The organism is Zobellella taiwanensis (assembly GCF_003012795.1).
In the GTDB taxonomy this organism is placed as follows: domain Bacteria; phylum Pseudomonadota; class Gammaproteobacteria; order Enterobacterales; family Aeromonadaceae; genus Oceanimonas; species Oceanimonas taiwanensis.
Genome location: NZ_PXYH01000002.1, coordinates 1 through 56,854 on the forward strand (window position 1 = coordinate 1; position 56,854 = coordinate 56,854).

The 56,854-nt window shown below is 63.1% G+C and carries 55 protein-coding genes and 1 other RNA gene (1 of these 56 cut by a window edge); 45 read left to right on the plus strand and 11 right to left on the minus strand.

What is annotated here, in order from left to right:
- Positions 1-218: 218 nt before the first annotated feature.
- From C7I36_RS01345 to C7I36_RS01370, 6 genes are all read left to right on the plus strand, one after another.
- Positions 219-1,400: a M24 family metallopeptidase gene (locus C7I36_RS01345; protein WP_219899575.1), complete on the plus strand. Its 1,182-nt coding sequence runs from the start codon at positions 219-221 to the stop codon at positions 1,398-1,400.
- Between the two features lie 41 nt (positions 1,401-1,441).
- Entirely contained in the window at positions 1,442-2,494 is a 1,053-nt protein-coding gene (locus C7I36_RS01350; protein ID WP_245879996.1) for a threonine aldolase family protein, read from the plus strand.
- Positions 2,495-2,547: 53 nt separating this feature from the next.
- On the plus strand, positions 2,548-3,981 hold the full coding sequence (locus tag C7I36_RS01355; RefSeq protein ID WP_106451958.1) for an aldehyde dehydrogenase family protein: 1,434 nt from the start codon (positions 2,548-2,550) through the stop codon (positions 3,979-3,981).
- A 2-nt stretch (positions 3,982-3,983) separates the two neighbouring features.
- On the plus strand, positions 3,984-5,288 hold the full coding sequence (locus C7I36_RS01360) for an amidohydrolase (RefSeq protein WP_106451959.1): 1,305 nt from the start codon (positions 3,984-3,986) through the stop codon (positions 5,286-5,288).
- Positions 5,289-5,560: 272 nt separating this feature from the next.
- Positions 5,561-6,073 carry a phosphohistidine phosphatase SixA gene (gene sixA / locus C7I36_RS01365; RefSeq protein ID WP_106451960.1) on the plus strand — a complete coding sequence of 171 codons (513 nt, stop codon included), beginning with the start codon at positions 5,561-5,563 and terminating at the stop codon, positions 6,071-6,073.
- A 24-nt stretch (positions 6,074-6,097) separates the two neighbouring features.
- Positions 6,098-6,310, plus strand: coding sequence for a DUF1107 domain-containing protein (locus C7I36_RS01370; protein WP_106451961.1), 213 nt, complete (start codon positions 6,098-6,100; stop codon positions 6,308-6,310).
- A gap of 86 nt (positions 6,311-6,396) precedes the next feature.
- Here C7I36_RS01370 and smrB read toward each other — a convergent pair whose 3' ends face one another.
- Positions 6,397-6,921 carry an endonuclease SmrB gene (gene smrB, locus C7I36_RS01375; RefSeq protein ID WP_106451962.1) on the minus strand — a complete coding sequence of 175 codons (525 nt, stop codon included), beginning with the start codon at positions 6,919-6,921 and terminating at the stop codon, positions 6,397-6,399.
- Positions 6,922-6,971: 50 nt separating this feature from the next.
- Between smrB and prmB the strand changes: the two genes are divergently transcribed.
- From prmB to C7I36_RS01400, 5 genes are all read left to right on the plus strand, one after another.
- Positions 6,972-7,892, plus strand: coding sequence for a 50S ribosomal protein L3 N(5)-glutamine methyltransferase (gene prmB, locus C7I36_RS01380; RefSeq protein ID WP_106451963.1), 921 nt, complete (start codon positions 6,972-6,974; stop codon positions 7,890-7,892).
- A 24-nt stretch (positions 7,893-7,916) separates the two neighbouring features.
- Complete coding sequence (gene aroC, locus C7I36_RS01385) at positions 7,917-8,999, plus strand: chorismate synthase (protein WP_106451964.1); 1,083 nt, start codon at positions 7,917-7,919, stop codon at positions 8,997-8,999.
- A gap of 153 nt (positions 9,000-9,152) precedes the next feature.
- Positions 9,153-9,677 (plus strand): elongation factor P hydroxylase, encoded by a 525-nt coding sequence (locus tag C7I36_RS01390; protein WP_106451965.1) that lies wholly within the window; start codon positions 9,153-9,155, stop codon positions 9,675-9,677.
- A gap of 17 nt (positions 9,678-9,694) precedes the next feature.
- Positions 9,695-10,822 (plus strand): ATP-NAD kinase family protein, encoded by a 1,128-nt coding sequence (locus C7I36_RS01395; protein WP_106451966.1) that lies wholly within the window; start codon positions 9,695-9,697, stop codon positions 10,820-10,822.
- Between the two features lie 3 nt (positions 10,823-10,825).
- Positions 10,826-11,113: a YfcL family protein gene (locus C7I36_RS01400; protein ID WP_106451967.1), complete on the plus strand. Its 288-nt coding sequence runs from the start codon at positions 10,826-10,828 to the stop codon at positions 11,111-11,113.
- 134 nt (positions 11,114-11,247) lie between these two features.
- On the opposite strand, the gene cysN is transcribed toward C7I36_RS01400, so the two are convergent.
- Genes cysN through cysD form a run of 3 tightly spaced genes read right to left on the minus strand, consistent with a single transcriptional unit; the run spans position 11,248 to position 14,583 of the window.
- The gene (gene cysN / locus C7I36_RS01405; protein WP_106451968.1) at positions 11,248-13,167 is read right to left on the minus strand and encodes a sulfate adenylyltransferase subunit CysN; all 1,920 of its coding nucleotides are present in this window, start codon (positions 13,165-13,167) and stop codon (positions 11,248-11,250) included.
- A 47-nt stretch (positions 13,168-13,214) separates the two neighbouring features.
- Positions 13,215-13,646, minus strand: a complete 432-nt coding sequence (locus C7I36_RS01410) for a four helix bundle protein (protein WP_245879997.1) — start codon at positions 13,644-13,646, stop codon at positions 13,215-13,217.
- Between the two features lie 37 nt (positions 13,647-13,683).
- Complete coding sequence (gene cysD / locus C7I36_RS01415) at positions 13,684-14,583, minus strand: sulfate adenylyltransferase subunit CysD (protein WP_106451970.1); 900 nt, start codon at positions 14,581-14,583, stop codon at positions 13,684-13,686.
- A gap of 121 nt (positions 14,584-14,704) precedes the next feature.
- Here cysD and C7I36_RS01420 point away from each other — a divergent pair, with 121 nt between their 5' ends.
- Positions 14,705-16,432: an SLC13 family permease gene (locus C7I36_RS01420; protein WP_106451971.1), complete on the plus strand. Its 1,728-nt coding sequence runs from the start codon at positions 14,705-14,707 to the stop codon at positions 16,430-16,432.
- A gap of 132 nt (positions 16,433-16,564) precedes the next feature.
- Here the strand turns inward: C7I36_RS01420 and ffs are convergent.
- From ffs to C7I36_RS01440, 4 genes are all read right to left on the minus strand, one after another.
- Positions 16,565-16,662, minus strand: an RNA gene (ffs, locus tag C7I36_RS01425) — signal recognition particle sRNA small type.
- Positions 16,663-16,735: 73 nt separating this feature from the next.
- Positions 16,736-17,554: a DODA-type extradiol aromatic ring-opening family dioxygenase gene (locus tag C7I36_RS01430; protein ID WP_106451972.1), complete on the minus strand. Its 819-nt coding sequence runs from the start codon at positions 17,552-17,554 to the stop codon at positions 16,736-16,738.
- Positions 17,544-18,533: a glutathione S-transferase family protein gene (locus tag C7I36_RS01435; protein WP_106451973.1), complete on the minus strand. Its 990-nt coding sequence runs from the start codon at positions 18,531-18,533 to the stop codon at positions 17,544-17,546. Before C7I36_RS01435 ends, C7I36_RS01430 begins: the two co-directional genes overlap by 11 nt.
- Positions 18,534-18,596: 63 nt before the next feature.
- A complete protein-coding gene (locus C7I36_RS01440) occupies positions 18,597-19,049 on the minus strand; it encodes a DoxX family protein (protein ID WP_106451974.1) in 453 nt (150 codons plus the stop codon).
- A gap of 151 nt (positions 19,050-19,200) precedes the next feature.
- Here C7I36_RS01440 and C7I36_RS01445 point away from each other — a divergent pair, with 151 nt between their 5' ends.
- Positions 19,201-20,094: a LysR family transcriptional regulator gene (locus C7I36_RS01445; protein ID WP_106451975.1), complete on the plus strand. Its 894-nt coding sequence runs from the start codon at positions 19,201-19,203 to the stop codon at positions 20,092-20,094.
- 62 nt (positions 20,095-20,156) lie between these two features.
- Here the strand turns inward: C7I36_RS01445 and metG are convergent, their stop codons facing one another.
- Positions 20,157-22,190 (minus strand): methionine--tRNA ligase, encoded by a 2,034-nt coding sequence (gene metG, locus C7I36_RS01450; RefSeq protein ID WP_106452167.1) that lies wholly within the window; start codon positions 22,188-22,190, stop codon positions 20,157-20,159.
- 159 nt (positions 22,191-22,349) lie between these two features.
- Here metG and apbC point away from each other — a divergent pair, with 159 nt between their 5' ends.
- The 5 genes from apbC (at position 22,350) to C7I36_RS01475 (ending at position 27,159) form a co-directional block, all read left to right on the plus strand.
- Positions 22,350-23,423, plus strand: coding sequence for an iron-sulfur cluster carrier protein ApbC (gene apbC / locus C7I36_RS01455; RefSeq protein WP_106451976.1), 1,074 nt, complete (start codon positions 22,350-22,352; stop codon positions 23,421-23,423).
- 23 nt (positions 23,424-23,446) lie between these two features.
- Complete coding sequence (gene udk / locus C7I36_RS01460; RefSeq protein WP_106451977.1) at positions 23,447-24,088, plus strand: uridine kinase; 642 nt, start codon at positions 23,447-23,449, stop codon at positions 24,086-24,088.
- Between the two features lie 21 nt (positions 24,089-24,109).
- Positions 24,110-24,691 (plus strand): dCTP deaminase, encoded by a 582-nt coding sequence (gene dcd, locus C7I36_RS01465; protein WP_106451978.1) that lies wholly within the window; start codon positions 24,110-24,112, stop codon positions 24,689-24,691.
- Between the two features lie 10 nt (positions 24,692-24,701).
- Positions 24,702-26,636, plus strand: a complete 1,935-nt coding sequence (locus C7I36_RS01470; protein WP_245879998.1) for an AsmA family protein — start codon at positions 24,702-24,704, stop codon at positions 26,634-26,636.
- 64 nt (positions 26,637-26,700) lie between these two features.
- Positions 26,701-27,159 (plus strand): low molecular weight protein-tyrosine-phosphatase, encoded by a 459-nt coding sequence (locus C7I36_RS01475; protein WP_106451980.1) that lies wholly within the window; start codon positions 26,701-26,703, stop codon positions 27,157-27,159.
- Between the two features lie 67 nt (positions 27,160-27,226).
- Here the strand turns inward: C7I36_RS01475 and rne are convergent, their stop codons facing one another.
- Positions 27,227-30,214, minus strand: a complete 2,988-nt coding sequence (rne, locus tag C7I36_RS01480; RefSeq protein WP_106451981.1) for a ribonuclease E — start codon at positions 30,212-30,214, stop codon at positions 27,227-27,229.
- A 333-nt stretch (positions 30,215-30,547) separates the two neighbouring features.
- Here rne and rluC point away from each other — a divergent pair, with 333 nt between their 5' ends.
- Together rluC and C7I36_RS01490 are read left to right on the plus strand one after the other, a co-directional pair.
- The gene (gene rluC, locus C7I36_RS01485) at positions 30,548-31,495 is read left to right on the plus strand and encodes a 23S rRNA pseudouridine(955/2504/2580) synthase RluC (protein ID WP_181256264.1); all 948 of its coding nucleotides are present in this window, start codon (positions 30,548-30,550) and stop codon (positions 31,493-31,495) included.
- Positions 31,492-32,136: an HAD family hydrolase gene (locus C7I36_RS01490; protein WP_219899583.1), complete on the plus strand. Its 645-nt coding sequence runs from the start codon at positions 31,492-31,494 to the stop codon at positions 32,134-32,136. Before rluC ends, C7I36_RS01490 begins: the two co-directional genes overlap by 4 nt.
- 97 nt (positions 32,137-32,233) lie before the next feature.
- Here the strand turns inward: C7I36_RS01490 and C7I36_RS01495 are convergent, their stop codons facing one another.
- The gene (locus C7I36_RS01495) at positions 32,234-32,812 is read right to left on the minus strand and encodes a Maf family protein (RefSeq protein ID WP_106451984.1); all 579 of its coding nucleotides are present in this window, start codon (positions 32,810-32,812) and stop codon (positions 32,234-32,236) included.
- Between the two features lie 102 nt (positions 32,813-32,914).
- Between C7I36_RS01495 and yceD the strand changes: the two genes are divergently transcribed.
- From yceD to C7I36_RS17655, 25 genes are all read left to right on the plus strand, one after another.
- The gene (yceD, locus tag C7I36_RS01500) at positions 32,915-33,436 is read left to right on the plus strand and encodes a 23S rRNA accumulation protein YceD (RefSeq protein ID WP_106451985.1); all 522 of its coding nucleotides are present in this window, start codon (positions 32,915-32,917) and stop codon (positions 33,434-33,436) included.
- A 21-nt stretch (positions 33,437-33,457) separates the two neighbouring features.
- Complete coding sequence (gene rpmF / locus C7I36_RS01505; RefSeq protein ID WP_106451986.1) at positions 33,458-33,628, plus strand: 50S ribosomal protein L32; 171 nt, start codon at positions 33,458-33,460, stop codon at positions 33,626-33,628.
- A 10-nt stretch (positions 33,629-33,638) separates the two neighbouring features.
- Positions 33,639-34,649: a phosphate acyltransferase PlsX gene (plsX, locus tag C7I36_RS01510; protein WP_106451987.1), complete on the plus strand. Its 1,011-nt coding sequence runs from the start codon at positions 33,639-33,641 to the stop codon at positions 34,647-34,649.
- Between the two features lie 5 nt (positions 34,650-34,654).
- Entirely contained in the window at positions 34,655-35,614 is a 960-nt protein-coding gene (locus C7I36_RS01515; protein ID WP_106451988.1) for a beta-ketoacyl-ACP synthase III, read from the plus strand.
- Between the two features lie 13 nt (positions 35,615-35,627).
- Positions 35,628-36,563, plus strand: a complete 936-nt coding sequence (fabD, locus tag C7I36_RS01520) for an ACP S-malonyltransferase (protein ID WP_106451989.1) — start codon at positions 35,628-35,630, stop codon at positions 36,561-36,563.
- A gap of 180 nt (positions 36,564-36,743) precedes the next feature.
- Complete coding sequence (gene fabG, locus C7I36_RS01525; protein WP_106451990.1) at positions 36,744-37,478, plus strand: 3-oxoacyl-ACP reductase FabG; 735 nt, start codon at positions 36,744-36,746, stop codon at positions 37,476-37,478.
- Positions 37,479-37,636: 158 nt separating this feature from the next.
- Positions 37,637-37,873: an acyl carrier protein gene (gene acpP, locus C7I36_RS01530; protein ID WP_094040981.1), complete on the plus strand. Its 237-nt coding sequence runs from the start codon at positions 37,637-37,639 to the stop codon at positions 37,871-37,873.
- 74 nt (positions 37,874-37,947) lie between these two features.
- A complete protein-coding gene (fabF, locus tag C7I36_RS01535) occupies positions 37,948-39,189 on the plus strand; it encodes a beta-ketoacyl-ACP synthase II (RefSeq protein WP_106451991.1) in 1,242 nt (413 codons plus the stop codon).
- Positions 39,190-39,247: 58 nt separating this feature from the next.
- On the plus strand, positions 39,248-40,039 hold the full coding sequence (pabC, locus tag C7I36_RS01540; protein WP_106451992.1) for an aminodeoxychorismate lyase: 792 nt from the start codon (positions 39,248-39,250) through the stop codon (positions 40,037-40,039).
- Positions 40,023-41,030 (plus strand): endolytic transglycosylase MltG, encoded by a 1,008-nt coding sequence (mltG, locus tag C7I36_RS01545; protein ID WP_106451993.1) that lies wholly within the window; start codon positions 40,023-40,025, stop codon positions 41,028-41,030. The genes pabC and mltG overlap by 17 nt, the downstream gene beginning before the upstream one ends.
- Positions 41,031-41,033: 3 nt before the next feature.
- Complete coding sequence (gene tmk, locus C7I36_RS01550) at positions 41,034-41,657, plus strand: dTMP kinase (protein WP_106451994.1); 624 nt, start codon at positions 41,034-41,036, stop codon at positions 41,655-41,657.
- The gene (gene holB / locus C7I36_RS01555) at positions 41,642-42,601 is read left to right on the plus strand and encodes a DNA polymerase III subunit delta' (RefSeq protein WP_106451995.1); all 960 of its coding nucleotides are present in this window, start codon (positions 41,642-41,644) and stop codon (positions 42,599-42,601) included. The genes tmk and holB overlap by 16 nt, the downstream gene beginning before the upstream one ends.
- Positions 42,602-42,618: 17 nt before the next feature.
- Positions 42,619-43,407 carry a TatD family hydrolase gene (locus C7I36_RS01560; RefSeq protein WP_181256274.1) on the plus strand — a complete coding sequence of 263 codons (789 nt, stop codon included), beginning with the start codon at positions 42,619-42,621 and terminating at the stop codon, positions 43,405-43,407.
- A gap of 242 nt (positions 43,408-43,649) precedes the next feature.
- Complete coding sequence (locus C7I36_RS01565; RefSeq protein ID WP_106451997.1) at positions 43,650-44,072, plus strand: NfeD family protein; 423 nt, start codon at positions 43,650-43,652, stop codon at positions 44,070-44,072.
- 52 nt (positions 44,073-44,124) lie between these two features.
- The gene (locus C7I36_RS01570) at positions 44,125-45,075 is read left to right on the plus strand and encodes an SPFH domain-containing protein (protein WP_106451998.1); all 951 of its coding nucleotides are present in this window, start codon (positions 44,125-44,127) and stop codon (positions 45,073-45,075) included.
- Positions 45,076-45,334: 259 nt separating this feature from the next.
- A complete protein-coding gene (locus C7I36_RS01575; protein WP_106451999.1) occupies positions 45,335-46,054 on the plus strand; it encodes a GntR family transcriptional regulator in 720 nt (239 codons plus the stop codon).
- Entirely contained in the window at positions 46,051-46,929 is an 879-nt protein-coding gene (prpB, locus tag C7I36_RS01580) for a methylisocitrate lyase (protein WP_106452000.1), read from the plus strand. Before C7I36_RS01575 ends, prpB begins: the two co-directional genes overlap by 4 nt.
- A gap of 36 nt (positions 46,930-46,965) precedes the next feature.
- A complete protein-coding gene (gene prpC, locus C7I36_RS01585; RefSeq protein ID WP_106452001.1) occupies positions 46,966-48,126 on the plus strand; it encodes a bifunctional 2-methylcitrate synthase/citrate synthase in 1,161 nt (386 codons plus the stop codon).
- 8 nt (positions 48,127-48,134) lie between these two features.
- Positions 48,135-50,714, plus strand: coding sequence for a Fe/S-dependent 2-methylisocitrate dehydratase AcnD (gene acnD, locus C7I36_RS01590; protein WP_181256265.1), 2,580 nt, complete (start codon positions 48,135-48,137; stop codon positions 50,712-50,714).
- Positions 50,715-50,836: 122 nt separating this feature from the next.
- On the plus strand, positions 50,837-52,012 hold the full coding sequence (gene prpF, locus C7I36_RS01595) for a 2-methylaconitate cis-trans isomerase PrpF (protein WP_106452003.1): 1,176 nt from the start codon (positions 50,837-50,839) through the stop codon (positions 52,010-52,012).
- Between the two features lie 52 nt (positions 52,013-52,064).
- Positions 52,065-53,939: a propionyl-CoA synthetase gene (locus C7I36_RS01600; protein WP_106452004.1), complete on the plus strand. Its 1,875-nt coding sequence runs from the start codon at positions 52,065-52,067 to the stop codon at positions 53,937-53,939.
- A 7-nt stretch (positions 53,940-53,946) separates the two neighbouring features.
- The gene (locus C7I36_RS17645) at positions 53,947-56,058 is read left to right on the plus strand and encodes a DUF4172 domain-containing protein (RefSeq protein ID WP_245879999.1); all 2,112 of its coding nucleotides are present in this window, start codon (positions 53,947-53,949) and stop codon (positions 56,056-56,058) included.
- Positions 56,059-56,073: 15 nt separating this feature from the next.
- A complete protein-coding gene (locus C7I36_RS01610) occupies positions 56,074-56,565 on the plus strand; it encodes a GNAT family N-acetyltransferase (protein WP_106452006.1) in 492 nt (163 codons plus the stop codon).
- A complete protein-coding gene (locus C7I36_RS17650; RefSeq protein ID WP_245880013.1) occupies positions 56,555-56,806 on the plus strand; it encodes a GNAT family N-acetyltransferase in 252 nt (83 codons plus the stop codon). Before C7I36_RS01610 ends, C7I36_RS17650 begins: the two co-directional genes overlap by 11 nt.
- On the plus strand, positions 56,698-56,854 hold the 5' portion of the coding sequence (locus C7I36_RS17655) for a GNAT family N-acetyltransferase (RefSeq protein WP_245880000.1). The gene runs 104 nt beyond the window's last position; only the first 157 of its 261 coding nucleotides appear in the window; its start codon is at positions 56,698-56,700; the stop codon falls past the right edge of the window. The genes C7I36_RS17650 and C7I36_RS17655 overlap by 109 nt, the downstream gene beginning before the upstream one ends.

The window sequence follows — 56,854 nt, forward strand, 5'->3', positions numbered from 1 at the left end:
GCGCTACGTGGACGTGGTGCGGGGCTCCCTGCCGTTCGTGCTGCTGCTGGTACTGGTGTCGGGGCTGCTGATCCTGTTTCCGCAAATTGCCCTGTTCCTGCGGGACCTGGCCTTCGGCAAGTAAGCCCGTTGTGAATCCTGTTTAATCAAACCACCGGCAACCGCGGTTGCCGGTATACCCGGTTGCACCCGCAACCTTGTGCCTGGAGTGTCCGTCTGTGAAGTACCAACAGCCATTCAGCCTCGAAGAATATCAGGTCCGTCTGCACAAGACCCGGCAGAGCATGCTGGAGCAGGGCATCGACGTGCTGATCGTCAGCGAGCCTGCCAACCTCTACTACCTGACCGGCTACGACGCCTGGTCGTTCTACACCCCCCAGTACGCCCTGGTCAGCCAGGACTGGGACAGGCCCCTGTGCGTGGTGCGCGGCCAGGACGTGAACGGCGCCCGCCTGACCAGCTACCTGACCGACGACTTCATCCTCGGCTATTCGGATCACTACATCCAGAACCCGGCCGCCCATTGCATGGAGTTCGTCGCCCGGCTGCTTACCGAACGCGGCAAGGGCAGCGCCCGGGTAGGCTATGAGGGCGACAGCTTCTTCTTCAGCGGCCGCAGCCTCAGCCAGCTGCAGTACCACCTGCCCAACGCCACCCTGGTGGATGCCGACGCCCTGGTCAACTGGGTGCGCAGCGTCAAGTCCGAGGCGGAGATCGGCTACATGCGCCAGGCCGCCCGCCTGACCGAACTGACCATGACCAAGGCCATCGACAGGATCAAGCCCGGGGTCCGGCTGGCGGACGTGGCCGCCGAGGTCTATGCCACCTCGGTGGCGGGGCTGGAAGAATACGCCGGCGAATACGCCGCCATCGCCCCGCTGATCCCGGCCGGGGTGGGCACCTCCTGCCCCCACGTGATGTGGCGGGACGAGGTCTACCAACAGGGCGACTGCTCTACCCTGGAGATCTCCGGGGTCAAGGCCCGCTACCACGCGCCCCAGAGCCGTACTGTCTTCCTCGGCAAGCCCAACCCCAAGGCCTACGACACCGTGCAGATCGTGCTCGAGGGCATAGAGGCGGTGCTCAACACCGCCAGGGAAGGGGTCTATGCCCACGAGGTGCACGCCGCCTGGGATGCGGTGATCTCCAAACACGGCATCGTCAAGGACTCCCGCTGCGGCTACAGCATCGGTATCGGCTACCCGCCCGACTGGGGCGAGCGCACCATCAGCTTCCGGCCCATCGACAACACCCTGCTGACCGAGAACGTCACCATGCATTTCATGCCCGGGGTCTGGTTCGACGACTGGGGCGTGGCCATCACCGAGTCGATCCGCATCACCAAGACCGGGGTGGAATGCCTGTGCAACACCCCGCGGGCGCTCTTTATCATCGACTGACCGCACGGCGCCGGCCCCGGCCGGCGCCCACTGGAGGATTCATGACCCAAGCTCCCATGTTTGCCAGCGACAACGCCTCCGGGGTGCACCCCGCCATCATGGCGGCGCTGGCCGACGCCAACCGGGGCCATGCCCTGGGCTACGGTGCCGACGAACTGACCGCCCGCGCCAACCGGGCCTTCAAGCAGCTGTTCGGCGATCAGGCCGAAAGCTTCCTGGTGTACAACGGCACCGGCGCCAACGTCATCGCCCTCAAGGGGCTGGTGCGCTCTTTCGAGGCCGTGTTCTGCTCCGCCGAGTCCCACCTGTGGATCGACGAGGCCGGCGCCCCCGAACAGTTCCTCGGCGCCAAGCTGATCACCCTGCCGGCGCACAACGGCAAAATCCGCATCGACGACATGCGCCCGCGCCTGGGCGACATCGGCTTCCAGCACCGCAGCCAGCCCAGGGTGATTTCCCTCGCCCAGTGCACCGAGCGCGGTTCCGTCTACCGCCCGGACGAACTCGGGGCCTTCTGCGACTTCGCCCGGGCCCACGGCTTCTACGTGCATATCGACGGCGCCCGCATCCACAATGCGGTGGCGGCGCTGGGGGGCGACTGCAAACGGCTCTTTACCGAGCTGGGGGTGGACGTGGTGTCCTTCGGCGGCACCAAGAACGGCCTGATGGTGGGCGAGGCGGTGGTGGTGCTCAACCCGGCCCTGCAGGTCCAGTACCCGGTGATCCGCAAGCACGGCATGCACCTGGCCTCCAAGATGCGCTTCCTCGCCGCCCAGTTCCTGGCCTATTTCGAGGACGATCTCTGGCTGCACAACGCCGCCCAGGCCAACGCCATGGCGGCCTACCTGGCCGAGCGGCTCAAGGCCGTACCCCAGGCCCGGCTGGTGGCGCCGGTAGAGACCAACATGCTGTTCGTGGAACTGCCCAACGACTGGCTGGCGCCGCTGCAGCAGCAGGCCTACTTCCACGTCTGGCGGGCCGACAGCAGCCCCGGCCGGTCCGAGGCGCGGCTGGTGATGTCGTTCGATATCGAGCGTGCCCATGTCGACGCCTTTGTGGCGCGGATGGGGCAACTGGCCGCACAGGAACAGTAACCCCGCAGGCATCGGCCCGAGCGGGAACCCAGTGAGACTAAGGAGAGACAACGATGGCGATGGTACGACTGAACAACCCCTTCACCGGCGAAACCGTCTTCGAACAGGCCTCGGCCGGCTTCGGCGAGGTGGCGGAAAAACTGGCCCTGGCCCGGGCCGCCTACCGGCGCTGGTCGCGGGTACCGGCGCCGGAGCGGGCGCGCCGGGTGCGTGCGGCCCTGGAGGTGTTCCGGGCGGCGGAGGACGAGATCAGCACCGCCATCGCCCGGGAGATGGGCAAGCCGAAGACGGCGGCGACCGAAGAACTACGCTACATGATCGAGCGGGCGGAATATATGTGCCGCTTCGCCGAGGACGGGGCGCTGACGGATCTGGATCTCTCGGCCTATCACGATGCCGACTTCCAGGGCTGCATCCGCTACCGGGGCAAGGGCATCGTCTATATCATCAGTCCCTGGAACTACCCGCTGTTCACCGCCATCAACGGCGTGGTCTGCGCCCTGCTGAGCGGCAGCGCCGTGCTGCTCAAACACACCACCACCCCCTCGGTGGGGCGCCTGTTCGAGCGGGCCTTCCACACCCTGGGTGACCTGGCGGATCTGCTGTTCAACATCACCGTCGACTATGAGGTGTCCGCCGAGATCATCGAGCGGGGCGACATCGACCAGGTGGTGTTTACCGGCTCGGTGCAGGGCGGGCGGGTGATCCAGCAGAGCATCGCCCGGCGGGCGCTCAACGATCAGCTGGATTCCCCCTTTATCGAGGCTGCGCTGGAGCTCGGCAGCAACGACGCCTGCTACATCGCCGAGGACGCCGATCTGGAGCAGGCCCTGCTGTGGGCGGTGAAGATCGGCCGGCTGCACAATGCCGGCCAGTCCTGCTGTGCGGTCAAGCGGCTCTACGTGCACGAGTCCCTGTACGACGCCGTGGTGGAAGGCGCCAGGGCCATCATGGCCGCCGAAGTCAATGGCGACCCGTTGCGGCCAGAGACCACCCTGGGCCCCCTGTTCGGCGGCAGGGCGGCCATCGACGGCCTGCTGGAACTGGTGGCGGATGCCACCGCCAGGGGGGCGACCCTGGTGACCGGCGGGGCGCGGGAGACCCTGGCGGGCTGCGACTTCATCCAGCCGACCCTGGTGGCCGGGGTGGATCACGGCATGCGCATCATGAAGGAGGAAACCTTCGGACCCGTGCTGCCGGTGATGAAGGTACGCAGCGACGAAGAGGCCTTCGGCCTGGTCGCCGACACCCGCTACGGGTTGACCGCGTCCATCTTCACCCGTTCGCGCGCCCGGGCCAATGCCTTTATCGAGGCGCTCGATTTCGGCACCCTCTACGTGAACCGCTGCAACTTCGTCGACGCCCGCCTGGGCTGGATCGGCCACCGCCACTCCGGCAACGGCTCCCTGGCGCTGTCGCCGGAAGGGCTGCGTGCCTTCAGCAGCAAGAACTCGCTCAACATCAACGGTGCCGCCCTGGAGGACTGAACATGGCCTATTACGATCGGCTGGACGAGCACGGCCTGGCGGTGCTCGACTATGTGCGCGCCCGGCGGCACGACTTCCATCGCCATCCGGAGCTGTCCTGGTGCGAGTTCCGTACCACGGCGGTGCTGTGCCGGGAGCTGGCGCAGATGGGTTTCAGCGTCCGCTGGGGACGGCCGCTGTGGGGTGAACTCAGGCCCCACAACCTGCCGCCCCGGGAACAGCTGGACGCGGCCTTCGCCGCCGCCCGGGCCGAGCTGGGGGAGGGGGATCCCTACCTGGCGGAGATGGCGGGCGGCTTCACCGGCCTGGTGGCCGAACTCGACTGCGGCGGTGGGCCCCACCAGGCCTTCCGCTTCGATATCGACGCCCTGCCGGTGCAGGAGAGCGGTGGCTGCGACCACTCGCCCTGCGGGGCCGGCTTCGCCTCCGTGGTGGACGGCCGGATGCACGCCTGCGGCCACGACGGCCACATGGCGGTCGGCCTGGGCCTGGCCCGGCTGCTGGCCGAGCACAAGGCGGCGCTGAAGGGGCGCTTCACCCTGCTGTTCCAGCCGGCGGAGGAAGTGGCCGGGGGCGGGGTGCACTTTGCCCGCCTGCCCCAGCTGCAGGGGGCGGACCGGCTCTATTCGGTGCATGTGGGCATCGTCGACCGGCCGGTGCTGGTGTGCGACGCCACCTGGATTGCCGGCAGCGTGTTCGAGGTGGTGTTCCGCGGCCGGCCCGCCCATGCGGGCAACAACCCCCACTACGGCCGCAACGCCCTGCTGGCCGCCTGCCAGGCGGTGACCGGCCTGTACGGCATCGCCCGCCACGGTGGCGGCGCCTCGCGAGTCAATGTGGGCGCCATGCATGCGGACAACCCCAACAACATCATCTGCGACGAGGCGCGGCTGCGCTTCGAGGTGCGCGGCGCCGACAACGGCATCCGCGACTACATGGCACAGCGGGCCCGGCAGGTGATCGAGGGGGCGGCGGCGATGCAGGAGGTGACGGTAGAGATAACCCCGCTCACCCGCTTCGAGAACCATCCCAACCACCCGGCACTGGCGGCCTGGATCAAGGAGCAGGCGCTGGCCTTCGGCCTCGGGGCCGGGGACATTCAGGACAGCTACCAGGTGCCGGCCAGCGAGGACGCCACCTTTATGACCCGGGCGGTGAACGAGGGCGGCGGCCAGGCCTGCCACCTGCTGTTCGGTTGCCCGGTGGTGGGCGGGCACCACAACAGCCGTTTCGACATTCCCGATCCCCTGCTGGCCTGGGGCAGCAGCTTCTATTTTCACCTGGCACGGCAGGGCATGGGAGACTAGGTGGTGGCGGCGGATTTTTTGCGTCCGTTCACCAAACTGTCATCCGGGACGGGCAATATGCCTGCCGCATCCGCCGGCTAGGTGTCGGTGAGCACGGCCATCGAATGATTTTCGGTGTAACCGTGTTCTTTATGTTATAGCTAAGATAACAACGACGAACAGGCTTCCGGCCACTTGGTCAAAGGGTGAGCTGGATCCTTGAGCATAACAATGAGCAGGGGTATGATGCCCGCCGTTTTACCGGGCGGGATTCGCCTGAAAGTGAGGTGGAGATGAACATCTTTATCATGCGCCACGGCCAGGCGGCACCAGAGGCGTCCAGTGATGCCTTGCGGCCTTTGACCGAGCAGGGAAGGGATGAAACCTGTTTGATGGCGCAGTGGCTGGCACAGCAGGTGCCGGTGTTCGAGCGTGTGCTGGTCAGTCCTTATCTGCGGACCCGGCAAACCTGGCAGCAGCTGAGCCGGCACCTGGCTGCAACCCAGGTGGAATATTGCGACGAGCTGACCCCCAATGCCGACGCGGACATCGCCGCCAGCCTGCTGCTGGCCTATGGCGAGCTCAACCGCCAGGCCAATATTCTGGTGGTCAGCCATATGCCCATGGTCGGATTTCTGGTGGAAAGCCTGTGCCCGGCGACCATGGCACCGATTTTTGTGACGTCGGGGGTGGCCAAGCTGACCCTCGAAACGGGGCAGGGCGCCGTGTTCAACTGGCTCGAAGGGCCGCACAACATCCGACCCCACTATGCCCAGCCCTATCCCTTATGCGGCTCACTGGGGTAAACGCACGACAAGCAGAGGTCAGACATGCGTATTTTTAACAATTATCAGCCTTTGTTGATTGCCAAACATGTAAAGACCTTTTTCAAGGGGCGCCTTTATATCCGCGGACGCGGCGCCTACCTTTACGCCAAAGGCATGCTGGTGATGCCCGAACAGGCGGATGCCCGCCACCGGGCCACGGTTCAGGAGATCAACCGTGTCATCGGCCAACTCAATACTCCCCAAACGGCAGCCTGAGGCGCTGCCGTGACTCCTGCGAGGCCGGGCCATGCCCGGCCTCGTTGTTTATTCGGGAGCCGGTGGTCCGCCGGGGTAATGGGAAGCTAGAGCTCGACCCTGAGCAGCACCAGCAGAGCGGCGTTGCCGCCCCATGCCCGGGTGGCCTGGTGGAAGGCCAGCACCTGGGGATGCTGGGCCAGCCACATGGGCAGCCGCTGCTTGAGAATATGCTTGCCGTGGCCGTGCATGATGGACACGCACTTCACGTGCTGGCGGCGGGCCGCCAGCAGCAGGGCCGCCAGCTCCTCCTTGGCCTGCTCCTGGGTCAGGCCGTGCAAGTCCAAAAACAGATCCGGCACATAATCGCCCCGGCGCAGCTTTTTCAGCTCATAGGCGGAGGTGTCCGCCTGGCGGTAGCGGGTGGGCCCTTCCTGCTCCAGCCAGGGCTCGTAGAGATCGGAAAAGGGGTGGGCTTCGGCCTTGTCCTTGCGCACCTCGTGGCGCTGCGCTTTCACCTTGACCGGCGCCCGGTGCGGACTTATGGTATCCTGCTTCAATTTGCGGACACCCCGCACCGCTTCCTTAAAGAGCGCCTGTTCGTCGTCTTCGGGGGGAGGGGTGGTGGCCATGTCTGCGTCCGATTAGTCAAAAACAGCCATTTTATCGAGGCGGAGGGGTTTTGGACACGCTTTTTCATGACGAGGCGCTCACCGAGCTGCACACCATAGGCGACTGGTTGCGGTTTGCCGTCAGCCGTTTTCAGCAGGCCGGCCTGTTCTACGGCCACGGCACCGACAACGCCTGGGACGAAGCGGTGCAACTGGTGCTGCCGCTGTTGCACCTGCCCCAGGACTGCCCGCCCCAGGTGCGCGACGCCCGCCTGCTGCCGAGCGAGCGCCAGCGCCTGCTGGAGGCTCTGCAACAACGGGTCGAGCAGCGTATCCCCACCCCCTACATCACCCACACCGCCTGGTTTGCCGGCTATGAATTCTATGTGGACGAGCGGGTACTGATCCCGCGCTCGCCCATCGCCGAGCTGATCGACGGCCGCTTTGCCCCCTGGCTGGATCACGAGCCCCGCCGCATCATGGACTTGTGCACCGGCTCCGGCTGCATCGCCATCGCCCTGGCCCACGCCTTTCCCGAGGCCGAGGTGGACGCCCTGGACATCTCCCGCGAGGCACTGGACGTGGCCGAGATCAACATCCAGAACCACGGCCTGGAGCAGCAGGTGATCCCCATCGAGTCGGACCTGTTCTCGGCCCTGCCGGCGGGAGACCAGTACGATCTGATCGTGGCCAACCCGCCCTACGTTGACGAAGAGGACATGAGCGACCTGCCCGAGGAATTCCACCACGAGCCCGAACTGGCCCTGGCCTCCGGTGCCGACGGCCTGGACTTCACCCGCCGCCTGCTGGCCCAGGCCTGCGACTTTCTCACCGAGGACGGGGTGCTGGTGGTGGAAGTGGGCAACAGCCAGGTCCACCTGGACGCCGCCTATCCCGAACTGCCCCTGTCCTGGATCGAGTTCGCCAACGGCGGCCACGGCGTCTTTGTGATCAGCCGGCGCGACCTTTTGCCCTTTCGGGACCAGTTTTAATCTCACTACAAGGAAATCCAGCTAATGGCAGGGAACAGTATCGGAACCCTCTTTCGTGTCTCCACCTTCGGCGAGAGCCACGGCCCGGCCCTGGGCGCCGTGGTCGACGGCGTGCCCCCGGGCATCGAACTCAGCGAGGCGGATCTGCAGCATGATCTGGACCGGCGCAAGCCCGGCACCTCCCGCTTTACCACCCAGCGGCGGGAAGCGGATGAGGTCAGGATCCTGAGCGGCGTGTTCGAAGGCAAGACCACCGGCACCTCCATCGGCCTGCTGATCGAAAACACCGATCAGCGCTCCCAGGACTACTCCGCCATCAAGGATCTGTTCCGGCCGGGGCATGCCGACTACACCTACCACCAGAAATACGGCATCCGCGACTACCGCGGCGGCGGCCGCTCCTCGGCCCGGGAAACCGCCATGCGGGTGGCCGCCGGCGCCATCGCCAAGAAGGTGCTGGCCCGTTACGGCGTGTCCATCTACGCCCACCTGACCCAGCTCGGCCCGATCAAGGCCGAGGCCTTCGACCAAAGCATCATCGACACCAACCCCTTCTTCTTCGCCGACGCCGGCAAGCTGGAGGCGCTGGACGAGTACATGCGCGAGCTGAAAAAAGAAGGCAACTCCATCGGCGCCAAGATCCAGGTGGTGGCCCAGGGCGTGCCCGTGGGCCTGGGCGAGCCGGTGTTCGACCGCCTCGACGCCGACCTCGCCCATGCCCTGATGAGCATCAACGCGGTCAAGGGCGTGGAGATTGGCGACGGCTTCGCGGTGGTGGAGCAGAAGGGCTCCGAGCACCGGGACGAGCTCACCCCCGAGGGCTTTGCCAGCAACCATGCCGGCGGCATACTGGGCGGCATTTCCAGCGGCCAGGACATCGTGGCCAGCATTGCGCTCAAGCCCACCTCCAGCATCATGGTGCCGGGCAACACCATAGACGTGCAGGGCAGCCCCACCGAAATGGTGACCCGCGGCCGCCACGACCCCTGCGTCGGCATCCGCGCCGTGCCCATCGCCGAGGCGATGATGGCCATAGTGCTGCTCGACCACCTGCTGCTCAACCGGGCCCAGAACGCCGAGGTGGCGACCACCACGCCCAAACTGTAACACCGAAAAAAGGGGTCGGAGTCAATTTTGCACAATGCAAATAAATGACTCCGACCCCTTTTTATGTGCCCGCATCAACCCGGCGCTGCGCCTCTTGTGTACCTACCCCAGCCGGGTAAAATAGCGCCCCTGAATCGAGGGCCGTTTTTTATTATGTCATTTTGCTACCGGGATCTGATTTCCCTGTTTAACCGAAGCTTCGCCGACACGTACAATACCCGCCTCGAACTGGGGGACGACGAGCCCATCTACCTGCCGGCCGACGCCGAAGTGGCGTACCATCGCATTATTTTTGCTCATGGTTTTTTCGCCAGTGCCCTGCACGAGGTGGCCCACTGGCTGCTGGCGGGAGAGGCGCGCCGCCGGCAGCCGGACTACGGCTACTGGTACCATCCGGACGGCCGGGATGCCGAGGCCCAGGCCGCCTTCGAGGCGGTGGAGGTGAAGCCCCAGGCCATCGAATGGGCGCTGTCGCTGTGCTGCGGCTTTCCCTTCAACGTGAGCTGCGACAACCTGAATGGCTGCGTGGATCCGGATCGCCACGCCTTCCGGGCCCGGGTGCGGGAGCAGGCGCTACGCTACCTGGCCGAGGGCTTTCCGGCCCGGGCCAGGATCTTTATGGACGTGCTGCGGCAACACTATGGCCGGCCGATGCCGACCGCGGCGGATTTTAGCTGATTTAGAGAGGACGGCGGATGTTCAAGATTGGCCTGATTATCAACCCCCTGGCGGGCCTGGGCGGCAGCGTGGCGCTCAAGGGCAGCGACGGCATGGCCGAGCAGGCCCTGGCCCTGGGCGCCGAGCCCAGGGCATTGCAGCGCAGCAGCCTGGCCCTGGCGGAGCTGGCCGGGCTCACGTCACTGTTCCATATCCACACCGTGGGGGGCGACATGGGCGAGAGCCTGTGCCGCGAGCTGGGCCTGCCCTTTGACGTCTGCTACCGGCCCGCCACGCCCACCACCGCCGAGGACACCCGCAAGGCGGTGAGGATGCTGGTGGAGCAGGGCATCGATCTGCTGCTGTTCGCCGGCGGCGACGGCACCGCCCGGGACATCTGCGCCGAGGTGCCACAGTGGCTGTGCGTACTGGGCATCCCCGCCGGGGTAAAAATCCACTCCGGGGTATACGGCGTTACCCCCGCCGGCACCGGCCGGCTGCTGGCCAGGCTGGTGCGCGGCGAGCCGGTGAGCCTGGTGGAGGCGGATGTGATGGATATCGACGAAGCCGCCTTTCGCGAGGGCCGGGTGCGGGCCCGCCGCTATGGTGAAATGCGCATTCCGGGCGAACTCAATTATGTGCAGGCGGTCAAGGTTGCCGGCAAGGAATCCGCCGAGCTGGTGCTGACCGATATCGCCGACGAGGTGATAGAGCGCATGGAAGAGCACGACGACTGCTATTTCATCATGGGCTCGGGCGGCACGGTGGCGGCGGTAATGGAGCGGCTGGGGCTTGACAACACCCTGCTGGGGGTGGATCTCGTTTACCAAAAACAGTTAGTTGCCTCGGATCTGGATGCCAGAGGCCTGTATGAACACATCAGGGACAAACCGTGCAAGCTGGTGATCACCCTGATCGGGGGCCAGGGCCATATTTTCGGCCGTGGCAATCAGCAGCTCAGCCCGGCGGTGATCCGTGCCGTGGGGCGCGACAATATCTGGCTGCTGGCGACCAAATCGAAGCTCAATTCGTTGCAGGGCCGCCCGCTGCGAGTCGACACCAATGATCCCGCACTCGACCGCGAACTCGGCGGCCTGATCCGGGTGATCACTGGCTATCATGATGAAGTTCTGGTCCGGGTGGCAAACCCGGAAGACGAGGCTTAATAAATGAACATTTTTGAATTTGAACGGCTGCTGCTGGCGGAGATCGACGATCAGGTGGCCGAGGCCAGCGACGATCAGCTGTTTGCCGGCGGCTACCTGCGTGGCCACATTACCCTGGCGGTAGCCCAGAGCGAAATTGCCGGCCGCACTCATGTGCGCGACGTCAAGGCGCGGGTCAAGACCAGCCTCAACCAGGCTATTTTGAGCGGCGAGCTGAACGATGACGATCAGAAACTGGTGTTTGCCTACTGGAACCAGTTGCTGGCCCGGGCGGAAGCTGACCTGTCCTGAGCGCCCTGCGCTTCAAGAAGAAGGTCACCGTGTTTGGAGCGCAGGCAACTTGCCGCGCAGCGGCAACCCGTAAACCATTCCCAATAAAAAAGCCGGCTCAGTGAGCCGGCTTTTTGCCTTCAGCGGGGCCGGGGTCAGATGGACCAGTCGCCGCCGTTGATGATGCCTTTTTCCTTCAGCAGGGCGATGACCGCGTCCGCCGCTTCGTCGGCGCTCAGCGCCGTGGTATCCAGGCGGATTTCCGGGTTCTCGGGCTGCTCGTAGGCGGAGTCGATGCCGGTGAAGTTCTTCAGCTCGCCCCGGCGGGCCTTTTTGTACAGCCCCTTCACGTCACGATCCTCGGCCACCGACAGCGGGGTGTCCACGAACACCTCGATGAACTCGCCGTCTTCCAGCAGATCCCGCGCCAGGCGGCGCTCGGAGCGGAACGGCGAGATAAAGGCGGTGAGCACAATCAGGCCGGCATCCACCATCAGCCTGGACACTTCCGCCACCCGGCGGATGTTCTCCACCCGGTCGGCATCGGTAAAGCCCAAGTCCTTGTTGAGGCCATGGCGCACGTTGTCGCCGTCCAGCAGGTAGGTGTGGCGGCCCTGGGCGTGCAGCTTTTTCTCCACCAGGTTGGCGATGGTCGACTTGCCGGCGCCGGACAGGCCGGTAAACCACAGCACCGCCGGCTTCTGGCCCTTGGCCAGGGCGCGGGCGTCCTTGTTCACGTCCACGTGCTGCATGTGGATGTTCTGGCTGCGGCGCAGGGCGAAGTGCAGCATGCCGGCGGCGACGGTGTTGTTGGTCAGCCGGTCAATCAGGATAAAGCCGCCGGTGTCCTTGTTGTGCTGGTAGTCGTCGAAGGCAATGGCGCGGTCCAGGCCGAGGTTGCACACGCCGATGCCGTTGAGCTCCAGCTTTTTGGCGGCGGTGTGCTCCAGGGTGTTGACGTTGACCTGGTACTTGATGTCGGTGACGGTGGCGGTGACGGTTTTGGTGCCGATTTTCAGCAGGTAGGGGCGGCCGGGCAGCAGGGCGTCCTCGTGCATCCACACCAGGGTGGTCTCGAACTGGTCGGCGGTGTGCGCCGGCGCGTCGGCGGTGGAGATGACGTCGCCGCGGGAGATATCGATTTCATCGGTGAGGGTCAGGGTCACCGACTGGCCGGCCACCGCCTGGGGCAGGTCGCCGCCGTGCACCACAATGCGGGCGACGTGGCTTTCCTTGCCGGAGGGCTGCACCCGGATGCGGTCGCCGGGCTTAATCACGCCGCTGGCGATGGTGCCGGCAAAGCCGCGGAAGTCCAGGTTGGGGCGGTTGACCCACTGCACCGGCAGGCGGAAGGGGGCCTGCTGCATGCGGGTGTCGTCCACCTCAACGGTTTCCAGGTAGCCCATCAGGGTGGTGCCGTGGTACCAGGGCATGTTGTCGCCATGGACGATGATGTTGTCGCCCTTGAACGCCGACAGGGGAATATAGGTGATGTGCTTGAGCCCCAACTGCTCGGCGAACCGGCTGTATTCTTCCACTATGGTGCGGAAGGTTTTTTCGGAGTAGCCCACCAGGTCCATCTTGTTGATGGCGACCACGATGTGGCGGATACCGAGCAGCGACATCAGGTAGCTGTGGCGGCGGGTCTGGGTGAGGATGCCCTTGCGCGCGTCCACCATCAGGATGGCGGCATCGGCGGTGGAGGCGCCGGTCACCATGTTGCGGGTGTACTGCTCGTGTCCGGGGGTGTCGGCCACGATGAACTTGCGCTTGTCGGTGGAGAAGAAGCGGTAGGCCACGTCGATGGTGATGCCCTGCTCGCGCTCGGCGGCCAGGCCATCCACCAGCAGGGCGAAGTCGATGTCTTCCCCCTGGGTGCCCCACTTTTTGGAGTCGGCCTCCATGGCGGCGAGCTGGTCTTCGAACAGCATTTTGGATTCAAACAGCAGCCGGCCGATAAGGGTACTCTTGCCGTCATCGACGCTGCCGCAGGTGATAAAGCGCAGCAGGCTCTTGTGCTCGTGTTGTTTGAGGTATTCGTTGATATTGCTTTCTATCAGAGATGACTGATGCATCTTACATATCCTTCAGAGCTATATGCCGTAAGCTGTATGTTAAAACGTCAGCTTACGGTGTTGTGTTCGTCACTCAGGGTGGTGATGAGACCGTGCAGCATGGCTGAAATATCACGGGTTTCCTGCAACCACTGCCGACCCTGTTGCTCGTTGATATAGCCAATTTCGATGCCGATATAAACCTGGGTGCGCAGCTCTGCGCATGAGCCCCTGGCGGTCACCAAAAAATGGCGTTTGTCCTTGTTGGAGAAACGTGACATGCCTTCGGCAATATTGCTGGGAATGGACAGGCCCGAACGTGTGATTTGGTCGCGAAAACCAAAATCTCGTAGTTCTTTCAATGCCAGATATAAATCAGCGGATAACCTCGCCGACTTCTTCCACACCTGCAACTTCTCAAAATTCATCACGCCCCCTAAGCTGCAGTCTGTAGCAATGCTGCCTGCATTCAGCGTCGGGCTGCTTACAGCTGACAGCATAAAGCTTACAGCTGAAGGTTACTTCTGACGCGAAGCGTCAGAAGTAACCTTCCTGTTTTTTCTTTTCCATGGAAGCGGCGGAGTCGTGGTCAATCATCCGGCCCTGACGCTCGGAGGTTTTGGTGAGCAGCATCTCCTGGATGATGGCGGGCAGGGTGTCGGCCTCGGACTCGACGGCGCCGGTGAGCGGGTAGCAGCCGAGGGTGCGAAAGCGCACTTTTTTCATCATCGGCACCTCGCCGGGTTTGAGCGGCATGCGTTCGTCATCCACCATGATGAGGGTGCCGTCGCGCTCCACCACCGGGCGCTCGGCGGCGTAATACAGGGGCACGATGGGAATGTTTTCGAGGTGGATATATTGCCAGATGTCGAGCTCGGTCCAGTTGGAGAGGGGGAAGACGCGGATGGACTCGCCCTTGTGCTTGCGGGCGTTGTACAGCTTCCACAGCTCGGGACGCTGGTTTTTGGGGTCCCAGCGGTGCTGGGCGGTGCGGAAGGAGAAAATGCGCTCCTTGGCGCGGGATTTTTCCTCGTCGCGGCGAGCCCCGCCGAAGGCGGCATCGAAACCGTATTTGTCCAGCGCCTGCTTGAGGCCCTCGGTTTTGGTGATGTCGGTGTGGATGGCGGAGCCGTGGGTGAAGGGGTTGATGTCCTTCTCGATGGCCTCGGGGTTGATGTGCACCAGCAAATCCATGCCGAGCTGCTCGGCCATCTGGTCGCGGAAGCTGTACATCTCGCGGAACTTCCAGCGGGTGTCGACATGCAGCAGGGGGAAGGGGGGGACCGACGGATAGAAAGCCTTCATGGCCAGGTGCAGCATGACGGCGCTGTCCTTGCCGATGGAGTAGAGCATGACCGGGTTGTCGGCCTCGGCCACCACTTCCCGCATGATGTGGATACTCTCGGCTTCCAGCCGTTGCAGGTGCGTCAGATTCATAGTGATACTGTTCTCGCCAATGGATTATGCTAATAGCTAAATGTTATATAAATTCAGTATGTCCAGTTTATTTGATATATGAGTACAATGATAGCCCTGCCTAAAGAGCGAGTGGTTATATATGTCAGCCTATTTGGTATTAGCATCGATTGGCGTCCTGCTGGGGCTGCTTATCCATGGTCGCCTGTCGCCGGCGGTGCTGTTCAGTTGCTGGGCAGTGGGGTATGTGATCCTGGGCGTGGTGGACGAGCAGGCGATGCTGGGCAGTTTTTCCAACCCGGCCCTGATCACCCTGCTGGTGCTGATGCTGGTGTCGCTGGCGCTGGAGCGTTCCCCCCTGCTTGAGCGGGTGTCGGATGTACTGCTCAGGGGCCGGGAATGGCGTGCCAGCCTGCGCCTGATGGGGGTGACGGCGGGCCTGTCGGCCTTTCTCAACAATACCGCCGTGGTGGGCTCGCTGCTGGGGGTGATTTCCCGCCAGCGCCATATTCCCGCCTCGCGACTGCTTATCCCGCTGTCGTTTGCCTCCATCCTGGGGGGCATCACTACCCTGGTCGGTACTTCCACCAACCTGGTGGTGAATTCCTTTGTGGTGGACGCCGGCCTGCCGGCGCTGGGCATGTTCCAGTTTGCCGGCGTAGGCATACCGGTGGCGCTGCTGTGCCTTATCGCCCTGTTGTTCAGCCGGCGCTGGCTGCCGCTCAATCCGCTGCAGGACAAGGACAGCTCCCAGGCCTATTTTCTGGAGGCCCGGCTGGTGCCCGGCTCGCCCCTGGTGGGGGCCAGCATAGAGCAAAACCGGTTGCGCAGCCTGGATGGCCTGTTCTTGCTTGAAATTGTGCGCAACGATCGGCTGATCAGCCCGGTGTCGCCGGAAGAAGTGCTGGAAGAGGACGATATCCTGGTGTTTACCGGCGAGGTGGAGAAGGTGCAGGCCCTGCAGCAGTTTTCCGGCCTGCAACTGTTCGGCAATGGCGCCGACCGTCTGCTGGCGTCCAACCTGGTGGAAGTGGTGGTGTCCAATGAATCTGAGCTTGCCCACAGCACCCTGCAGGAGGTGGATTTTCGCACCATGTTCAACGCCGGCGTGGTGGGTATTCGCCGGGGCCAACGCCGGCTGACCGGCCAGCTGGGCAAAATCCCCCTCAAGGTGGGCGACAGCCTGCTGCTGGCGGTGGGACCGGATTTTATGTCCCACCGCAACCTGGATCGCAACTTCCACCTGCTGAGCGACAGCCTGCAGCGCCCGCGCCTGAGTGCGCGCCAGAGCCTGTTTGCCTTCAGCGGATTTGCCCTGGTGATCCTGTTTTCGGCACTGGGCCTGGTGCCCCTGCTCAATGGCCTGCTGATGCTGCTGGCGGCACTGTTGCTGGGGCGGATCCTGACCCTGGGCGAGCTGCGCCGGCGTTTTCCGTTTGAGTTGATGATGATCATCGGCTCCGCCCTCACCGTGGCCAAGGCGCTGGAAAGCTCGGGCGCCGCGGCTCTGGTGGCGGATGGCATGCGTGCGCTGTTCGACGATTTCGGGGTGGTGGGGGCTTTTGTGGGAGTCTATGTCATCACCCTGCTGCTGACCGAAACCGTGACCAACAATGCCGCCGCGGCCCTGGCGTTTCCCATCGGCCTGAGTACCGCCCAGGGCTTTGGGGTTGATCCCATGCCCTTCATCATGGCGGTGGCCTTTGGCGCCAGCGCCTGCTTTATGGTGCCGTTCGGCTATCAGACTCACCTTATGGTCTATTCCCCCGGGCGTTACCGGGTGGTGGATTACCTCAAGGTCGGTTTTCCGGTCAGCCTGATTTACTCGGCGGGTGTGCTGGTGCTGGTGCCCCTGTTCTTTCCGTTTTAACCGGCCGGATTTTTCCAGCGTACAGCGAGGCAGGGGCGGACGTTCCTGCCACTATGGCCAGATAGCCGGCGTCGCTTGGCGGTCGGAAGCTGTATCACAAGGTAAAAAAGGGGATAAATGATTGGAGGTGGCACCCGCCAGCCGCATCCCGGCACTCGAAGATCCTCGCCTTGGCTGCTCCCTTCCGGGCCTGACCAGGTCGACAAGGTTTCGATGCGAGAGGACCAACGGGGCCACCATCGAAGAGCGGCCAGTCTAGCAAAACGCTTTCTTAATGCAACCCTTGCCCGGCCGACTGCTGCTTTATTGCCCTCTCCCGGGGGTTCCCGCGCGCCAGTAGAACATGCCCGCCCGCTTGCGCAGTATGGTGGCGGCCAGGTGGCTCTCGCAGGGGCGGCCGGCCAGACCGTAGCACACCTGCAGCGGCAGCAGATGCTCTTCGCGCGGATGGCAGAAGCGGGCATGGGGCGCTTGCTCCCATTGCACCAGGCGTCGGGTGCGCTCGTTTTCGTCGAGGGCGGTACTGGCGCAGGTGTCTTCCAGCCAGTCCTCGAAAGCCCGGTTGGCGGCGTCAATCTCGGGGGTGGCGGGGGCGAAGAACGCCCGCATGTTGTGGAATGAGAAACCGGAGCCTATCACCAACAGGTTTTCTTGCTCCAGCCCGCGCAGGGCCTGGCCGATGGCGATGTGCGCCGCGGCGTCCAGGCTGTCGACCAGGGACAGCTGGACGCAGGGAATGTCCGCCTCGGGATACATTATCTTAAGCGGCACGAACAGGCCGTGATCAAAGCCGCGCTGTGGGTCGAGCCGTGCCGGTATGCCGGATTGCTCCAGCGCCTGGCGGATCCGCTCCGCCAGGGCCGGGTCGCCGGGGCAGGGGTAGGTGATGGCATAGGACTCGGGCGGAAAGCCGTAGTAGTCGTAAATCAGCGGCGGCCGGGCGCCGGCGGTGATGGTGGGCAGGCTTTCTTCCCAGTGGGCGCTGATCACCAGGATGACGGAAGGCCGGCGCAGCCGCGCCGACAGCTCGGTGAGGGCCGTCACCAGCTCGCTGTGGTCGGGGTCACCGAGCAGCGGCATGGGGCCGCCGCCGTGGGAAATATACAAGACGTCAGTGGTCATGGAATGAGACTCCTGGAATGGTGAAGGGGGATGAGCCGCCACCGGGGCCGGCCGGCACTATGCCGCCGGGGTTGAGGGCCTTGATGGAATAATAACCCGCTTTGATGTGATCGAGGTGGACGGTATCGGCGATTCCCTCCAGCGCCAGTATCCGCAGCAGATAGGCCTGCAGCGCGGGCATGGCGGCCAGCAGGTTGCGGTTGCACTTGAACAGGCCGTGGTAGGCGGCGTCGAAGCGCACCAGAGTCACGAACAGGCGCAGGTCGCTTTCCGTCAGCCGATCACCGAACAGGTAGGGCCGACCGTCCGACAACCGGGACTCCAGCTCGTCCAGGCAGGCGAAAACCCGGTCATAGGCTTCCTCGTAGGCCTGCTGGCTGGAGGCAAAGCCGGCCTGGTAAACGCCGTTGTTGAGCCGGTGGTAAAGATCGTCGTTGAGGGCGTCTATCTGCCCGGCCAAATCGGGTGGATACAAATCCGGGCCCGGGCCGGTCCAGGCGGAAAAGGCGCTGTTGAGCATCCGCACTATGTCCGCCGACTCGTTGTTGACCAGGGTGTCGGTGTGGATGTCCCACAGCACCGGCACGGTGGCGCGGCCGGTAAAGTGCGGATCGGCCCGGGTATAGAGTTGGTGCAGGTGGCGGGCGCCGCCGGGGTCGCGGTCATCGGCGCCGGCAAAGCCGCCGAAGGTCCAGCCCTGGTCGGTCAGCCGGGGATTGACCACGATCACGTCGATCAGCCCGCGCAGGCCCTTCAGGGCCAGTGCCATCAGCGTCCGTGAAGCCCAGGGACAGATATAGGCCACATACAGCCGGTAGCGGCCCGGCTCGGCCCTGAAGCCGCCATGGCCGGTGGGACCCGGCCGCCCGTCCGGGGTGATCCAGTGGCGGAAGGAAGATGTCTGACGGATAAAACGGCCCTGTTCATCCTTGCCCTGTACCGGTTGCCAGCGTTCTGTCCAGATACCATTGACCAGCATAAAGGAAGTCTCCTGTCATGGGCCGGCCAGCCCCTGGCCGGCCGGTGTGGTAAGGGAATGCGCCTAGCGGCGGTCAATCCGGGCCAGCAGCAGCGAGTCCAGGGCCAGCCGGCCGGCGCCCTGTATCGCCAGGGCCAGGGTGGCGGCGAACAGGGCCAGGGCGTATTCGTAGCCGTTGTTGGCCATAAACAGACCGTTGCCCGCATGAACGCCGAGGATGGCCACCAGCATGGTGAAGGCGGAAACCAGCGCGGCCGGGCGGGTGAGCAAGCCCGCCACCAGCGCCAGGCCACCGAAGAACTCGGCGCTGCCGGCCAGCAGGGCCATCAGGTAGCCGGGGGCCAGGCCAATGCTGGCCATCCATTGGCCGGTGCCTTCCAGGCCGTAGCCGCCGAACCAGCCGAACAGCTTCTGGGCGCCGTGGGCTGCCAGGATAAGCCCGACCGGCACCCTCAGCACCAGGGCGGCGTAACCGGCGCCGGAGCCGAACAGTGTTTTTGCAAATGTGGTATTCATCATGGTCACCTTGTAATGATTATCCCTGAAGCCCCTCCCCAGGTGATGGGCTCACTGTACTATCATCAAAATAAAAGACTAAGTGGCTTCATGTTGATTAATTAACAATGAATCATTGATAATTGCCGTCCCCTGTTCTGGAGCATTGCCCATGGATCGCCTGGATGCCATGCGTGCCTTCGTCACCGTGGTGAACGAAGGCTCCTTTATCCGTGCCGCCGACCGGCTGAACCTGTCCGCGCAACTGGTCAGCAAATATGTGGCGCGGCTGGAGCAGCGGCTGGGCGTGCGGCTGCTCAACCGCACGACTCGCCGGCTGCACCTGACCGAGGCCGGTGTGCGCTACCACGAGCGGGCCCGCCAGGTGCTCGACGATATCGACGAACTGGAAAGCCAGCTGGACGAACTGCACGATCAGGCCCGTGGTCTGTTGCGGATCAGCGCGCCCGTGTCTTTTGCCATCCGCCACCTGGCGCCGCTGATCAGCGACTTCCAGCAGGCCCATCCGGCGGTAGGCATCGATCTTCAGCTCAACGACCGCAAGGTGGACATCGTCGAGGAGGGGTTCGATATCGCCCTGCGCATCGGCCATCTCAAGAGCTCGTCGCTGATCGCCCGTAAAATTGCGCCGGTGCGGCTGGTGATGTGCGCCTCGCCCGATTACCTGGCTCGGGAGGGCACCCCCCTGCATCCGGAGCAGCTGGCCCGGCATCGCTACCTGCATTACAGCTATATGGAGCTGGACGCCGAGCAGGGACCGGGGCGCTGGCTGCGGGGCAAGGAGGCCGCGTTTTCCAGCAACAACGGTGATGTACTGGTGGCGGCGGCCATGGCCGGGGCCGGCATCGCGCTGCAGCCGACCTTCATTTCCGGGCAGGCGATACGGGAAGGCAGGCTGCGGCTGGTGCTGGCCGAGCACGAGCCCGCGCCGATGGGGCTGTATGCGGTGTTTGCCCACCGTCAGCTGATGGCGAGCAAGGTGCGGTGTTTTGTCGACTTTATGGAGGGTTATTTCGGGGATCCGCCCTACTGGGACCGGTTCTGAGGGCCGTCCGGCCATGAAAAAGCCCGGCGAACCGGGCTGTTGTGGTACGGGAACATGACCCCTTATTTGATGCGCATGCCCGGCTGGGCACCGGCGTGGGGCTCCAGGATCCACAGATCCTGGCCGCCGGGGCCGGCGGCCAGCACCATGCCTTCGCTCATGCCAAAACGCATCTTGCGCGGCGCCAGGTTGGCCACCATGACGGTGAGCTTGCCTTCCAGCTCTTCCGGCTGGTAGGCAGACTTGATGCCGGCGAACACCTGGCGGGTTTCGCCGCCGAGATCGAGCTGCAGCCTGAGCAGCTTGTCGGCTTGCGGCACCGCTTCCGCCTTCTTGATCAGCGCCACCCGCAGATCCACCTTGGCGAAGTCGTCAAAGCCGATGGTCTCGCTGATAGGGTCGTCCGCCAGCGGGCCGGTGGGGGCAACCCTGGCCTGCTCGGCGGCCAGGTCTTCCTTGGAGGCTTCCACCATGGCGGCCACCTTGTCCGCCTCAATGCGGCTGAACAGGGCCTTGAACTTGTTGACGGTGTGACCGGTCAGCGGGGTGGCCAAGGTGTTCCAGGCCAGTTCGGCGTTGAGGAAGGCCTCGGTGCGCTCGGCCAGTTGCGGCATCACCGGCTTCAGGTAGGTCATCAGCACCCGGAACAGGTTGATGCCCACCGAGCAGATGGCCTGCAGTTCGGCGTCCTTGCCGTCTTCCTTGGCGACCACCCAGGGCGCCCTTTCGTCCACGTAGCGGTTGGCCTTGTCGGCCAGGGCCATGATTTCGCGAATGGCGCGGCCGAACTCCCGCTGTTCATAAGCCTGGCCGATGCGCTCGGCGGCGCCGGCATACTCGGCATAGAGTTCGGGCTCGGCGCACTCGGCGGCAAGCACACCGTCAAAGCGCTTGGCAATAAAGCCGGCGTTGCGGGAAGCCAGGTTGACCAGTTTGTTGACCACGTCGGCGTTGACCCGGGCCACGAAGTCGTCCAGGTTCAGGTCGAGATCGTCGATGCGGCTGGACAGCTTGGCGGCGTAGTAATAGCGCAGGCACTCGGGATCCAGGTGGTCGAGGTAGGTGGCGGCCTTGATGAAGGTGCCCTTGGACTTGGACATCTTGGCGCCGTTCACGGTGACATAGCCGTGCACGAAGATATTGCTCGGCTTGCGAAAGCCGCTGCCTTCGAGTACTGCCGGCCAGAACAGGCTGTGGAAATAGACGATGTCCTTGCCGATAAAGTGGTACAGCTCGGCGTCGCTGTCCGCCTTCCAGTAGTCGTCGAAATTGAGGTTGCCCAGGCGGTCGCAGTAGTTCTTGAACGAGCCCATGTAGCCGATGGGGGCGTCCAGCCACACATAGAAATACTTGCCCGGGGCGTCGGGGATCTCGAAGCCGAAGTAGGGGGCGTCGCGGGTGATGTCCCATTGCTGCAGGCCGGCCTCGAACCATTCTTCCATTTTGTTGGCCATTTCTTCCTGCAGGGCGCCTGAGCGGGTCCAGGCCTTGAGCATGCCCTCGAACTGGGGCAGGTCGAAGAAAAAGTGCTCGGTTTGCTTCATCACCGGGGTGGCGCCGGAGACCGCCGAGCGCGGGTTGATCAGCTCCGCCGGGGTGTAGGTGGCGCCGCAGGCCTCGCAGTTGTCGCCGTACTGATCCTCGGCCTTGCAGCTGGGGCAGGTGCCCTTGACGAAGCGGTCCGGCAGGAACATGTTCTGCTCCGGATCGTAGAGCTGGGAAATGGTGCGGCTCTGGATAAAGCCGTTGGCCTTGAGCCGGCCGTAGATCAGCTCGGCAAATTCCCGGTTTTCGGCACTGTGGGTGGAGTGATAGTTGTCGAAGCCGATATTGAAGCGGGCGAAGTCGCGCTGGTGCTCCTGTTGTACCTCGGCGATCATTTGCTCGGTATCGACCCCCAGTTGCTGGGCCTTGAGCATGATGGGGGTGCCGTGGGCGTCGTCGGCGCAGATAAAATGAATATGATGGCCACGCATTCGTTGATAGCGAACCCAGATATCGGCCTGGATGTGCTCCAGCATATGGCCAAGGTGGATAGAGCCGTTGGCATAGGGGAGGGCGCAGGTAACGAGAATCTTACGTGGATCGGTAGCCATAATGTCCATTTTGTTGAGTCGATTGCGTGGACCGAGCATGTTACCCGAGTTTTTTTCGGTTATACACTCTTCGCGAGGATTTCCCGGCGGCCCCCGCCGTTTCGCCGCTGCGGGCTTTTTGTTAAAGTGCATACCGGATTCACTATCAGGCGCCATCCCATGAACAACGAACCTATCAAGGCCCGGCTCGCCCGCTTTCGGCCGCTCCACTGGGCCCAGGATCCGGTCAGTGCCGGCTTTTTGCGCGAGTTGAAACTGAACCGGGACGCACTGGAAATCAGCCTGGTGCTGCCCTTTGCCGACAGCGCCATCGAAGACAGCCTGAAAACCCTGGACCTGGAGCTGTGCCAGCTGAGCGGCGCCCGTGCCGTGCACTGGCAGATCCGTATCGACGTGGCCACCCTGGCCCGCGCCAACGAAGCCCAGGGGGTGGCCGGGGTGCGCAATATCATCGCCGTTTCCTCGGGCAAGGGCGGGGTGGGCAAGTCCACCACGGCGGTCAACCTGGCGCTGGCGCTCAGGCGGCTGGGCGCGCGGGTCGGCATCCTCGACGCCGACGTCTACGGCCCCTCCATCCCGCTGATGCTGGGCGCCAGCGAAGCCCGGCCGGAAAGCGACGACGGCCAGACCATGAGCCCGGTCGAGGCGCACGGCATCAAGGCCAACAGCATCGGTTTCCTGGTGGGGGCCGACGATGCCGCCATCTGGCGCGGCCCCATGGCCAGCAAGGCGTTGTCCCAGATCCTGCGGGAAACCCGCTGGGGCGATCTCGACTACCTGGTGGTGGACCTGCCCCCGGGTACCGGCGATATCCAGCTGACCATGGCCCAGCAGGTGCCCACCACCGGCGCCCTGGTGGTCACCACGCCACAAAACGTGGCCCTGGCCGACGCGGTCAAGGGCATCAGCATGTTCCGCAAGGTGGGCATCCCCGTGCTGGGGGTGATCGAGAACATGAGCTACCACCAGTGCAGCGCCTGCGGCCATCAGGAGGCCCTGTTCGGCGAGGGCGGCGGCCTGCGGGTGGCCACCGAGCACCAGGTGCCGCTGCTCGGACAGCTGCCCCTGGACGTCAATATCTGCCGGCACATGGACAGCGGCACGCCGACGGTGGACGCCCTGCCCGAGGGCCATATCGCCAAGGCCTACCTGGACATTGCCGCCCGGGTAGCCGCCGGCCTGTATTTTACCGGCAAGACCATTCCCACCAGCCTCTATACCCGGCTGGTGTAACGCGCCCACTTTCAGGTAACAGAATGTCAGAACAACGCAGCTGTGTGATCATCGGCATCGCCGGTGCATCCGCCTCGGGCAAGAGCTTGATTGCCCAGACTATTTACAACGAACTGATGGCGGAGCTGGATGCCGCGGAAATCGGGGTGATCAGCGAGGACTGCTATTACCGGGATCAGGGCCACCTGACCATGGAAGAACGGATAAAAACCAACTACGACCACCCCCGGGCCCTGGACCACGAGCTGCTGGCCGAGCACCTGCGCGCCCTGTGCCGGGGCGAGGCGGTGGATATTCCCCAATATTCCTACGTGGCCCACACCCGTACCTCCGAGACTATCCACTTCCTGCCGAAAAAGGTGATCATCCTGGAGGGCATACTGCTGCTGACGGATCCGGCGCTGCGCGAGCTGATGGATGCCTCCATCTTTATGGACACCCCGCTCGACATCTGTCTTATCCGCCGGCTGCAGCGGGATGTGGAGGAGCGCGGCCGTTCCATGGAATCGGTGCTCGGCCAGTACAAGGAAACGGTGCGGCCCATGTTTCTGCAGTTTATCGAGCCGTCCAAGCAGCATGCCGACATCATAGTGCCGAGGGGCGGCAAGAACCGTATCGCCACCGACATGATCAAGTCGCGTATCCGTCACCTGCTGCTGGACTAACCTAGCCTTTAAGGAGTTTTCATGCGTCTTTGCGATCGGGATATCAAGCGTTACCTGGCCGAGGGCCGCATCCGCATCGTCCCCGAGCCGCTGCCGGAGCGGATCAGCGGTGTCAGTGTGGATGTGCTGCTCGGCAACGAATTCCGGGTGTTCCAGGATCATACTGCCCCCTATATCGATTTGAGCGGGCCCAGTGCCCAGGTGTCCGAGTCGATCAACCGGGTGATGAGCGAGGAAATTTTCATCAACGACGGCGATGCCTTTTTCCTGCATCCGGGAGAGCTGGCCTTGGCGGTAACGCATGAGTCCGTTACTCTACCGGACGATATCGTCGGCTGGCTGGACGGCCGTTCCTCCCTGGCGCGGCTCGGGCTTATGGTGCACGTCACCGCCCACCGTATCGATCCGGGCTGGTCCGGGCGCATCGTGCTGGAGTTCTACAATAGCGGCAAGCTGCCCCTGGCGCTGCGGCCCAAAATGGTGATCGGCGCGCTCAACTTCGAGACCATGTCGGGGCCTGCCGAGCGGCCCTACATGAGCCGGGCCAGTGCCAAGTACAAGGCCCAGAAGGGAGCGGACGCCAGCCGTATCAATCAGGACTAACGGGATAACCATGATGAAAAAACTGCTCTACGGACTGGCGGCTCTGGTGCTGCTGTTGTTGCTGGGCCTGCTGGCCCTTACCCGGCTGGTGGACACCGAACGGGTCAAGCGGGTGCTGGTTGAGCAGACCCGGGAAAAAACCGGCCGTACCCTGGTCATAGAGGGGGATCTGAGCTGGCGCTTTTTTCCCTCCCTGGGCTTTACCCTGGGCCGGACTTCCCTGATGAACCCGCCCGGCTTTGCCGAAGGGGCTACCCTGTCGGTTGGCGGCATCAGCCTGGACGTGGCCCTGCGTCCCCTGCTCGACAACCGGTTGGAGGTGGGCGAGGCGGTGCTGGACAATGCCCGTCTGCACCTGATTACCCGGGCCGACGGCGTTTCGAATATCGACGATCTGCGCGCCCTGGCCGGTGGCGGCGAGCCGGCACCCGTTGCGGATGAGCCTGCCGGCGGCCGTTCCGGCGGCGGCGAGCCGACGGCACCGATGAGCGTCAGCCTGGTCGGAGTGAGGGTCAACAACGCCGAAGTGCTGCTGCAGGACGAGGCGGGCGGCAGCCTGACCCGGCTGAACCGGGTTAACCTGGCGCTGGATCGTTTCGCCCCGGGTGAGTCGGTGCCACTCAGCCTGTCCGGTGATCTGTTCAGCGACGAGGTACAGGCCAATATCCGCGCCGACGGCCTGCTGTGGCTGGCCGCCGACGGCAGCCGGCTGCGCCTGGATCAGCTGGCGCTGGAGATCGGCGCCACCGGCCGGGCCATCCCCGGCAACAAGCAGCTGCGGCTGGGCGGCGGCCTGGACTACGACATCGCCGGGCGGCAATTGGCATTCAACCATCTGCAGCTCGAAGTGGGCTCGCTCGCCCTCGACGGCAGTCTGTCCCTGGAGCACGCCCCGGCCATTCCCCGGCTTCGCTTCAGCCTGCATACCGCCCTGCTCGATCTGGACCAGCTGGCCGGGGAATGGGGTCGGCCGCAGAGCAGCGCCGCCGGAGCCACGCCGGCATCCAGCGAGGCGGCCGCTACCCTGCCGCCGTCGGTGGCCTCGCCCGAGCCGGATCTGTCCTGGCTGTCCCGTATCGACGTGCAAGGCGAGCTGGCTGCGGACCGCATGCGGGTGCAGGGCATGGAAATGGAACAGCTGACGCTCAAGCTGGCACTGGGCGAGGGCCGAGCCCGGTTCGAGCCCATCCGCGCCCGGCTGTACGGCGGAGAGCTGGACGGCCGGGCCAGCCTGGATGCCACCCGCCAGCCCGCCGCCTTCAGCATGCGCCATACACTCGGCGGGGTGGCGGTTCGCCCCCTGCTGAGTGACGCGGCCGGGCTCGACTACCTGGAAGGCCGGGGTGAGCTGGTGCTGGATGTCAGCGGCCGTGGCCTGTCTTCCGCCGCTTTGCTGCCTGGCTTGACCGGCAGCAGCCGGCTGCGGGTAGACGATGGGGCCGTGCACGGGGTCAATATCCCGGCGATGATCCGCCGGGGTTATGCCCAGGTGAAGGGCCAGCCGCTGCCGGCGGAGGAGGCGGTACAGAAAACCGACTTCAGTGCCCTGACCGCCGATTTCACCATCGCCGGCGGCAAGGTCAGCACCGACAACCTGAACATGGCATCGCCCTTGCTGCGGATACACGGCGAGGGGCAGACCAACCTGCGGGATCAGTCCATCGATGTGCTGCTCAACACCGCCGTGGTCGGCAGCCTCAAGGGACAGGACGGCGAGGAATTGTCGGAGCTGAAGAATATTACCCTGCCGGTGCGGATCAGCGGCACTTACCAGCAACCCAGGTATGGCCTGGACATGCAGCAGGTGTTCGATCGCTACCTGAAGGACAAGGTGGACCGGGAAGCCCAGCGGCTGCAGGAAAGGCTCAATGAGAAGCTGGGGGACGAGCTGGGCGACAAGCTGCAACAGCGTCTGCCCGGCCTGCTCGACAAGCTGGGACTCTGAGTCCGGTTTACCCCAGAGGCGGCCTTGGCCGCCTTTTGTTTATTAACAGACCAGAATGGAACCCATGAACAGTGTGCTCTTTGTTTGCCTGGGCAATATTTGCCGCTCCCCCACTGCCGAGGCGGTTTGCCGGCATCAGGCGACCCGGGCGGGACTGGATATTCTGATCGACTCGGCCGGCACCATAAGCCATCACCAGGGCGCCGGCCCTGATGAACGCTCCCGGGCGGCGGGCGAGGCCAGGGGGTATGACTTCAGCGGTATCCGCTCCCGGCGGATCCGGCAGGAGGACTTTGCCCGTTTTGAACTGATCCTGGCGGCGGATCGCAGCAACCTGGCGGATCTGCTGAGCCTGTGCCCGGCCGAGCACAGGCATAAGATCAGGTTGCTGATGAGTTATGCCGCCCGCCCCGAGCAGGAGGTGCCGGATCCCTACTATGGCGGCGAACAGGGATTTGAACAGGTGCTGGACATGATAGAAGAGGCCTGCGAAGGGGTCATCCGCACCCTGTCCCGGAGATGAACAAGAGACAGCAATAAAAACAGCAATAAAAAAAGGCTCCCACGGGAGCCTTTTTGATGGGTGTCGATCAGGGTTTGGCCATGGGGGCCGAGGCCTGGTCGCGGGCGGCGGTGGCGCCGCCGTGGCGGCCACTGACCGCAACCGGCTGGCGTACCAGGGGAGGATAGTCCGGCTTGACGTAGGGCCGGGGCGCCACGTCCCCGGGCTTGGTCATGGGCGCCGAAGCCTTGCGTGCCGCCTGGTAGCGGCCCAGGGCGGCGGCAGGCTGGGCGGTAACCAGCCGGGCCGCCGGTTGTGGCTCGGCTTCCGGCTTCTGCATGGCCTGGCGCGGTTGCGGCTCTGCCTTGTCTTCGTCTTCGGCGGCCGTTACTAGAGGCTCGGGCTCTTCCGGAGCGACTTCCGGCTCGGCCTGTACCGCCACCGGCTCTTCCGGAGCGACTTCCGGCTCCGCCTGTTTCGCCACCGGCTCTTCCGGGGCGATTTCCGGCTCGGCCTGTTCCGCCTCCGGCTCTTCCGGGGCGACTTCCGGCTCAGGCGCCGACTGGACGATATCCGCTCCGGCCTGTTCGGCGACCGGCTCGGCACGCACAACGTCAGCCTCGGTTACAGGCACGGTTTCGGCCGCTGGCGCGACCGGCTCGGGGCGTGCCTCGGACACGGCCTCCGGCTCGCCGTTGGCAATCCACTTTTCCTCACCCTGGGCGGCAACCAGGGCCGCTATGCTTTCCTGGCGGCGCTGGCGACGGCTGTCCTCGTTAATGCGCTTGCGCTTGGGCATGGGGCTGCGCTGGTGGTGCAGCGGCTGCTCGGTGCCTTCCTGGGCATTGTCGCCGTCTGCCCTGGGCTGGCGGCGCGGGCGACGCTCCTCCTGGACCTGGGCCTCATCGGTGGCGACCGGCGCCTGAGCCGACTGGGACGGCTCGGCATCCAGGCGGACCTTTTTACGCAACTGGCGGCGCTGGCGGCGCTCGGCCACCACCAGCTCCTTGTGTTGCTCTTCGGCTTGCTGGTCGGCCTGTTGTGCCCGGGGGGCAGAGACGGCCACCGGCTCGTCTTTCGGCGCTACCTGAGGGGCGCGCTCGGCCTGGACCTGAGGTGACGGCTCCCGGCGTGGTTTGCGCCGCTCGCGGCGCGGACGCTCGGTCTTTTGTTCGCCGCCGTCCTGGGATGCGGCGGGGCGGTTGGCGCCGTTGCGTTCCTCGTCCCGTTCCCGGGGTTCGCGGGGTTTACGCGAGTTGCGGTTGTTGCGCCGGTCGGGACGTTCGCGCCGCTCACCGCCGCGGGACGAGGTCCGGGGCTGGCTGGCGGGTGCTTCGGCGGCGGGCTCGACCGGTGCCGGCGACTTGAACCAGCCGGCGATGGTGCACAGCAGGCGGCTCAGCAGGCCGGGCTGGCGTTCGCTTGGGGGCGTTGCCGGGGCGGGAGCTTCGCTGCGGGCGGTCGGCGCCGCGGGGGCGGGCGCCGGTGCGGCAAAGCCCTGCAGCGCGGGCTGCTCGCTGCGCAGGCCGGGCTGATGCTGGCGCGGCTGGTACACGGGCTGCTCGACGGCGGTTTTCAGCTCGTAGCTGGTGACGTCTTCCACGTCGCTGGTGCGCACCCGGGTGACGTCGAAATGAGGTGTTTCCAGCTGCTCGTTGGGGATGATGTAAATATCCACCTTGTAGCGGTTTTCCAGTCCGGCGATGGACTTGCGCTTTTCATTGAGCAGGTAGGCGGCTACGTCCACCGGCACCTGGGCGTGGATCTGGCCGGTGTTGTCCTTGAGCGCTTCTTCCTCGATCAGGCGCAGTATGGCCAGGGCCAGTGACTCGTTGTCGCGGATGGTGCCCTGGCCCAGGCAGCGGGGGCAGACATGGGTGCTGGACTCGCCCAGGGAGGGACGCAGCCGCTGGCGGGACATTTCCAGCAGGCCAAAACGGGAGATGCGGCCCAACTGGATGCGGGCCCTGTCCTGGCGCACGGCATCGCGCAGGCGGTTTTCCACTTCGCGCTGGTGGCGCACCGGGGTCATGTCGATAAAGTCGATCACCACCAGGCCGCCCAGGTCGCGCAGGCGCAGCTGGCGGGCGATCTCTTCCGCCGCCTCCAGGTTGGTCTGCAGCGCGGTTTCCTCGATATCGCCGCCCTTGGTGGCGCGGGAGGAGTTGATGTCGATAGAGGTCAGGGCTTCGGTGGGATCGATGACGATGCTGCCGCCGGAGGGCAGGCGCACTTCCCGCTGGAAGGCGGACTCGATTTGGCTCTCGATCTGGTAATGGCTGAACATGGGCACGTCGCCCTCGTACAGCTTGATCCGGTTGACGAAGTCGGGGCGTACCAGCTGAATGTGCTGCTTGGCCCGCTCGAACACCACCGGGTTGTCGATCAGGATTTCACCGATATCCCGGCGCAGGTAGTCGCGGATGGCGCGGACGATAACGTTGCTTTCCTGGTGGATCAGGAAGGGGGCAGAGCGACTGTCGGCGGCTTCCTGGATGGCGGTCCAGTGGGTCTGCAGGACGTTGAGGTCCCACTCCAGCTCTTCGCCGGACTTGCCGACACCGGCGGTGCGTACAATCAGGCCCATGCCGTCGGGCAGCTTGAGGTGGGCCAGGGCCTCCTTCAGCTCGGTGCGTTCGTCGCCCTCGATGCGCCGGGAAATACCGCCGGCGCGGGGATTGTTGGGCATCAGCACCAGGTAGGAGCCGGCCAGGCTGATAAAGGTGGTGAGGGCGGCACCCTTGTTGCCACGTTCTTCCTTGTCGATCTGGACGATGACTTCCTGACCTTCCTTGACCACTTCCTTGATATTGGGGCGGCCCTGGTAGCTGTAGCCGGCGGGGAAGTAGTTGCGGGCGATTTCCTTGAGGGGCAAAAAGCCGTGGCGGTCGGCGCCGTAGTCGACGAAGGCGGCTTCCAGGCTGGGTTCGACCCGGGTGATCTTGCCTTTGTAAATGTTGGCTTTTTTCTGTTCGTGGCCGGGGCTTTCGATATCGAGATCGTAGAGCTTTTGCCCGTCCACCAGGGCAACACGCAACTCCTCTTCCTGGGTTGCGTTGATTAGCATTCTTTTCATTGAGTACTCTTTTTTATTAGGTTTTTACTGTGACTACAGTGTCGCTTCCCCCTGCTGGCCTTTTTTGTTCCGACCGGCACCGGCCTCGAGTCTGTTAGCGTAATGGATGCAGCCTCCCGGCTGGATACGCATGAGGCGCATTTTCGGGTGTCTTTCACGTCAAAGGGGGGAGCCCAAAGGTCGCGAACAAAACGGATAACCAGGGGTGTTCAGGGTGCGCTCCCCGGTTGCGGAAAGCGCGAAAAACGCCTGCATTATCACACTTTACCCACAACCTTAGCAAGGCACCATTTTTACAGCAAAAGGCCGTGGGCTGGTGTTAGAATGGAGGCCATGAAACCAGAACAGCACAGCGTGCGGCTGCTCACCATAGAGGCTGAGCATGAAGGGCAGCGCATCGACAATTTTTTACGGACTCAGCTTAAAGGCGTTCCCAAAAGCCTGATTTATCGGATTCTGCGCAAGGGTGAGGTAAGGGTTAACAAAAAACGCATCAAACCGGAATACAAACTGCTGGCCGGCGATATCATTCGTGTGCCGCCGGTGCGGGTGGCGGAGCGGGAAGAGGAGTTGCCCTCGGCGAAACTCGACAGCGTACAGGGGCTGGAAAACGCCATTGTGTATGAAGACGATGCCCTGCTGGTGCTCAACAAACCGTCGGGCATGGCCGTGCACGGCGGCAGCGGACTGAGTTTTGGGGTGATTGAAGGCCTGCGCGCCCTGCGCCCCCAGACCAAATTTCTGGAGCTGGTGCACCGGCTGGACCGGGACACCTCCGGCATTTTGCTGGTGGCCAAAAAGCGCAGCATGCTGCGCAGCCTGCACGAGCAGCTGCGGGACAAAACCATGGACAAGCACTATCTGGCGCTGGTCCGCGGCCAGTGGCAGCCGCACCAGCAGGTGGTGAAGGCGCCGCTGAAGAAAAACGAGCTGGCCTCGGGGGAGCGCATCGTGAAGGTGGACCGGGACGGCAAACCCTCGGAAACCCGTTTTCGCATTGTGCAGAAGTTTGAGGGCGCAACCCTGGTGGAATGCAGCCCGGTCACCGGCCGTACCCATCAAATTCGTGTGCACAGCCTGCATGCGGGCCACCCCATTGCCGGGGACGACAAGTACGGCGATCGCCAGTTTGATGAAAAAATGCGGGCGCAAGGGCTGGCGCGGCTGTTTCTGCATGCCTGCCGCATTCGCTTCTTCCATCCCGGTAAGGAAGCAACCATGACCCTGGAAGCGCCCCTGGAGCCGGCCCTCAAAAAACTACTGACGAGAATGGCCGGCTGATGAAGTACCAACTGGTGATTTTTGACTGGGACGGTACCCTGATGGATTCGGTGGCGCGTATTGTGGCCTGCATGCGGGCCGCGGCGCTTGACTGCGGCCTGCCGGTGCCCGAGGCGGCGGCGGTGCGCCATATTATCGGGCTCAGCCTGAGCGACGCGTTCCCCCTGTTGTTCGGCCCGCTGGCGCCGGCCCGTGCCGATGCCATGCTGGCCAGCTATCGTCGCCACTACCTGGAGCGGGATCACACGCCGTCGCCCCTGTTCGCGGGCGCCGCCGACACCGTTGCCGGCCTGCACCAGAGCGGCTACCGGCTGGCGGTGGCCACTGGCAAGGCGCGGGAAGGACTGGATCGGGTGCTGCTGGAAACCGGTCTCGGCCGCTATTTTCATGCCCTGCGCGGCGCCGACCAGGCCCGTTCCAAGCCCCATCCGCTGATGTTGGAGCAGATCCTGGATGAGCTGCGGCTGACACCGGACCAGGCGGTGATGGTGGGGGACTCCAGTTACGACTTGGCCATGGCCGAAGCCATCGGCATGGACAGGATAGGTGTTACCTATGGCGTTCATGGCCGGGATCTATTATGCCAACATACACCGTTAACCCTGATTGACGATATTCGCCAGCTGCCGCGCTGGCTGTAACCGTCCGGCAGGCAGGGCCGTAAGCGATCAGCTTGAAGCCGGAAGCCGTCCGAGTCGCTTGACAACCCGGGCTTCTGTTCCAAGAGTTTCTTCCCGCTCAGGGCAGGTCCACCCCGAAACGGCCCAGCAATTCCACCAGGGCGATCAGCGGCAGGCCGACCAGGCTGTTGGGATCCCGGCCTTCCATCCGTTCGAACAGGCTGATGCCAAGGCCCTCGCACTTGAAGGCGCCGGCGCAGTCGAGGGCCGGTTCCCGCTCCAGGTAGCGCTCCACCTGGGCCTCGCTCAGGGGTCGAAACTGCACCGAAAAGGGTTCCACCAGGCTGTGCTGGACACCGCTGGCGGCATCCAGTACGGCCAGGCCGGTATAAAAGGTCACCTGGCGGCCGGACGCGGCCAGCAATTGCTCCCGTGCCCGCTCCCGGGTGCCGGGCTTGCCGAGGATCAGCCCGTCCCGTACGCAGACCTGATCCGAGCCGATAATGAGTCCTTGCGGACAGCCTGCCGCCACCGCCCGGGCTTTCTGCTCTGCCAGCCGACGTACCAGGTCTGGGGCGTCCTCCCCGGGCAGGGGGTGCTCGTCGATATCCGGGCTCTGGCAGCGAAATGTGAGGCCCAGTTTCTCCAGCAGTTGCCGGCGGTAGGGAGAGGAGGAGGCGAGTATAAGGTCGGTCATGGTATTCCTTGCGAGCGGCGGGGGAGCGGGGCCGGCCCGATTGATGTCCGGGGGCTTTTTCCCTTTGACTCCCGTGAGTTGTCGCTATAATATGCGCGCCTTATGGAAAAGGTAAAGTTGCCCATTAAGGTTGATCCCGTCCGCTGCGCGCTCAAGCGCCTTGACTATCAAGGTGCCTTTGCCGCGGCACTGATGCCCAGACTGGCGGAGTCGACCCAAGGTATCCATGGTGATATTGACGTGTCTCTGAGCTTTGGTACAGATGCCCAGGGGTTGCGCGTGATGTCGGGCCAGGCCCGTGCACAGGTGACGCTCCAGTGCCAAAGATGCAATGAGCTGTTTGATACCGCTATAGAGTCCGAGTTTACATACACGCCCCTGCGTGAAGACGCCGAGGCACCGGACTTGCCGGAAGCCTACGACACTTTCGAGGTGGATGAGTTTGGTGAAATCAGCCTGGTTCAGATCATTGAGGACGAACTTATCCTCAACCTGCCGCTGGTGCCTGCCCATGAGAATGAGCAGTGCGCCGAGGGCAAGTACGACCTGAGCTTTGGTGACATTCCCGCTACCGAGGAGCGTCCGAATCCTTTCGCGATTCTGGAAGAATTGAAACGTAAGTAACTGATTTAGGAGTGAGGTCAAATGGCCGTACAACAGAACCGTAAAACCCGTTCTAAGCGTGGTATGCGTCGTTCCCACGATGCCCTGAGCACTGCTGCGCTGTCCGTGGATCAAACCACCGGTGAAATCCATCGTCGTCACCACGTGACTGCCGACGGTTTCTACCGTGGCAAAAAGGTAATCGCCAAGTAAGGGTTGCCTTTTGTCGCAGCTGACCGTTGCGTTAGATATGATGGGGGGCGATCATGGCCCCTCAATCACAGTGCCTGCCGCCGCGCAGGCACTGTCGCTTCTGCCCGGGCTCAATTTGCTGTTGTTCGGCCCGCAACCGGTGCTTTCTCCCTGGCTTCAACGCGTTGGCCTGTCCGACCATCCGCGGGTGCGGGTGTATCACTGTTCCCAGCTGGTGGACAATGAGCACAAGGCGGCCTACGCCCTGCGCCACCTGACCGACTCCTCCATGCGCCGGGCGCTGGACGCCCTGGCGAGGGGAGAGGCGGCTGCCTGCGTCAGTGCCGGCAACACCGGCGCCCTGATGGCCATGGCGATGAAGGTAGTGGACCGCGTGCCGGGAGTGGACAGGCCGGCCTTGATCACCCGCCTGCCCCAAAACAACGGCGGCTATGCCCTGTTGCTTGACGTGGGCGCCAATGTCAGCTGCGACGCCGGACAACTGGTCCAGTTCGCGCTGATGGGCGAGCAGGCGTCGCGCCATCTGCTGGCGCAGCCCGCACCCAGGGTGGCCCTGCTCAATGTGGGGGCGGAAGCGAACAAGGGCACGGAAGCGGTGCGCCAGGCGGCCAGACAGCTGGCGGCGATGGCCGATTTTCGCTACGTAGGCTATGTGGAAGGGGACGACCTGTTCTCCGGCAGGGCCGATGTCATCGTGTGCGACGGTTTTGTCGGCAATGTGGCCCTCAAAACCAGCGAAGGCGTGGCCAGGCTGTTGCTTGGTGCCGGACGCCGGCGCGGACTGCTGTGGAAAATGCTGACTTTTTGGTTAAAAAAAAGGCTTTCCCATCTGAACCCCGACCAGTATAACGGCGCCAGTCTGATAGGATTACGCGCCAGTGTGGTCAAGAGCCACGGGAGTGCCGGCTCACCCGCCTTCTTGAATGCGATCTTGCAGGCTGTTGCCGAAGTGGAACATCATCTGCCCGCAAGCATCGCGCATCGTTTCGATACTGCCCCTCAGGACAGTCACGCAAGATAACGCCTATGAACAGCAGAATATTGGGAACTGGCAGCTACCTGCCAGAGGCGGTACGTACCAATGCCGACCTGGAGAGAATGGTCGACACCAGCGACGACTGGATTGTGGAACGTACCGGTATCCGCGAGCGGCGCATTGCCGGCGCGGAGGAAACCGTGGCCACCATGTCCTATGGTGCCGCGCTCAGGGCGCTGGACGCCGCCGGCATCGCGGCCAGCCAGCTCGACATGATAGTGCTGGCCACCACCAGCGGCGACAATGCCTTTCCGGCTGCCGCCTGCGAAGTCCAGGCCATGCTGGAAGTGCCCGGCATTCCGGCCTTCGACATCGCCGCCGCCTGTGCCGGCTTCAGTTACGCCCTGAGCGTGGCGGATCAGTTTATCCGCGGAGGCCAGGCGCGCCATGTGCTGGTGATCGGGGCCGATGCCCTGTCCCGCATGTGTGATCCGGAAGATCGCTCCACCATCATCCTGTTCGGCGATGGCGCCGGTGCCGTGGTGCTGGGCGCGAGCGAGCAGCCGGGCATCCTTTCCACCCACCTGCACGCCGACGGCGCCTATGGCGAGCTGCTCAAGCTGCCCCACCGCCAGCGGGGCATGACCGGCGAGGACATGAACGCCTACATGCACATGAAGGGCAACGAGGTGTTCAAGGTGGCGGTATCCCGGCTGAGCGACATCGTGGTGCAGACCCTGGAAGCCAACGGCATCGACAAGTCCGAGCTGGACTGGCTGGTGCCGCACCAGGCCAATTACCGCATTATCAACGCTACCGCCCGCAAGCTGAACATGCCGCTCGAGCGGGTGATCCTGACCCTCGACAAGCACGGCAACACCTCCGCCGCCAGCGTGCCCATCGCCCTGGACGAAGGGGTGCGCGACGGCCGTATCCAGCGTGGTCACCTGATCCTGCTGGAGGCCTTCGGCGGCGGCTTTGCGTGGGGCTCGGCCCTGGTTCGTTATTAAAGAAGGAAACACCATGACTTTTGCCATTACCTTTCCCGGACAGGGATCCCAGGCGGTGGGCATGCTCGCGGGCGTGCTGGCCGAGCATGATATCGTCAAACAGACCTTTGCCGAGGCCTCCCGGGCCCTGGGGTACGATCTGGCGGAGCTGGTGCTGAGCGGTCCGGCGGAAGAGCTGAACAAGACCTGGCGCACCCAGCCGGCGCTGCTGACCGCCTCCGTCGCCCTGTGGCGGCTGTGGCAGCAGCAGGGCGGGGCACAGCCTGCGGTGATGGCCGGCCATAGCCTGGGCGAGTACTCCGCCCTGGTCTGCGCCGGTGTGCTGTCGCTGGATGACGGCGTCAGGCTGGTGGAGCTGCGCGGCCAACTGATGCAGGATGCCGTGCCCGAAGGCACCGGTGCCATGTCCGCCATTATCGGGCTGGACAACGACACCATCATCGCCAACTGTGAAAAAGCCGCCGAAGGCGAGGTGGTATCGGCGGTGAACTTCAACTCCCCGGGCCAGGTGGTGATTGCCGGTCACAAGGCGGCGGTGGAGCGGGCCAATGCCCTGATGAAGGAAAGCGGCGCCAAGCGCGCCCTGCCGCTGCCGGTGAGCGTGCCGTCCCACTGCGCCCTGATGCGTCCGGCGGCCGAAAAGCTGGCCGAAACCCTGGCCGGGATGAGCTTCAAGACGCCGGTCGTGCCCGTGATCAATAACGTCGACGTCCAGGCCGAGACCGATCCCGCCGCCATCAAGGATGCCCTGGTGCGCCAGCTGTACAGCCCGGTGCGCTGGACCGAAACGGTAGAGGCCATGGCCGGGCAGGGCGTGACCCGGTTGCTGGAAGTGGGTCCGGGCAAGGTGCTGACTGGCCTGGCCAAGCGCATCGACAAGCGGGTCGAGGGCCTGGCGGTGAACGACGACGCCGGCCTGGAGCAGGCGCTGGCCGCCGTCAAGGGTTAATGAGGTACGGAGACGGGCTTTCCCGGCTCCTGCAAGCGACGTAATGCGATAAAGGATGGTGGAGAGAAACTAAGCCGACCGTTGGCGCCATGGATGGCGCCGTCGAGTCCCCAGGGATGGGTCTACGGCGAGTCGGCGTGTTTTTCGCCACCATCCTCCCCACGGTTTAAAGGAGTCATTATGAGTTTTTCCGGTAAAGTGGTGCTGGTCACCGGGGCCAGCCGGGGCATTGGCCGGGCCACCGCCGAACTGTTTGCTGCTCGTGGCGCCACCGTCATCGGCACCGCCACCAGCGAAAAGGGCGCCGAGGCGATCAGCGCCTATCTGGGCGAAAACGGCGCCGGCCTGGTACTGAACGTCACCGATGCAGAGTCCATGAACCAGCTGCTGGATACCATCAAGCAGCGCTTCGGCGATATCGATATTCTGGTCAACAACGCCGGCATCACCCGCGACAACCTGATGATGCGGATGAAGGACGAGGAATGGCAGGACATCCTGGACACCAACCTGACCTCGGTGTTCCGTCTGTCCAAGGCGGTGCTGCGCGCCATGATGAAAAAGCGCTTTGGCCGCATCATCACCATCGGCTCCGTCGTGGGCACCATGGGCAATGCCGGTCAGGCCAACTATGCCGCCGCCAAGGCGGGTCTGATCGGCTTCAGCAAGTCCCTGGGCCGGGAAGTGGCCTCCCGCGGCATCACCGTAAATGTGGTGGCGCCCGGATTTATTGAAACTGACATGACGCGCGCATTGAATGACGAGCAACGAGCCGCTATCTTGTCACAGGTTCCGGCACAGCGTCTGGGTGATGCCAAAGAGATTGCATCCGCCGTTGCCTTCCTGGCATCGGAAGACGCCGGCTACATCACCGGCGAAACCCTGCACGTGAACGGCGGCATGTACATGGTGTGATGAAAATCCCCGCAGTTGGCACCTATTTGACGGAAATTGCCGCATTTTTGGCATAAATTCTGGTTAGACCAGCCTCAAATAGGCTTGCAAACTGCGGTTAATTTAATACACTACCGCAACGACACGCACTTGCGTATTTCTAAAGGAAAATACTGGTCATGAGCAACATCGAAGAACGCGTAAAGAAAATCATTGTTGAGCAACTGGGCGTTAAGGAAGAAGAAGTCAAACCCGAAGCCTCTTTCGTTGATGATCTGGGCGCTGATTCCCTGGACACAGTTGAGCTGGTAATGGCTCTGGAAGAAGAATTCGACACCGAAATTCCTGACGAAGAAGCGGAAAAAATCACCACCGTTCAAGCTGCGATTGATTACATCAACGCCAATCAGGAATAACAAACCTGTACCGGAGTGGCAACCCGCCGCTTCGGTTCTTTTCCCCGTTTTAACTCCCATTCGGAGGCTCTCCTGTGTCCAAACGCAGAGTCGTGGTGACTGGCCTCGGTATGCTCTCTCCTGTCGGAAACTCGGTCGATGCCAGCTGGCAGGCCCTGCTGGCAGGTCAAAGCGGCATCACCAACATTGAGCACTTTGATACCACCGATTACACCACCAAGTTTGCCGGCCTGGTCCAAGACTTCGACCCGGAAGCACATGGCATTGCCAAAAAAGAAGCCCGCAAGATGGACCTGTTCATCCAGTACGGGGTGGCTGCCGGCCTGCAGGCGCTGACCGATTCCGGTCTCGACATTACCGACGCCAATGCGGATCGCGTTGGCGTGTCCATTGGCTCGGGCATCGGTGGCCTGGGGCTGATTGAACAAAACCACAGCAACCTGATGGCCAGTGGCCCGCGCAAGCTGAGTCCCTTTTTCGTGCCGTCCACCATCATCAACATGGTGTCTGGCCATCTGTCGATCATGAAAGGGCTGCGCGGCCCCAATATCGCGGCCACCACCGCCTGCACCACGGGCACCCACAGCATCGGCCTGGCGGCGCGGATGATCGCCTACGGTGATGCCGACGCCATGCTGGCCGGCGGTACCGAAAAAGCCTCCACCCCCATGGGCATGGGCGGCTTTGCGGCGGCCCGGGCGCTGTCCACCCGCAACGACGCTCCCCAGCAAGCCAGCCGCCCCTGGGACAAGGAGCGGGATGGCTTTGTGCTGGGCGACGGCGCCGGCGTCATGATGCTCGAAGAGTACGAGCATGCGGTGGCCCGTGGCGCCCGCATCTATGCGGAGCTGGTCGGCTTTGGCATGAGCGGCGACGCCCACCATATGACGGCACCGCCCGATGACGGCAGCGGCGCCGCCGCGGCCATGGCCAACGCCATTCGTGACGCCGGCATCGCCCCCGAGGTTATCGGATACGTCAACGCACACGGCACCTCCACCCCCCTGGGAGACGTGGCCGAGCTGCGCGGCGTGAAAAAGGTGTTTGGCGACCACGCCTATCGGCTGATGGTCAGTTCCACCAAGTCCATGACTGGCCACCTGCTGGGTGCGGCCGGGGCGGTGGAAGCCATCATCACTGTACTGGCCCTGCGGGACCAGATGGCACCGCCTACCATCAACCTGGATAACCCGGACGAAGAATGCGATCTGGATCTGGTGGCCCATACCGCCAAGCCCGGCCAGTTTGAGTACGCCCTGTCGAATTCCTTTGGCTTCGGCGGCACCAATGGCTCATTGATTTTCAAACGCATATAATGGCCTTTTTGGCCTGAAACAGCCCGGCCCCAGTGCCGGGCTTTTTTATCGGAATCGCATGCAGAAAATCTTCAGCGAACACCAGGAGGCACTCAGCCGGGGCTGGCAACTCGGCGACGGCCATTTTACCACCCTGCACGCCCGGCGTGGTCGGCTGCGGCTGTGGCCGTACCACCAGGCACGACTGGCGGAAGCCTGCCGGCGGCTGTTGATGGCGCCGCCGGACTGGGACGCCCTGTACCGGCAGGCGACGGCGGCGGCAGAGGACCGGGAAACGGTGGTGCGCGTCACCCTGCTGCGCGGACCCGGAGCCCGCGGCTATGGTATTGCCGGCTGTGCCGACCCGACCCTGGTGATCAATACCGCGCCGTTTCCCCAAGCCTACCTGGATTGGCGGGACACCGGCGTGGAGATCGGCGTTTGCGCCGGCCGCCTCGGGCATTCGCCCCTGCTGGCGGGGTTGAAAACCGTTAACCGGCTGGAGCAGGTGTTGCTCAAGGCCGAGCTGGAACGGGCCGGCCTGGCGGAAGGCGTGGTGCTGGATCAGGACGGCCACGTGCTTGAGGCGGTCACCGCCAACCTGTTTTGGCGCCGGGGCGAGCATATTTATACGCCCGTCCTCGACCGGGGCGGGGTACGCGGCACCCTGCGCGGCTGGCTGCTGGATCGGCTGGGCCATCGGGTGCGGCAGGTGCGTGCTCCCCTGCAGGAACTGCTGGCGGCGGACGAGGCCTGGCTGTGCAATGCCCTTATGGGCATAGTGCCGGTTGCCGCCATCGCCGGCCATTCTCTGCCTTCTTCCTTTTCCACCGCAAGGGGATTACAGCAACAATATGAACAGATTGATTAAATGGCTGGGGCGGCTGATGCTGCTGCTGACCCTGGTCATACTGGGCCTGGGCGGCTACGGCTTCAGCCAGTGGCAGAAGCTGGAGCGGATGACCATAGCCGAATCCGGGGAGCCGCTATTTGTGGTCGCCCGGGGTGAAAACAGTTTTCAGCTGATCAACCGGCTGAGCAGCGAGCCGGTGCCCGAGCTTCAGCGTCGGCTTTGGCTCAAGTTTCATCCGGAACTGGCTGCCGTACGCCAGGGCACCTACCGGCTGGAGCCGGGCATGAGCCTGCGCGAGGCGTTGATGACCTTCGTCAACGGCGATGTCTATCGTCTGCAGGTGACCCTGGTGGAGGGGTTGCGTCTGAGCGACTGGCGCGGCCGGCTGGCCGAGGCCGAGTATCTGGCGCATGAGCTGGACGGCGTGGGCGAGGCGGAGCTGGCCGGGCGGCTGGGGGCTGAACACGGCAGGCTGGAAGGCCTGTTCCTGCCGGAAACCTACAGTTATACCCCGGGCGACAGCGACTTTTCGGTGCTGAGCCGGGCCTATCAGGAAATGCAGCGCTTCCTCGACGAGGCCTGGGAGGCGCGTATGGACGGCCTGCCCATCAACAGTCCCTATGAGGCGCTGATTTTGGCTTCCATCATCGAAAAGGAAACCGGCATCGCCGAAGAGCGGCCGCTCATCGCCTCCGTGTTCGTCAACCGGCTGCGCCGGGGCATGCGGCTGCAGACCGATCCCACCGTGATCTACGGCATGGGGGAGGATTATGACGGCAATATCCGCAAGCGGGATCTGCAGACCCATACTCCCTACAATACCTATATGATCGATGGCCTGCCGCCCACTCCCATCGCCATGCCCAGCAAGGCGTCGATACAGGCGGCGCTCAATCCGGTTGCCAGCGACTACTACTATTTCGTGGCCATGGGCGAGGGGCGCCATTATTTTTCCAAGACCCTGCGCGAGCACAACAACGCGGTGCGCCGCTACATTCTGAACAGGTAAGCCATGAGCCGTTTTATTGTGATTGAAGGTCTGGAAGGGGCCGGCAAAAGCACGGTGCAGGCCCATGTGGTGCACTGGCTTGAAGCCCAGGGCCACAGGGTGATCACCACCCGGGAGCCCGGCGGCACACCGCTGGCGGAAAAAATGCGCGCCCTGGTGAAGGAAGTGCACGAGGAGCCGCTGACCATGGAGGCCGAGCTGCTGCTGATGTATGCCGCCCGGGTGCAACTGGTGAAAAACCGCATTCAGCCGGCCCTGCGGGACGGCACCTGGGTGGTGGGCGACCGCCATGATCTCTCTTCCCGAGCCTACCAGGGCGGCGGACGCGGCATAGAGGATCGTCTGATTTGTCAGATCAAGCAGGCGGTGCTGGGAGACTTTAAACCGGATCTTACCCTTTACCTGGACATCGATCCCGCCGCTGGCCTGGCACGGGCCCGTGGCCGGGGCGAGCTGGATCGCATTGAGCTGGAAAAGATCGACTTTTTCGAGCGCACCCGGGCCCGTTATCTTGAGCTGGTGCAGGCCGATCCCGACTGCGAGCGGATCGACGCTTCCGGCAACGAGCAGGAAGTGAAAACACGGGTGCTGGCCTGTCTGGAGCGACGACTGTGTACCCCTGGCTGACGCCGGTCTGGCAGCCGCTGCTGCAGGGGGTACGCGAGCGCCGGCTGGGCCATGCATTGCTGCTCAAGGGCATGGCGGGCCTGGGCAAGCGCGAGCTGGCCGGCAGGCTGGCAACAACATTATTATGCCAACATACAAATAATGCCCCTTGCGGCATGTGCCATGCCTGTGAACTCAATGCCGCCGGCAGCCACTCGGATCTGCAGGTAGTTGGCCGGGAAGGGCGCAGCATCGGCATCGACGCCATCCGCGAGCTCAGCCGCATCATGGGCGAAAGCGCCCGGTTGGGCCACGGCAAGGTGGCCATTATCGAGCGGGCCGAGCTGATGACAGATGCCGCTGCCAATGCCCTGCTGAAAACCCTGGAAGAGCCGGCGGGCGAGGCCACACTGATTCTGGTGTCGTCGCAGCCGGAACGGCTGCTGCCCACCCTCATCAGCCGCTGCCAGCAGTGGCTGGTGCCGCTGCCAGATACTCAACTGGCACTGGCCTGGCTGCAGGAGCAGGGCGTGGCCGCCACTCCGGCGGCGCTCAGTATCAATCAGGGCTCGCCGCTGCAGACCCTGGACTACCTGAACACGGGGGCCGACGACAAGCGGCTGCAGTTGCTCACCGCCCTGGCCGGCCTGGGGGAGACCGCTTCTCATTTGCCGACAGTGCAGGCGGGATTGCTGGAGCAGCCGGTGCACCTGGTGTGGGTGCAGCTGTTGCTGCAGGACGCGCTGCAAGTTGCCCTGGGGGCGAAGGCGCCCCTGAAACTCGATGACTGCCAACATCTCAGCCGCCGCCTGGCAGGCACCGGGCCGCTTGCCCTGCATGAGCTGAACAGCGGCCTGCTGGAGTTGCGCCGCCGGTTGCAGCCGGGGCAGGGCAGGCCCATGAATGCCGGCCTGCAGCTGAGCCAGTGGCTGCGCCGGCTGCAACAGACACTGACCCATGAATAACCGATTTACTGGAGCCGATTTTGCTGGTTGATTCCCATTGCCACCTCGACAAACTCGATTACGGCAAAAAACACAAGTCCATGGACGAGGCCATTGCCAAGGCCGCCCAACGCGGCGTAAACCATATGCTGTGCATTGGCGTGGGGCTGTCGTCCTTTCCCGACATGCTGAAGGCCATCGCGCCTTATCCCCAGGTGTTTGCGTCCTGCGGCGTGCACCCGCTGCACCAGCATGATGAACAAAACGATCCGGCGCTGCTGCGCCGGCTGGCGGATCATCCTGCGGTGGTGGCCATCGGCGAAACCGGGCTGGATTATTTCTATGCGCCTGAGACCGCCGACCTGCAAAAACGCTCTTTTGAGCAGCATGTGAAGGTGGCGGTTGAACTGAACAAGCCGCTGATCATCCACACCCGCAGTGCACAAGAAGACACACTGGAGATTTTGCGCCAGGGCAATGCCGACAAGGTGGGCGGGGTACTGCACTGCTTCACCGAGTCCCTGGAGATGGCCGAGGCCGCCATTGAACTGGGTTTTTATATTTCCATTTCCGGTATTGTCACTTTCCGCAGCGCCGATGCCCTGCGCGAAGTGGTCAAGGCCCTGCCCCTGGAGCGGCTGCTGGTGGAAACCGACTCTCCCTGGCTGGCCCCGGTGCCGTTTCGGGGCGAGGAGAACGAGCCCGCCTACACCCGCACCGTGGCCGAGTATGTGGCCAAGCTCAAGGGGGTGCCCTACGAGCAGGTGGCCCGGCAGACTACCGCCAACTTTTTTGAGCTGTTTAAACTGGCCAAACCGGTGATGTGAGGGGTAAGGCACAGACATTTTCTTTCTTGTTCCCATGCTCAGCGTGGGAACGCATAATCCCCAATCCCCAATCCCCAATCCCCAATCCCCAATCCCCAATCCCCAATCCCCAATCCCCAATCCCCAATCCCCAATCCCCAGTCCCCAGTCCCCAATCCCCAATCCCCGGTTTCCCCGCTAGCTTCCGCCTTTCACCTTTCCTATAGTAACCACTGTTCCATTCGCATCTGAGGTGATAATACGTGCTTGCCTGGCATCTCTGGCTGATTGCCGCCCTGGTGTTATTGCTGGCCGAACTGCTCGGCACCGGCTTTTTTGCCTTTGCCATGGGCCTGGCCGCGCTTGTGGCCATGGTTGCGGCCTTGTTGGAAGTGGGATCCACCGGCCAGTGGTTTACCTTTGCCATTGCCGCTGCCGTGCTGGCGCCGCTGCTGAAAAAGGCCTTTCGCCAGTATGCGCCTTCCCGCCGCAAAAGCGGCCTGGCCGGCGAAAGCCGTCATCAAACCGGAAAACTGGTGCGCCATCATAGCGGTGAGCTGCGGCTTAAGCTTGAAGGGGATCTGTTTATGGTGCGGGCCCAGCCCGGCACCGAGCTGAAGGAAGGTGATGAAGTGGAAATCGTCCGTTTCGACGGCATTACCGCTATTGTTAAACAACCCGAATAATGTCAACGAAATAACACCAACCGCCTAACGTCAAAAACAAGGGGATTTTGTCATGGACGTGATGTTGATTATTGCCCTGGTGTTTACCGTGCTGGTGCTGGCACTGGTGATCAAGGGGCTGATGATAGTGCAGCAGTCGGAAGCCGTGGTGATCGAGCGCCTGGGCAGCTACCAGAAAACCCTGAGCCCGGGCATCAACTGGATTATTCCCTTTGTCGACAAGCCCCGCTCCATCAAGGTGCGCCGCTACCAGGCCATCGGCGGCGAGAACGTGGCCGTGGTGCAGGAAGAAACCCGTATCGACCGGCGGGAAACCGTGCTCGACTTTCCCGGCCAGTCGGTGATCACCGCCGATAACGTCAGCGTGACCGTCAACGGTGCCCTGTATTTTCAGGTGATCGATCCCGAGCGGGCCGTCTACCAGGCCGAAAACCTGATTCAGGCCATCGAGATCCTGGCCAAGACCTCGCTGCGCTCGGAAGTGGGAAAAATGGAGCTCGACAAGCTGTTTGAATCCCGGCAGGAAATCAACGACAAGCTGCAAATCGTGATGGACGAAGCCGGCAACAAATGGGGGGTCAAGGTCACCCGGGTGGAAATACAGGACATCAATATTCCCGCCGAAGTGGAGGACGCCATGCGCAAGCAAATGGCCGCCGAGCGGGAGCGCCGGGCCCTGGTGCTGCAGGCCAGCGGCGAGCGGGAAGCCGCCATCGCCCGGGCCGAAGGGGAGAAACGCTCCAACATCCTGGTAGCGGAAGGGGAGCGGGAGGCGGCCATACTGATGGCGGACGGCCAGCGCCAGGCCATCGACAAGGTGCTGTCGGCCGGTAGCGACCGGCTGGATCCGCAACTGGTGGTAGGCTACCTGCTGGGGCTGGAATACCTGAAAACCCTGCCCGACATCGGCAAGGAGGGTGATCGCATCTTCCTGCCCTATGAAGCCAGCAGCGTACTCGGCGCCGTGGGCAGCATAGAAGCCTTGCTGAAGGGGAAGGTGTAGCAAGCTTCCCTATCACGGACGGCACCATGAGCCCGTTCGACCATTGCCGCTTTGCGTCAACTTGCGGGCGGACCGCCCGCGCTCCACCCGGGTCTTGTGTTTCTGGAGCGCAGGCGGCTCGCCTGCATTAGCGCCCTCGGGCGCTCCCTTCTCTTTCCCTCCGACCAAAGTCTAACCCATATTGTCAACACATCGCCTTGATGAACCTCTTGTGTACTGATATTTTTGTTTCATATCCGTTAGATTGTTGACAGTTTAAATGACAGAGCAAGCAGTAATACACCCTGACTCCGGTTTGTCGATCACCGAGGCACGGGAGCTGACCAAGTCGGAAAACCTGACCGAGCAGCTGGTGGATCTTATCGTCAAGGGGCACTTTGCCGCCGGCAGCAAGATCTCCGAGCCGGAGCTGGCGCGCCGCTTTGGCGTTAGCCGCGGGCCGCTGCGGGAAGCCATGATGCGGGTGGAAGCCCTGGGGCTGATTGAGCGGGTACCCCATGTGGGTGCCCGGGTCATTGCGCTGAGCCGGGCCAGGCTGGTGGAAATTTACGCAGTGCGCGAAGCCCTTGAGGGCATGGCGGTGCGCCTGGCCTGCCGGCACATTACCGAGGAAGAGCTGGATGCCCTGCAAGAGTTGCTGGACACCCATAAGGCTCATATCGAGGAAGTGGAGGGGGCCTCCTATTTCCACCAGCAGGGGGATTTCGACTTTCACTATCGCCTGATCCAGGCCAGCCGCAACCACACGCTGATCGGCCTGCTGTGCGACGAGCTGTACCACCTGCTGCGCATGTACCGGCACCAGTCCCAGCGCGCCTATTCCCGGCCGCAACAAGCGCTGACCGAGCATTTCCATTTGCTGGCGGCTCTGCGGGAGCGGGACGAAGAGCTGGCCGAGCTGCTGATGCGCCGTCATATCATGCGCAGCCGGCTGCTGATTGAACAACAACTCACCGAAGACAAGGAGAAAGCGTCATGAGTCCAGGGAAACGATTCCGCCAGGCGGTGGCCACCCACCGGCCGCTGCAGGTGGTGGGCACTATTAATGCCTACTGCGCCATGATGGCGGAGCAGGTGGGCCATCAGGCCATTTATCTGTCCGGCGGCGGCATTGCCAATGCCTCCTACGGCCTGCCGGATCTGGGCATTACCACCCTGAACGATGTGCTGGAAGACGTGCGCCGGGTCACGGCGGCCTCCGGCCTGCCGCTGCTGGTGGACATAGACACCGGCTTTGGCGGGGCCTTTAATATTGCCCGCACCATCAAGGAGATGGAGCGCGCCGGCGCAGCCGCCGTGCACCTGGAAGATCAGGTGGCGCAAAAGCGCTGCGGCCACCGGCCCAACAAGGCCATTGTCAGCCAGGGTGAAATGGTGGACCGGGTGAAAGCGGCGGTGGACGCCCGCACCGACGATAACTTTGTGATCATGGCCCGCACCGATGCGCTGGCGGTAGAAGGCATGGATGCCGCCATCGCGCGCGCCCTGGCCTGTGTGGAGGCGGGAGCCGACATGATCTTTCCCGAAGCCATTAACACCCTGGAGCAATACCGCCAATTTGCCGAGGCGGTAAAGGTGCCGATCCTCGCCAACATCACCGAGTTTGGCCAGACCCCGCTGTTCAGCACCGACGAGCTGGCCGAGTGCGGCGTGAGCATGGTGCTGTATCCGCTGTCGGCGTTCCGGGCCATGAACCAGGCAGCGCTCAATGTGTATCAGCACCTGCTGCAAGACGGCCATCAGCGCCAGGTGGTGGACAGCATGCAGACCCGCGAGCAGCTCTATCACTATCTGGGTTACCACGATTACGAGAACAAGCTCGACCGGTTATTCAACGAGCAAAAAGGCGACTGACCCCCTCATCGACCAAAACATAACAAGGAGAGTGCCATGACTGCGATCGCCGTAGCCGACAAGCAAAAGGATGACAAACCACTGGCAGGCGCCGGCCTGCGCGGCCAGAGTGCCGGCACCACGGCCCTGTGCACCGTGGGCAAGAGCGGTACCGGGCTGACCTACCGGGGCTATGACATTACCGACCTGGCCCACCATGCCGAATTTGAGGAAGTGGCGTATTTGCTGCTGAAAGGCAAGCTGCCCACCCAGTCCGAGCTGAATGACTACAAACACAGCCTCAAGGCCCGCCGGGGGCTGCCGCCGGCGCTGCGTCGGGTGCTGGAGGAAATCCCCGCCAATGCCCACCCCATGGATGTGATGCGCACCGGCTGCTCCATGCTGGGCAACCTGGATCAGGAGTTGGACTTTGCCGAGCAGGAAGACAAAACCGACACCTTGCTGGCCATGCTGCCGGCCATCATCTGCTACTGGTATCGCTACAGCCACGACGGCGTGCGCATCGACACCACCTGCCCGGAGCAGGACAGCATCGGCGGTTATTTTCTGGAAATGCTCACCGGCAAGGCGCCAAGCGAGCTGCATAAAAAGGTGATGCACTGCTCCCTGGTGCTCTATGCCGAACACGAGTTCAACGCCTCCACCTTCACCGCCCGGGTGTGCGCCTCCACCCTCTCCGACCTGCACTCCTGCATTACCGCCGCCATCGGCAGCCTGCGCGGCCCGCTGCACGGCGGCGCCAACGAGGCGGCCATGGAAATGATTGAACGCTGGCAGACCCCCGACGAGGCCGAAGCCGGCATACTGCAAATGCTAGCCAACAAGGAAAAAATCATGGGCTTTGGCCACGCCATTTACCGCGAGTCCGACCCGCGTAATGATCTCATCAAGGCCTGGTCGAAAAAACTCTCTGAAGATGTGGGCGACACCCACCTCTATGCGGTGTCGGAGCGGGTGGAAGCGGTGATGAAGCGGGAGAAAAACCTGTTCTGCAACGCCGACTTCTTTCACGCCTCCGCCTATCACTTTATGGGCATTCCCACCAAGCTGTTTACCCCCATTTTTGTGATGAGCCGGGTTACCGGCTGGGCCGCCCATGTGTTTGAGCAGCGCGCCAACAACCGCATTATTCGCCCCAGCGCCGACTATATTGGCCCCGAGCCGCAAGCCTGGCTGCCCATGGCCGAGCGCAAGTGAGGAATGTTATGAACAGCCAATACCGCAAGCCGCTGCCGGGCACGGAACTCGACTACTTTGATGCGCGGGCAGCGGTGAACGCCATTGCCCCCGGTGCCTATGAGGGCTTGCCCTATGCATCACGGGTGCTGGCCGAGCAACTGGTGCGCCGCTGCGCGCCCGAGCATCTCACCGACAGCCTTAAACAACTGATTGAGCGCCGCCGCGACCTCGACTTTCCCTGGTATCCGGCGCGAGTGGTGTGCCACGACATTCTGGGGCAAACCGCATTGGTTGATTTGGCTGGCCTGCGGGACGCCATTGCTGCACAAGGGGGGGAGCCGGCCCGGGTGAACCCTGTGGTGCAAACCCAGCTGATTGTGGATCATTCCCTGGCGGTGGAGCATGCCGGCTTTGAGCCGGACGCTTTTGACAAAAACCGCGCCATTGAAGACAGGCGTAACGAAGACCGCTTTCACTTTATTGAATGGTGCAAAACCGCCTTTGAGAACGTGAGCGTGATCCCCGCCGGCAACGGCATCATGCACCAGATAAACCTGGAGAAAATGTCGCCGGTGGTGCAGGTGCAACAGGGCGTGGCCTTTCCCGACACCTGTGTGGGCACCGACAGCCACACCCCCCACGTGGATGCCTTGGGGGTGATTGCCATTGGCGTGGGCGGACTGGAAGCCGAAACCGTGATGCTGGGGCGTCCCTCCATGATGCGCCTGCCGGACATAGTGGGCGTTAAGCTCACCGGCCGTCGCCAGCCCGGCATTACCGCCACCGACATAGTGCTGGCACTGACCGAGTTCTTGCGGGAGCAGCGGGTGGTGTCGGCCTGGCTGGAATTCTTTGGTGAAGGCACTCAACACCTCACCATTGGCGACCGGGCCACCATCTCCAACATGACCCCGGAATACGGGGCCACCGCCGGCCTGTTTTACATCGACCAGCAGACCATCAACTACCTGAAACTCACCGGCCGCGACGACGAGCAGGTAAAACTGGTGGAAACCTATGCCCGGCACACCGGACTGTGGGCGGACGATTTGCGTACTGCTCAGTATGAACGGGTGCTGGAGTTTGATATTGGCGCAGTAACCCGCAACATGGCGGGGCCGTCCAACCCGCACCGGCGGCAGCCTACCTCGGCGCTGGCGGAGCGGGGCATTGCCGGGCCCTGGCAGCAAGAGCCGGGCAAGCTGCCGGACGGGGCCATTATTATTGCCGCCATTACGTCATGCACCAACACCAGCAACCCGCGCAACGTGGTGGCGGCGGGGCTGCTGGCCAAAAAGGCCAACGCCCTTGGCTTAACGCGCAAGCCCTGGGTAAAAACCTCCTTTGCGCCGGGCTCCAAGGTGGCAAAATTGTATCTGGAAGAAGCGGGCCTGCTGCCGGAGCTGGAGCAACTGGGTTTTGGCATTGTGGGTTATGCCTGCACCACCTGTAATGGCATGAGCGGCGCGCTCGACCCCGATATTCAGCAAGAGATCATCGAGCGTGACCTTTACACCACGGCGGTGCTCTCGGGCAACCGCAACTTCGACGGCCGCATTCACCCTTACGCCCGGCAGGCGTTTCTGGCCTCGCCGCCGCTGGTGGTGGCCTATGCCCTGGCAGGCTCCATTCGCTTTGACATAGAGCGGGACGCCCTGGGCACGGACGCCAATGGCAAGCCCATTTACCTGAACGACCTCTGGCCCAGCGATGAAGAAATTGATGCGGTGGTGGAGCAATACGTAAAGCCCGAGCAGTTCAAGCAGGTGTACATTCAAATGTTCAAGCTGAACGACGCCGCCGACCGCACGCCGCCGCTTTACGACTGGCGGCCCAACAGTACCTACATTCGCCGCCCGCCCTACTGGGAAGGGGCCCTGGCCGGAAAATGCAGCCTCACCGGCATGCGGCCGCTGGCCATTCTGGGGGACAACATCACCACCGATCATCTGTCGCCGTCCAACGCCATTTTGCCCACCAGCGCGGCGGGGGAATACCTGGCCCGCATGGGGGTGCCGGAAGAAGACTTTAACTCCTACGCCACCCATCGCGGCGATCACCTTACCGCCCAGCGGGCGACCCTCGCCAACCCCAAGCTGTTTAATGAAATGGTGCAGGAAAACGGCAAGGTGGTACAGGGGTCGCTGGCGCGCATAGAGCCCGAGGGCAAGGTCACCCGCATGTGGGAAGCGATAGAAACCTACATGAACCGCAAGCAGCCGCTGATCATCATTGCCGGGGCGGACTACGGCCAGGGCTCGTCCCGGGACTGGGCCGCCAAGGGGGTGCGCCTGGCAGGAGTGGAAGCCATTGTGGCTGAAGGTTTTGAGCGCATTCACCGCACCAACCTGGTGGGCATGGGGGTGCTGCCGCTGGAGTTTATGCCCGGCACCAACCGCCACACGCTTGGCCTTGATGGCACCGAGCTCTATGACGTGCAGGGCCACCTTCAGCCCGGTGCCGAATTGACCCTGGTGATCACCCGCACCAACGGCGAGCAGGAAAAAGTGCCCGTGCGCTGCCGGCTGGACACCGCCGACGAGCTGAATGTGTACAGCGCCGGCGGCGTGCTGCAGCGCTTTGCTCAGGATTTTCTGGCGGGGTGAGGGTTAATGCGTTTGTAGGCCCCAATTTATTGGGGCAAACCGTGCCATGTACGTGCATATTTGCCCCGTTAAAACGGGGCCTACAAATGCAAACGACGACGTCGTTATAAAAGGAACCAACCATGGCAAGCAATGAATTTCCGCCCCAGCTGAAAATACCCGCCACCTACATGCGCGGCGGCACCAGCAAAGGGGTGTTTTTTAACCTGGCCGATCTGCCGCCGGCGGCGCAGGTGCCCGGCGAGGCCAGAGACCAGCTGCTGCTGCGGGTGATTGGCAGCCCGGATCCTTACGGCAAGCACACCGACGGCATGGGCGGGGCCACCTCCAGCACCAGCAAGGCGGTGATTGTCTCCCAAAGCCAACAGCCCGATCACCATGTGGACTATCTGTTCGGCCAGGTGTCCATTGACCAGCCCTTGGTGGACTGGAGCGGCAACTGCGGCAACCTGTCCGCCGCCGTTGGCCCCTTTGCCATTCACGCGGGCCTGATCCCGCCCGAATGCATTCCCCACAACGGGGTGATGGCGGTGCGGGTATGGCAGGCCAACATTGGCAAAACCCTGGTGGTGCAGGTGCCGATACGCAACGGCCAGGTGCAGGAAACCGGCGACTTTGAGCTGGACGGCGTGACCTTTCCCGCCGCCGAAATACAGGTGGATTTTATGGCACCGGGCGAGGGGGCCATATTCCCTACCGGCCAGCTGATGGACCGGCTGGAAGTGCCGGGCCTCGGCATGCTGGAAGCCACGCTGATTAACGCCGGCATTCCCACCATTTTTATCAACGCTCACTCACTTGGCTTTAGCGGCACCGAGCTGCAGGGCGACATTAACGGCAATGCGGACACCCTGGCCCTGTTTGAGCGCATTCGCGCCGCCGGGGCCGTGAAAATGGGGCTTATCAGCTCACCGGAGCAGGCCGCCAGCCGCCAGCACACGCCCAAGGTGGCCTTTGTGGCAGAGCCGGCGGCCTATGTGGCGTCCAGCGGCAAAACCGTGGAGCAAACCGACATTGATGTGCTGGTGCGGGCGCTTTCCATGGGCAAGCTGCACCACGCCATGATGGGCACCGCCGCCGTGGCCATTGCCGCCGCCGCCTGTGTGCCCGGCACCCTGGTCAACCTGGCCGCCGGTGGTGGCGAAAAAACCTCGGTCACTTTTGGTCATCCGTCCGGCACCCTGAAAGTGGGAGCCGAAGCCCGCCACACCGAGCAGGGCTGGGAAGTGGAAAAGGTCACCATGAGCCGCAGCGCGCGCATTTTAATGGAAGGAGCCGTGCGCGTGCCGTTTGCATAACCCCCCATGCGCCCGCGGCGCTTAAGGACAAGCAATGTCAGGAGCAAACACCATGTTTACCTATCAGCAGGCATTTGATTTGGCGGCCAGCTCGCCGGAAACCTTCTGGAAGCAGCAGGCCGAACAGCTGGACTGGTTTACCTTTCCGCAAACCATATTAAGCACGGACGAACACGGCATTGAGCGCTGGTTTGCCGACGGCGAGCTGAACACCGCCCATCTGGCGCTGGATTACCATGTGGAGCAGGGCAGGGGGGACCAGACTGCCCTGATTTACGACTCGCCGGTGACCGGCAAAAAGGCCCGCTACACCTACCGGGTGCTGCGGGATCAGGTGGCCAGGGTGGCCGGCATGTTGGCCGGGCTCGGCGTGCAAAAGGGCGACAGAGTGGTGATTTACATGCCCATGATCCCCCAGGCCGCCATGGCCATGCTGGCCTGTGCCCGCCTGGGGGCCATTCATTCCGTGGTGTTCGGCGGTTTTGCGCCCCACGAGCTGGCGGTGCGCATTGAAGATGCCGAACCCAAAGTGCTGCTCACCGCCAGCTGCGGGGTGGAAGTGAACAAGGTGATCCCCTACAAGCCGCTGGTGGACAAGGCGGTGATGGACAGCCGCTGGAAGCCGGAGCACGTGGTGGTGTTTCAGCGCCGGGAATGCCCGGCGGAGCTGCCCCATGATCGGGACAAGGACTGGGCGGCGCTGATGCAAAACGCCGAGCCTCACCCCTGTGTGCCGGTGCGGGCCACGGATCCGCTTTACATTCTGTATACCTCGGGCACCACCGGCAAACCCAAGGGCGTGGTGCGCGACAACGGCGGCCATGCGGTGGCGCTGCACTACAGCATGCACACCATTTACAACCTAAAGCCCGGCGATGTGTTCTGGGCCGCCTCCGACGTGGGCTGGGTGGTGGGCCATTCCTACATAGTGTATGCGCCGCTGATTTACGGCTGCACCACCATTTTGTATGAAGGCAAGCCGGTGAAAACCCCGGATCCCGGTGCCTTCTGGCGGGTATGCGACGAATACGGCGTAAAGGCGCTGTTTTCCGCCCCCACGGCGTTTCGCGCCATCAAGAAGGAAGACCCTAACGGCGAGCAGCTTAAGCATTACCCCATGGAGCCGCTCACCACCATCTTTATGGCCGGCGAGCGGCTGGACCCGCCCACCCTGGAGTGGGTGCAGAACCACACCCAGCGCCCGGTGGTGGATCACTGGTGGCAGACCGAAACCGGCTGGGCCATTGCCGCCAACCCATTGGGGCTGGAGCGCTTTGCCACCAAACCCGGCTCCGCCACCAAACCCGTTCCGGGTTACAAGGTACAAGTGCTCAATGAGCTGGGGGAAGCCCAAGCCCCCGGCGAGCAGGGCTACATTGCCATTGCCCGGCCGCTGCCCCCGGGCTGTTTGCCCACGGTGTGGCGCAACCACGACCGGTTTGAATCCGGCTATCTCGGCCAGTTTCCGGGCTTTTATGTATCCGGCGACGGGGGCTATATGGACGAAGAGGGCTACCTGTTCGTGATGGGCCGCATGGACGACGTGATCAACGTGGCCGGCCACCGGCTTTCCACCGGCGAAATGGAAGAAATTGTGGGCAGCCACGAGGCGGTGGCCGAATGCGCCGTGGTGGGCGTGCACGACGAGCTGAAAGGCCAGCTGCCCCTGGGGCTGGTGGTACTGAAAGATGGCTATGTGTCGGAAAACGGCAGCATTGAGCGGGCGCTGCTGCAACTGGTGCGCGATCAGGTGGGTGCGGTGGCCTGCTTTAAACGAGCCATTATTGTGGACCGGCTGCCCAAAACCCGCTCCGGTAAAATACTGCGCCGGGTGATCCGCCAGATCGCCGACGGCGAGCAATACGTGGTGCCGTCCACCATCGACGACCCCAGCGCACTGGAAGAGCTGGCGCGGGTGCTGGAGTAACTTCCCTGTGAGCCGATTAATTGCCATAATCGGCTCATATTTTGATTCGATTAGGGTGGTTATTCGGCTCATGTACATCTGGCAACATAATGACTGGCCTCATTTCCGTTGGGATGAAACGTCGCTTAAACCCAGGCTTGACGAGATCCGCTGGCTGCAGGGGAGGCTGTTGGGCCGCACTGAGGTGGCCCCTGCGCAAACCGACTCCGCCGTGGAAATGGACGCCCTGATCCAGAATGCCATCCGCACAAGCGAAATTGAGGGTGAGCACCTGGATGTGGGATCGGTTCGATCGTCGGTGGCCCGTCAGCTTGGGCTTGAGCAGGCCGGTATGGCCGGCAGACCCACTCCCGAGACCGACTCTCTGGTAGCCTTGTTACTGGAAGCCACCCATCAGCCCGAACAACCATTGTCTTGTGAGCAGTTATGCCGCTGGCAGGCACAGCTGTTTCCTGTTCAGGGTATGTTTTCCCGTATTGTGATGGGTGGGCTGCGAGGGGAACACCCTATGCAGGTGATATCCGGACGAATGGATAACCCCACTGTTCATTTTGAAGCACCGCCCAGGCAGGGGCTGGAGCAGCAACTGAACGCCTTTATTGACTGGTTTAATCATCCGCCGGCACAACTTGATGCCATTCTCAGAGCCGGTATTGCTCATTTATGGCTGATCACCCTGCATCCGTTTGATGATGGCAACGGCCGGGTAACCAGAGCGGTTACCGACAGGGCGCTGGCCCAGGCCGAGGCCCGCTCCGTGCGTTTTTATTCTCTGAGTGCAGCCATTATGGCCCGGCGTAATGGCTATTATGACCACCTCGAACAAACCCAGAAGGGTAATCTGGACATCACCATCTGGCTGGCCTGGTTTTTGGACACTTTGCAAGAGGCACTGCAGCAGGCACTGGCCCGGGTTGATCGGGTACTGGAAAAGACGCGTTTCTGGCAGCGACATGCAAAAACGCCCCTGAGCGAACGGCAGATAAAGGTACTTAACCGGCTGCTGGATAACGCCGGAGAAGAGTTTGAAAGCGGCATTAACACCCGCAAATATCAGGCGCTGGCCAAGGTGAGCAAGGCCACGGCCACACGTGATCTGGCCGATCTGGTAGAAAAAGGATGTTTGCACAGCCTACCGGGCGGAGGGCGCAGCACCCGGTATGGGCTGGCTTACGGGAAAAGTAATAACATGAATACCTATCCCATTGGCACTCCCGGCACGCCTTGGGGCGAGGCGGAGCGCGCCCAGTGGCTGGCGCTGCAGCGTCGCCAACGCAGTTATAAGAATGAGGTGCTTGCGGCCATTGAGCGCCTGACTTCGCGCTTTGAGGTGCAGCAATACGGCGAGCTGACTGTGGGCGATGAACGTTTTCCGCTGATGGCCATTCACAGCCGCGACTGGCGGGAGGAGCTGCCGGTGGTGCTGGTCACCGGGGGTGTGCACGGGTATGAAACCAGCGGCGTGCACGGGGCGCTGCAGTTTGTGGAGCAGCATGGCGAGCACTACGCCGGCCGAGTGAATTGGCTGGTGGCGCCTTGCGTCAGCCCCTGGGCTTATGAGCGCATTCAGCGCTGGAACGCCAATGCGGTGGATCCGAACCGTTCATTTACAGCAAACAGCCCGGCACCCGAGTCGGCAGCACTTATGCAACTGGTGGCGCCGGTGCGTGAGCGGGTGTTGCTGCATATCGATCTGCACGAGACCACGGATACCGACGAAAGCGAGTTTCGCCCGGCGCTGGCGGCGCGGGACGGCAAACCCTTTACGCCTTGCGGCATTCCCGATGGCTTTTATCTGGTGGACGACAGCGAGAATCCGCAGCCAGCCTTTCAGCAGGCGGTAATCGCCGCAGTGGAGAAGGTCACGCACATTGCGCCGGCGGATGACCAAGGCGAGATCATCGGCTCCCCGGTGGTGGCCAACGGCGTGATTGAATATCCGCTCACAGCCCTTGGCCTGTGCGCCGGCATGACGCCTGCCCGTTACAAAACCACCACGGAAGTGTACCCCAACAGCCCCCGCGCCACGGCCGAGCAGTGCAATGCCGCCCAGGTGGCGGCGGTGTGTGCGGCCATCGACTACGCACTGGCCCAACCTCACCCTCAACCACGGAAATAAATAAGGGGAAGCACCATGATCACGCCTATTACCCGCGCAGAGTTCGAGACCTTCTGGCCCACTTTTTCCCGAGTGATGGCGGCGCAGGAGACCTATGCCTTTGCGCCGGACATGACCCTGGAGCAGGCCTATCAGCTCTGGTGCGAGCTGCCGCTGAAAACCTTTGTGTATATGGAGCAGGGCGAGGTGCTGGGCTCTTATTACCTCAAGGCCAATGCCGCCGGGCCGGGCGACCATGTGTGCAACTGCGGTTATATGGTGTCCGAAAAAGCCAGGGGCAAGGGTGTTGCCCGGGCGCTGTGCGAGCATTCCCAGCAGCAGGCGCTGGCGCTGGGCTTCAAGGCCATGCAGTTTAACAGCGTGGTTTCCACCAACGAGGTGGCGGTGGGGCTATGGCAAAAGCTCGGCTTTGAGATGGTTGGGCGGGTGCCAAAGGCGTACCGCCATGCAAAGCTTGGCTATGTGGATACCTTTGTCATGTACAAATGGTTGGCGAATGAAGGTTGAAGCTTTAACTCTTGACGAGGTGTTGCCGGTGCGCCATGCGGTGCTCTGGCCGAACGAGCTGGTGGCCTTTTGCCGAGTGGCGGAAGACGAGGCCGGCGAGCACTTCGGCGTGCGCCAGAACGGCGAGGTGATTTGTGTGGCCTCGGTGTTTTTGAGGGCGACTCGGCAAGGCTGCGCAAGTTTGCCACCAAGGTTGAGTGTCAGGGGCAGGGGGTTGGCTCTTTGGTGCTTGAGTTTTTGATTGCGCATGTGCGTGAGCGGGGCGTGCGGCGGTTCTGGTTTGATGCCC

Excerpts from the sequence above, each read along its gene's own strand:
- rpmF (WP_106451986.1), top strand. The coding sequence starts at position 33,458 with ATGGCCGTACAACAGAACCGTAAAACCCGTTCTAAGCGTGGTATGCGT.
- C7I36_RS17650 (WP_245880013.1), top strand. The coding sequence starts at position 56,555 with ATGAAGGTTGAAGCTTTAACTCTTGACGAGGTGTTGCCGGTGCGCCAT.
- C7I36_RS01370 (WP_106451961.1), top strand. The coding sequence starts at position 6,098 with ATGCGTATTTTTAACAATTATCAGCCTTTGTTGATTGCCAAACATGTA.
- C7I36_RS01395 (WP_106451966.1), top strand. The coding sequence starts at position 9,695 with ATGTTCAAGATTGGCCTGATTATCAACCCCCTGGCGGGCCTGGGCGGC.
- C7I36_RS01515 (WP_106451988.1), top strand. The coding sequence starts at position 34,655 with ATGAACAGCAGAATATTGGGAACTGGCAGCTACCTGCCAGAGGCGGTA.
- prpC (WP_106452001.1), top strand. The coding sequence starts at position 46,966 with ATGACTGCGATCGCCGTAGCCGACAAGCAAAAGGATGACAAACCACTG.
- C7I36_RS01410 (WP_245879997.1), bottom strand. The coding sequence starts at position 13,646 with ATGCTGTCAGCTGTAAGCAGCCCGACGCTGAATGCAGGCAGCATTGCT.
- aroC (WP_106451964.1), top strand. The coding sequence starts at position 7,917 with ATGGCAGGGAACAGTATCGGAACCCTCTTTCGTGTCTCCACCTTCGGC.
- pabC (WP_106451992.1), top strand. The coding sequence starts at position 39,248 with ATGCAGAAAATCTTCAGCGAACACCAGGAGGCACTCAGCCGGGGCTGG.
- C7I36_RS01475 (WP_106451980.1), top strand. The coding sequence starts at position 26,701 with ATGAACAGTGTGCTCTTTGTTTGCCTGGGCAATATTTGCCGCTCCCCC.
- C7I36_RS01440 (WP_106451974.1), bottom strand. The coding sequence starts at position 19,049 with ATGAATACCACATTTGCAAAAACACTGTTCGGCTCCGGCGCCGGTTAC.
- C7I36_RS01350 (WP_245879996.1), top strand. The coding sequence starts at position 1,442 with ATGACCCAAGCTCCCATGTTTGCCAGCGACAACGCCTCCGGGGTGCAC.
- fabD (WP_106451989.1), top strand. The coding sequence starts at position 35,628 with ATGACTTTTGCCATTACCTTTCCCGGACAGGGATCCCAGGCGGTGGGC.
- tmk (WP_106451994.1), top strand. The coding sequence starts at position 41,034 with ATGAGCCGTTTTATTGTGATTGAAGGTCTGGAAGGGGCCGGCAAAAGC.
- dcd (WP_106451978.1), top strand. The coding sequence starts at position 24,110 with ATGCGTCTTTGCGATCGGGATATCAAGCGTTACCTGGCCGAGGGCCGC.
- acpP (WP_094040981.1), top strand. The coding sequence starts at position 37,637 with ATGAGCAACATCGAAGAACGCGTAAAGAAAATCATTGTTGAGCAACTG.
- fabG (WP_106451990.1), top strand. The coding sequence starts at position 36,744 with ATGAGTTTTTCCGGTAAAGTGGTGCTGGTCACCGGGGCCAGCCGGGGC.
- C7I36_RS01570 (WP_106451998.1), top strand. The coding sequence starts at position 44,125 with ATGGACGTGATGTTGATTATTGCCCTGGTGTTTACCGTGCTGGTGCTG.
- C7I36_RS01360 (WP_106451959.1), top strand. The coding sequence starts at position 3,984 with ATGGCCTATTACGATCGGCTGGACGAGCACGGCCTGGCGGTGCTCGAC.
- mltG (WP_106451993.1), top strand. The coding sequence starts at position 40,023 with ATGAACAGATTGATTAAATGGCTGGGGCGGCTGATGCTGCTGCTGACC.
- C7I36_RS01390 (WP_106451965.1), top strand. The coding sequence starts at position 9,153 with ATGTCATTTTGCTACCGGGATCTGATTTCCCTGTTTAACCGAAGCTTC.
- prpB (WP_106452000.1), top strand. The coding sequence starts at position 46,051 with ATGAGTCCAGGGAAACGATTCCGCCAGGCGGTGGCCACCCACCGGCCG.
- rluC (WP_181256264.1), top strand. The coding sequence starts at position 30,548 with ATGAAACCAGAACAGCACAGCGTGCGGCTGCTCACCATAGAGGCTGAG.
- C7I36_RS01430 (WP_106451972.1), bottom strand. The coding sequence starts at position 17,554 with ATGACCACTGACGTCTTGTATATTTCCCACGGCGGCGGCCCCATGCCG.
- apbC (WP_106451976.1), top strand. The coding sequence starts at position 22,350 with ATGAACAACGAACCTATCAAGGCCCGGCTCGCCCGCTTTCGGCCGCTC.
- acnD (WP_181256265.1), top strand. The coding sequence starts at position 48,135 with ATGAACAGCCAATACCGCAAGCCGCTGCCGGGCACGGAACTCGACTAC.
- yceD (WP_106451985.1), top strand. The coding sequence starts at position 32,915 with ATGGAAAAGGTAAAGTTGCCCATTAAGGTTGATCCCGTCCGCTGCGCG.
- C7I36_RS01355 (WP_106451958.1), top strand. The coding sequence starts at position 2,548 with ATGGCGATGGTACGACTGAACAACCCCTTCACCGGCGAAACCGTCTTC.
- C7I36_RS01400 (WP_106451967.1), top strand. The coding sequence starts at position 10,826 with ATGAACATTTTTGAATTTGAACGGCTGCTGCTGGCGGAGATCGACGAT.
- C7I36_RS01575 (WP_106451999.1), top strand. The coding sequence starts at position 45,335 with ATGACAGAGCAAGCAGTAATACACCCTGACTCCGGTTTGTCGATCACC.
- C7I36_RS01445 (WP_106451975.1), top strand. The coding sequence starts at position 19,201 with ATGGATCGCCTGGATGCCATGCGTGCCTTCGTCACCGTGGTGAACGAA.
- smrB (WP_106451962.1), bottom strand. The coding sequence starts at position 6,921 with ATGGCCACCACCCCTCCCCCCGAAGACGACGAACAGGCGCTCTTTAAG.
- udk (WP_106451977.1), top strand. The coding sequence starts at position 23,447 with ATGTCAGAACAACGCAGCTGTGTGATCATCGGCATCGCCGGTGCATCC.
- C7I36_RS01600 (WP_106452004.1), top strand. The coding sequence starts at position 52,065 with ATGTTTACCTATCAGCAGGCATTTGATTTGGCGGCCAGCTCGCCGGAA.
- C7I36_RS01435 (WP_106451973.1), bottom strand. The coding sequence starts at position 18,533 with ATGCTGGTCAATGGTATCTGGACAGAACGCTGGCAACCGGTACAGGGC.
- cysN (WP_106451968.1), bottom strand. The coding sequence starts at position 13,167 with ATGCATCAGTCATCTCTGATAGAAAGCAATATCAACGAATACCTCAAA.
- prpF (WP_106452003.1), top strand. The coding sequence starts at position 50,837 with ATGGCAAGCAATGAATTTCCGCCCCAGCTGAAAATACCCGCCACCTAC.
- sixA (WP_106451960.1), top strand. The coding sequence starts at position 5,561 with ATGAACATCTTTATCATGCGCCACGGCCAGGCGGCACCAGAGGCGTCC.
- rne (WP_106451981.1), bottom strand. The coding sequence starts at position 30,214 with ATGAAAAGAATGCTAATCAACGCAACCCAGGAAGAGGAGTTGCGTGTT.
- C7I36_RS01420 (WP_106451971.1), top strand. The coding sequence starts at position 14,705 with ATGTCAGCCTATTTGGTATTAGCATCGATTGGCGTCCTGCTGGGGCTG.
- C7I36_RS01610 (WP_106452006.1), top strand. The coding sequence starts at position 56,074 with ATGATCACGCCTATTACCCGCGCAGAGTTCGAGACCTTCTGGCCCACT.
- metG (WP_106452167.1), bottom strand. The coding sequence starts at position 22,190 with ATGGCTACCGATCCACGTAAGATTCTCGTTACCTGCGCCCTCCCCTAT.
- C7I36_RS01470 (WP_245879998.1), top strand. The coding sequence starts at position 24,702 with ATGATGAAAAAACTGCTCTACGGACTGGCGGCTCTGGTGCTGCTGTTG.
- cysD (WP_106451970.1), bottom strand. The coding sequence starts at position 14,583 with ATGAATCTGACGCACCTGCAACGGCTGGAAGCCGAGAGTATCCACATC.
- C7I36_RS01495 (WP_106451984.1), bottom strand. The coding sequence starts at position 32,812 with ATGACCGACCTTATACTCGCCTCCTCCTCTCCCTACCGCCGGCAACTG.